The sequence below is a fragment of the Vibrio mexicanus genome (genome assembly GCF_001012815.1).
Classification (GTDB): Bacteria; Pseudomonadota; Gammaproteobacteria; order Enterobacterales; family Vibrionaceae; genus Vibrio; species Vibrio mexicanus.
Window position 1 is genome coordinate 1 of the sequence record NZ_JYJP01000111.1, and the last position, 57671, is coordinate 57671.

46 protein-coding genes and 10 pseudogenes (1 of these 56 running past the window's edge) are annotated in these 57671 nt (G+C 46.4%); 43 read left to right on the top strand and 13 right to left on the bottom strand.

Annotated elements, in window-relative coordinates; all coding sequences use genetic code 11:
- Positions 1–108 precede the first annotated feature (108 nt).
- From UA76_RS23730 to nirB, 5 genes and pseudogenes are all read right to left on the bottom strand, one after another.
- Entirely contained in the window at positions 109–675 is a 567-nt protein-coding gene (locus UA76_RS23730) for a serine/threonine protein kinase (RefSeq protein WP_052772083.1), read from the bottom strand.
- Entirely contained in the window at positions 657–1868 is a 1212-nt protein-coding gene (locus UA76_RS17285; RefSeq protein WP_052772084.1) for a PP2C family protein-serine/threonine phosphatase, read from the bottom strand. Before UA76_RS17285 ends, UA76_RS23730 begins: the two co-directional genes overlap by 19 nt.
- A gap of 169 nt (positions 1869–2037) precedes the next feature.
- Positions 2038–3507 carry a NarK family nitrate/nitrite MFS transporter gene (locus UA76_RS17290; RefSeq protein WP_047048746.1) on the bottom strand — a complete coding sequence of 490 codons (1470 nt, stop codon included), beginning with the start codon at positions 3505–3507 and terminating at the stop codon, positions 2038–2040.
- A gap of 22 nt (positions 3508–3529) precedes the next feature.
- Positions 3530–3880, bottom strand: a complete 351-nt coding sequence (gene nirD, locus UA76_RS17295) for a nitrite reductase small subunit NirD (RefSeq protein WP_047048749.1) — start codon at positions 3878–3880, stop codon at positions 3530–3532.
- Positions 3881–3965: 85 nt separating this feature from the next.
- A pseudogene (nirB, locus tag UA76_RS17300) lies at positions 3966–6561 on the bottom strand (nitrite reductase large subunit NirB).
- Between the two features lie 479 nt (positions 6562–7040).
- On the opposite strand from nirB, the pseudogene UA76_RS25250 reads away from it, so the two are divergent.
- Together UA76_RS25250 and UA76_RS17310 are read left to right on the top strand one after the other, a co-directional pair.
- Positions 7041–9451, top strand: a pseudogene (locus UA76_RS25250) (molybdopterin oxidoreductase family protein); the annotation flags it as partial.
- A 181-nt stretch (positions 9452–9632) separates the two neighbouring features.
- Positions 9633–10334 carry an SDR family NAD(P)-dependent oxidoreductase gene (locus UA76_RS17310; RefSeq protein ID WP_047048752.1) on the top strand — a complete coding sequence of 234 codons (702 nt, stop codon included), beginning with the start codon at positions 9633–9635 and terminating at the stop codon, positions 10332–10334.
- 155 nt (positions 10335–10489) lie between these two features.
- Here UA76_RS17310 and UA76_RS17315 read toward each other — a convergent pair whose 3' ends face one another.
- The 3 genes from UA76_RS17315 to nrfA form a co-directional block, all read right to left on the bottom strand.
- Positions 10490–10900 carry a nuclear transport factor 2 family protein gene (locus UA76_RS17315; protein ID WP_047048755.1) on the bottom strand — a complete coding sequence of 137 codons (411 nt, stop codon included), beginning with the start codon at positions 10898–10900 and terminating at the stop codon, positions 10490–10492.
- 376 nt (positions 10901–11276) lie between these two features.
- On the bottom strand, positions 11277–12071 hold the full coding sequence (locus tag UA76_RS17325; protein ID WP_238322334.1) for an IclR family transcriptional regulator: 795 nt from the start codon (positions 12069–12071) through the stop codon (positions 11277–11279).
- A gap of 191 nt (positions 12072–12262) precedes the next feature.
- A complete protein-coding gene (nrfA, locus tag UA76_RS17330) occupies positions 12263–13642 on the bottom strand; it encodes an ammonia-forming nitrite reductase cytochrome c552 subunit (RefSeq protein WP_420340926.1) in 1380 nt (459 codons plus the stop codon).
- Between the two features lie 544 nt (positions 13643–14186).
- On the opposite strand from nrfA, the gene nrfB reads away from it, so the two are divergent.
- From nrfB to flhB, 33 genes and pseudogenes are all read left to right on the top strand, one after another.
- The gene (gene nrfB / locus UA76_RS17335; protein WP_047048761.1) at positions 14187–14777 is read left to right on the top strand and encodes a cytochrome c nitrite reductase pentaheme subunit; all 591 of its coding nucleotides are present in this window, start codon (positions 14187–14189) and stop codon (positions 14775–14777) included.
- A 1-nt stretch (position 14778) separates the two neighbouring features.
- The gene (gene nrfC / locus UA76_RS17340) at positions 14779–15465 is read left to right on the top strand and encodes a cytochrome c nitrite reductase Fe-S protein (protein ID WP_047048762.1); all 687 of its coding nucleotides are present in this window, start codon (positions 14779–14781) and stop codon (positions 15463–15465) included.
- Positions 15466–15467: 2 nt separating this feature from the next.
- Entirely contained in the window at positions 15468–16424 is a 957-nt protein-coding gene (gene nrfD, locus UA76_RS17345; protein ID WP_047048765.1) for a cytochrome c nitrite reductase subunit NrfD, read from the top strand.
- A gap of 42 nt (positions 16425–16466) precedes the next feature.
- Positions 16467–18413 (top strand): heme lyase CcmF/NrfE family subunit, encoded by a 1947-nt coding sequence (locus tag UA76_RS17350; protein ID WP_047048768.1) that lies wholly within the window; start codon positions 16467–16469, stop codon positions 18411–18413.
- Positions 18391–18915, top strand: a complete 525-nt coding sequence (locus UA76_RS17355; RefSeq protein WP_047048771.1) for a DsbE family thiol:disulfide interchange protein — start codon at positions 18391–18393, stop codon at positions 18913–18915. The genes UA76_RS17350 and UA76_RS17355 overlap by 23 nt, the downstream gene beginning before the upstream one ends.
- Positions 18916–18922: 7 nt before the next feature.
- Positions 18923–19393, top strand: a complete 471-nt coding sequence (nrfF, locus tag UA76_RS17360; protein WP_238322335.1) for a heme lyase NrfEFG subunit NrfF — start codon at positions 18923–18925, stop codon at positions 19391–19393.
- A 147-nt stretch (positions 19394–19540) separates the two neighbouring features.
- Positions 19541–19999 (top strand): DUF2919 domain-containing protein, encoded by a 459-nt coding sequence (locus UA76_RS17365; protein WP_047048774.1) that lies wholly within the window; start codon positions 19541–19543, stop codon positions 19997–19999.
- Positions 20000–20100: 101 nt separating this feature from the next.
- Complete coding sequence (locus UA76_RS17370) at positions 20101–21003, top strand: Dyp-type peroxidase (protein ID WP_047048777.1); 903 nt, start codon at positions 20101–20103, stop codon at positions 21001–21003.
- Between the two features lie 214 nt (positions 21004–21217).
- Positions 21218–22350: pseudogene (locus UA76_RS17375) on the top strand (flagellin).
- A gap of 288 nt (positions 22351–22638) precedes the next feature.
- Complete coding sequence (locus UA76_RS17380) at positions 22639–23775, top strand: flagellin (RefSeq protein WP_047048779.1); 1137 nt, start codon at positions 22639–22641, stop codon at positions 23773–23775.
- Between the two features lie 311 nt (positions 23776–24086).
- On the top strand, positions 24087–25217 hold the full coding sequence (locus UA76_RS17385) for a flagellin (RefSeq protein ID WP_047048781.1): 1131 nt from the start codon (positions 24087–24089) through the stop codon (positions 25215–25217).
- A gap of 76 nt (positions 25218–25293) precedes the next feature.
- Positions 25294–25721, top strand: a pseudogene (flaG, locus tag UA76_RS17390) (flagellar protein FlaG).
- Positions 25722–25748: 27 nt separating this feature from the next.
- Positions 25749–27728 carry a flagellar filament capping protein FliD gene (gene fliD / locus UA76_RS17395; protein WP_047048784.1) on the top strand — a complete coding sequence of 660 codons (1980 nt, stop codon included), beginning with the start codon at positions 25749–25751 and terminating at the stop codon, positions 27726–27728.
- A 3-nt stretch (positions 27729–27731) separates the two neighbouring features.
- Entirely contained in the window at positions 27732–28037 is a 306-nt protein-coding gene (locus tag UA76_RS17400; RefSeq protein ID WP_047048786.1) for a flagellar protein FliT, read from the top strand.
- Positions 28038–28049: 12 nt separating this feature from the next.
- Complete coding sequence (gene fliS / locus UA76_RS17405; protein WP_047048788.1) at positions 28050–28460, top strand: flagellar export chaperone FliS; 411 nt, start codon at positions 28050–28052, stop codon at positions 28458–28460.
- 215 nt (positions 28461–28675) lie between these two features.
- Positions 28676–30145: a sigma-54 dependent transcriptional regulator gene (locus tag UA76_RS17410; RefSeq protein ID WP_047048791.1), complete on the top strand. Its 1470-nt coding sequence runs from the start codon at positions 28676–28678 to the stop codon at positions 30143–30145.
- Between the two features lie 143 nt (positions 30146–30288).
- Entirely contained in the window at positions 30289–31317 is a 1029-nt protein-coding gene (locus UA76_RS17415) for a sensor histidine kinase (RefSeq protein ID WP_157617669.1), read from the top strand.
- Positions 31318–31330: 13 nt separating this feature from the next.
- Positions 31331–32741 (top strand): annotated as a pseudogene (locus UA76_RS17420) (sigma-54-dependent transcriptional regulator).
- Positions 32742–32827: 86 nt separating this feature from the next.
- Positions 32828–33139 (top strand): flagellar hook-basal body complex protein FliE, encoded by a 312-nt coding sequence (fliE, locus tag UA76_RS17425; protein ID WP_047048794.1) that lies wholly within the window; start codon positions 32828–32830, stop codon positions 33137–33139.
- Positions 33140–33153: 14 nt separating this feature from the next.
- On the top strand, positions 33154–34902 hold the full coding sequence (gene fliF / locus UA76_RS17430) for a flagellar basal-body MS-ring/collar protein FliF (protein ID WP_047048796.1): 1749 nt from the start codon (positions 33154–33156) through the stop codon (positions 34900–34902).
- On the top strand, positions 34895–35950 hold the full coding sequence (gene fliG, locus UA76_RS17435; protein WP_047048798.1) for a flagellar motor switch protein FliG: 1056 nt from the start codon (positions 34895–34897) through the stop codon (positions 35948–35950). Before fliF ends, fliG begins: the two co-directional genes overlap by 8 nt.
- 59 nt (positions 35951–36009) lie before the next feature.
- Positions 36010–36810, top strand: coding sequence for a flagellar assembly protein FliH (gene fliH / locus UA76_RS17440; RefSeq protein ID WP_047048800.1), 801 nt, complete (start codon positions 36010–36012; stop codon positions 36808–36810).
- Positions 36810–38128, top strand: a pseudogene (gene fliI / locus UA76_RS17445) (flagellar protein export ATPase FliI). Before fliH ends, fliI begins: the two are co-directional and overlap by 1 nt.
- Positions 38129–38134: 6 nt before the next feature.
- Positions 38135–38587 (top strand): flagellar export protein FliJ, encoded by a 453-nt coding sequence (gene fliJ / locus UA76_RS17450; protein WP_047048801.1) that lies wholly within the window; start codon positions 38135–38137, stop codon positions 38585–38587.
- A gap of 127 nt (positions 38588–38714) precedes the next feature.
- Positions 38715–40805, top strand: coding sequence for a flagellar hook-length control protein FliK (locus tag UA76_RS22620; RefSeq protein WP_052772087.1), 2091 nt, complete (start codon positions 38715–38717; stop codon positions 40803–40805).
- A gap of 31 nt (positions 40806–40836) precedes the next feature.
- Positions 40837–41334, top strand: coding sequence for a flagellar basal body-associated protein FliL (gene fliL / locus UA76_RS17460; protein WP_047048804.1), 498 nt, complete (start codon positions 40837–40839; stop codon positions 41332–41334).
- A 7-nt stretch (positions 41335–41341) separates the two neighbouring features.
- Positions 41342–42388, top strand: coding sequence for a flagellar motor switch protein FliM (gene fliM, locus UA76_RS17465; protein ID WP_047048806.1), 1047 nt, complete (start codon positions 41342–41344; stop codon positions 42386–42388).
- A gap of 14 nt (positions 42389–42402) precedes the next feature.
- Positions 42403–42813 carry a flagellar motor switch protein FliN gene (fliN, locus tag UA76_RS17470; RefSeq protein WP_047048809.1) on the top strand — a complete coding sequence of 137 codons (411 nt, stop codon included), beginning with the start codon at positions 42403–42405 and terminating at the stop codon, positions 42811–42813.
- A gap of 54 nt (positions 42814–42867) precedes the next feature.
- A complete protein-coding gene (gene fliO, locus UA76_RS17475; RefSeq protein WP_047048813.1) occupies positions 42868–43263 on the top strand; it encodes a flagellar biosynthetic protein FliO in 396 nt (131 codons plus the stop codon).
- A complete protein-coding gene (gene fliP / locus UA76_RS17480; protein ID WP_047048815.1) occupies positions 43238–44137 on the top strand; it encodes a flagellar type III secretion system pore protein FliP in 900 nt (299 codons plus the stop codon). The genes fliO and fliP overlap by 26 nt, the downstream gene beginning before the upstream one ends.
- 13 nt (positions 44138–44150) lie before the next feature.
- Positions 44151–44420: a flagellar biosynthesis protein FliQ gene (gene fliQ / locus UA76_RS17485; protein WP_047048818.1), complete on the top strand. Its 270-nt coding sequence runs from the start codon at positions 44151–44153 to the stop codon at positions 44418–44420.
- Between the two features lie 11 nt (positions 44421–44431).
- Entirely contained in the window at positions 44432–45217 is a 786-nt protein-coding gene (gene fliR / locus UA76_RS17490) for a flagellar biosynthetic protein FliR (protein WP_047048820.1), read from the top strand.
- Position 45218: 1 nt separating this feature from the next.
- Positions 45219–46348: pseudogene (gene flhB, locus UA76_RS17495) on the top strand (flagellar biosynthesis protein FlhB).
- A gap of 119 nt (positions 46349–46467) precedes the next feature.
- On the opposite strand, the gene smrB reads toward flhB, so the two are convergent.
- Positions 46468–46998, bottom strand: a complete 531-nt coding sequence (gene smrB, locus UA76_RS17500) for an endonuclease SmrB (RefSeq protein ID WP_047048823.1) — start codon at positions 46996–46998, stop codon at positions 46468–46470.
- 62 nt (positions 46999–47060) lie between these two features.
- Here smrB and prmB point away from each other — a divergent pair, with 62 nt between their 5' ends.
- Complete coding sequence (gene prmB, locus UA76_RS17505) at positions 47061–47993, top strand: 50S ribosomal protein L3 N(5)-glutamine methyltransferase (protein ID WP_047048827.1); 933 nt, start codon at positions 47061–47063, stop codon at positions 47991–47993.
- A 212-nt stretch (positions 47994–48205) separates the two neighbouring features.
- Entirely contained in the window at positions 48206–49297 is a 1092-nt protein-coding gene (aroC, locus tag UA76_RS17510; protein WP_047048831.1) for a chorismate synthase, read from the top strand.
- A gap of 21 nt (positions 49298–49318) precedes the next feature.
- Here aroC and UA76_RS17515 read toward each other — a convergent pair whose 3' ends face one another.
- Positions 49319–50047 carry a substrate binding domain-containing protein gene (locus UA76_RS17515; protein WP_272946031.1) on the bottom strand — a complete coding sequence of 243 codons (729 nt, stop codon included), beginning with the start codon at positions 50045–50047 and terminating at the stop codon, positions 49319–49321.
- Between the two features lie 15 nt (positions 50048–50062).
- A pseudogene (locus UA76_RS25255) lies at positions 50063–50182 on the bottom strand (LysR family transcriptional regulator); the annotation flags it as partial.
- A gap of 170 nt (positions 50183–50352) precedes the next feature.
- Here UA76_RS25255 and UA76_RS17520 point away from each other — a divergent pair.
- Positions 50353–51084, top strand: coding sequence for an SDR family NAD(P)-dependent oxidoreductase (locus tag UA76_RS17520; protein ID WP_047048833.1), 732 nt, complete (start codon positions 50353–50355; stop codon positions 51082–51084).
- Between the two features lie 67 nt (positions 51085–51151).
- On the opposite strand, the pseudogene UA76_RS17525 reads toward UA76_RS17520, so the two are convergent.
- A pseudogene (locus UA76_RS17525) lies at positions 51152–51774 on the bottom strand (trimeric intracellular cation channel family protein).
- A gap of 220 nt (positions 51775–51994) precedes the next feature.
- Here UA76_RS17525 and UA76_RS17530 point away from each other — a divergent pair.
- The 3 genes from UA76_RS17530 to UA76_RS17540 all read left to right on the top strand — a co-directional run bounded on the left by UA76_RS17530 (position 51995) and on the right by UA76_RS17540 (position 53520).
- Positions 51995–52525: an elongation factor P hydroxylase gene (locus UA76_RS17530; RefSeq protein ID WP_047048860.1), complete on the top strand. Its 531-nt coding sequence runs from the start codon at positions 51995–51997 to the stop codon at positions 52523–52525.
- An 18-nt stretch (positions 52526–52543) separates the two neighbouring features.
- Positions 52544–52816: a YfcL family protein gene (locus UA76_RS17535; protein ID WP_047048836.1), complete on the top strand. Its 273-nt coding sequence runs from the start codon at positions 52544–52546 to the stop codon at positions 52814–52816.
- A gap of 179 nt (positions 52817–52995) precedes the next feature.
- Positions 52996–53520, top strand: coding sequence for an NADPH-dependent FMN reductase (locus tag UA76_RS17540; protein ID WP_047048839.1), 525 nt, complete (start codon positions 52996–52998; stop codon positions 53518–53520).
- 100 nt (positions 53521–53620) lie between these two features.
- Here UA76_RS17540 and mnmC read toward each other — a convergent pair.
- Positions 53621–55641 (bottom strand): annotated as a pseudogene (mnmC, locus tag UA76_RS17545) (bifunctional tRNA (5-methylaminomethyl-2-thiouridine)(34)-methyltransferase MnmC2/FAD-dependent 5-carboxymethylaminomethyl-2-thiouridine(34) oxidoreductase MnmC1).
- Between the two features lie 128 nt (positions 55642–55769).
- On the opposite strand from mnmC, the gene fabB reads away from it, so the two are divergent.
- A complete protein-coding gene (gene fabB, locus UA76_RS17550; RefSeq protein WP_047048841.1) occupies positions 55770–56981 on the top strand; it encodes a beta-ketoacyl-ACP synthase I in 1212 nt (403 codons plus the stop codon).
- A 315-nt stretch (positions 56982–57296) separates the two neighbouring features.
- Positions 57297–57671: the 5' portion of a 4-phosphoerythronate dehydrogenase gene (locus UA76_RS17555; protein ID WP_047048844.1), read on the top strand. The gene runs 771 nt beyond the window's last position; only the first 375 of its 1146 coding nucleotides appear in the window; its start codon is at positions 57297–57299; the stop codon falls past the right edge of the window.

Consider the following 57671-nt stretch of genomic DNA (forward strand, 5'->3'; position numbering starts at 1 on the left):
TTTTCATGTAGCTAGCTACACATCAAAACCTCTGCCTTGTAGAAACTTTCCACAAAGTGCTGCCAAAATCAGCTCGAAAGGTCAACAGACCCTAACCAGCCACTAAACTTAGCGCGCAAGAATAACCCAAAGCTCTAGCAAGGCCGCGCCAAGCAGCAGTGCGGTTAAACTTTTCCAAAACTTAAGTGGGTTGCGTTTGATTAATGGTTGCTGTTTGGTCTTCCTCATCCACTCTTCGCTCGGCGAATGCAGGTCGGCGATGACATCTCCGAGCGCTTGGTAACGTGATTTCGGGTTGGGGTGGCAAGCTTTTTCAAACACCATATTTAGCCAAAGCGGCAGCTCTCCACGATAGTTAGTAACAGGGATATAGAGCCACTTTCGCTTGCGCGCTTTGGTTAAGTCCAAACCTGATTGCGTTGAATACGGATAGTGCCCTGTGAGCATCTCGTAACCAATCACGCCAATTGAAAACAGATCGGATTGCGTTGTTGCGTTCTGACCGATAATGTATTCAGGTGCAATGTAGTTCATCGCCCCCAGTGGGGTATCTTCATCATTTGGGCTGATGCTCTCTTTTAAACCTTGCGCAGACGCAGAACCAAAATTGATAATCACTACGCGGTCGTCATCGGTCAGTATGATGTTCTCAGGCTTTAGGTCGCGATGAACCATATCCGCACGCTGAAAGACACGGGCAGCTTGATGATGGATTCGAGGATCTTGCGAGTGTCAGTGAGCGATGGATTAGGGTGGTCGTGCATCCACTGTCTTAATGTGGTACCAGACAGGTACTCATAGAGCTGATAACAAAACGGGCTCCCTTTTGGTGCGGCAATAACCTTCATGACGTGCTGGCTGCTAAGCTGATTGCCCACCCAATACTCGTTGGCAAACTGGGTTAGAGCACTGGTATCGTCTGCCGCATCCGGCGAGAGTGTTTTTAGTACATATTCGTTTTGAGTATGTTCATCAGTGACTCGATAAACATGGCTGCGTGTTCCGCTGTGAAGTATGTGTGTCACCTTGTAATGATCGATGCTTTGACCAACGTTTAACACGGGTGGAATGGCTTTAGATAGTAAGCGCGTTTTGTATTCAAGGGGCGTTAAGTTCGGCAAGGACAATATGTCCACTAACAGGCAGGTCAAGTTATCTTGGCTGCCTTCTAGTTGAGCATATTCGCATAAAATTTGGCTGACTTTTGCTAACGGCTGTTCGGCACTGGCGAGCTCGAACAGCCTTTCATGGGATAGCACATCGTGCACCCCATCGGTGGTAAACAAGAAACGGTCACCGGGTTTTAGGTTGATAGTTTGGTAGTCGATATCGAGTCGATTATCCATGCCTAAACCGCGTGTCAGCACTTGCTGCTGGCTCATCACCTTTCTTGAGTGATCGCGGGTGAGTAAGCGGATTTTTTCATCTCGTATGAGATAGATTCGGCTATCGCCAATGTGGAACAAATGCGCGGTGTTGGACTTAAAAATGGCGGAACTTAGGGTTGAGATATAACCATTGTGCGGCAAGTTAGAAGCTTGGCTCTGTTGAAACAGCCATGAGTTTAGAGCGCTGAGGACTTTACATGCGGAGCGCTTTACGCCCCAGCTGTGTGGGGTGGAGTAATAATCAAGAATGAACTGCGTTGTTGCCGTGTGGCTTGCTTGCTGACCATGCTCACTGCTGCTCACACCATCGGCGACGCAGGCAATGGCCCCTTTAAAGTCGAGATCGTACTGTTTCTCTGGGATTTTTGCCATCAGAGCATCTTGATTGATGGCCTTGTTTCCGGCGTGAGAATACCCGCCAACGGCAATGTGTTGGGTCGAAAGAATGGTATTGGCTTGTTGATTCGCAAGGTTACCCATCGTTGTCTCTCCTATTGATCATCCGATAAGTCCAATTGCTGCCTTGATTAAGCAGAGCTTGAAACTTACTGGAGAACAAAAGCCCCGCGAAGCGAAAATCTAAGCAAGGCTTTTGAACGAATACGACCCATTAGCGGTGATAAGCGGATGAGCCATATTCCCCCGATTTTTAACTAGAGACGTCGATTAACGTCACGCTGCCATCTTCATTGACTTCCGCCATTTGGCCTTTTGGCTCTTCCATAAATAAAAGGGTGGCAAAGCCAAGCACTGCGGTTGCAGCAATGACATAGAAGAAGGTTTGGTAAGAAACGAAAGAGAGAACTGTTAGGTAAACCACTGCACCCACGTTACCGTAAGCACCTGTCATACCGGCGATTTGACCTGTCATGCGACGCTTAATGAGAGGCACAGTGGCGAACACGGCACCTTCACCCGCTTGCACGAAGAACGAACATGCCATTGCAGCGGCTACTGCTAACCATAGTGGCCAGTCACTGCCTACTTGACCCATTAGGAAGTAACCCAATGCAAGGCCTGCGGTTAGGATAAGTAGAGTAGGTTTACGACCGAATTTATCTGAAATCCAACCGCCACCAGGACGCGACATCAAATTCATGAAAGCGTAGGCTGAAGCCACCATACCTGCGAGTACAGGAGAGAGGTCAAACGTTTCCAAGAAGAACAGAGGAAGCATTGAAACAACCGCCAATTCTGAACCAAAAGTGGCAAAGTAAAGGACATTCAGAACAGCAACTTGTTTGAACTTGTAGCGGTGAACTTCTTCAACCGGCGTCGTAAAGATAGATTTATTGACCTTCCATACTTGCGATACTTCGTAGAGATACAGCGCAGCCAAGCCTATGTATACGGCGTTAACGGCAAAGTCAGACAGCATGCCTACACCCGATGGCGAGAGTTTCCATGCAAGTAGAGCAAGCGCGCCATACATTGGGATCTTCATGATAAGCAGCAGGGCAAAATCACCTTTAGAAGTCACTTCCATCGCGGACAAGTTCTTCGGTTTGAAATATGTCGCCCCTTTTGGTGTGTCTGTAACACTGCGATAGAAAACAACAGAGAACAGCAAGCTCATCACACCCGTCAGACCAACGGCGTAGCGCCAACCCTCTTCACCACCAAACAGTAATGCGATAGTTGGTAGTGTGAACGCAGCGGCAGCAGAACCGAAGTTACCCCAGCCCCCATAAATGCCCTCTGCGGTACCGAGTTCATTATGCGGAAACCATTCAGAAACAAGGCGGATACCGATGACGAAGCCAGCACCAATGAAGCCAAGTAGGAAGCGAGCAATGGCGGCTTGTAAGAATGAATCAGCCAACACAAACATGAAACATGGGATGGAACATACGGCTAATAGTGCCGAGTAGACCAATCTAGGGCCATAGCGGTCAGTGAGGCTACCGATTAACACTCGCGCAGGTATGGTTAGCGCGACGTTCAAAATCAGTAGGGTTTTAACTTGTTCTGTGGTTAAACCGAGCGAGGTTTTGACCATTTGTAGCAGCGGTGCGAAGTTAAACCACACCACGAATGTAATGAAGAAGGCGATCCAGCTTAAATGCAGGACCTTCATTTTGCCTTTAAATGACAGCAGCGAAAAAGCGTTACTTTCCATAGTCTTAATTCCTTATTAGAGATTATGCGGCGATGTTTTCTGAGAGCGGAAGCTGAACTTGAATATTGCCGTCCAGCTCCCGCACACAATAGGTAGTGAGCATAATGTCTTGCTCTTCTAAACAGGCCCCTGTCTCTAAGTGAAAATGCTGCTCATACAGCGGTGAGGCAACGTACGGTTCATCATCTATCGAACCAATAATTCCGCGCGATAACACATTGGCTTTACCAATGGGGTCGTAGTTGGAAATCGCGTACAGCTTGCCTTCTCGCTGGCAGTTGAAGATAGCAATTTGATGGCCGTTTAAAAAAGCGCAGACTCCGGTTTGAGGAACTAAGTCACTTTTTTGGCACACAGTTAGCCAGTCACTCATAGGGCTCTCCCTGTCGTTGACGTTAAGTTAAAAAATAGTTTGTTGAAAATTAGCGGATACGATTCCGCAGATGAACGCAGGTGAGTTAGCTCACTTCGGTCACCTCAATGGTCATTTCGTTTTGTCGCAGCGGTGTTTTTGGTGTTGTTGCTGGTTCAGGGAAACGTTGGCCGCGAAGCTGTTTGAAGTTCAAGTTGGCATCTTCAGAATCACTGTTGATGAAGTGTTTAAAGCGCTTGAGCTTTTGAGGTGATTCCAAGGTGGTTTTCCATTCACATTGGTAGTTTTCGATGTTACGCGCCATCTCATCTTCAAGCTCCTGAGCAAGCCCGAGCTTATCTTCGATAACGACTTGTTTGAGGTAATCGATACCGCCTTCTAGGTTCTCAAGCCATACAGAGGTGCGTTGCAAACGGTCTGCAGTACGGATGTAGAACATCAATAAGCGGTCGATGTATTTAACCAAGGTTTGGTCATCAAGATCAGAAGCGAATAAGTCTGCATGTCTTGGGCGCATCCCGCCGTTACCACACACGTAAAGGTTCCAACCTTTGTCTGTTGCGATAACACCAATGTCTTTGGATTGTGCTTCTGCGCACTCGCGCGTACAGCCTGATACTGCAAATTTGAGTTTGTGTGGAGAGCGTAGGCCTTTGTAGCGGTTCTCGATATCAATCGCAAAGCCAACCGCATCACCCACACCATAGCGGCACCAAGTACTACCAACACATGACTTCACTGTTCTGACGGACTTACCGTAGGCATGGCCTGTTTCGAAACCAGCATCCACCAGTTTTTGCCAAATCAGTGGTAGCTCATGCAGCTGAGCGCCAAACAGGTCAACACGTTGTCCGCCCGTAATCTTGGTATATAGGTCGAACTCTTTCGCCACTTCGCCCAGCACAATCAGCTTGTCGGGCGTAATCTCACCACCCGCCACCCTTGGGACGACAGAGTAAGTGCCGTCTTTTTGCATGTTACCAAGGTAGATGTCGTTGGTGTCTTGAAGTTCAGTGTGCTCCTCTTTCAGGATGTAGTCGTTCCAGTAAGAAGCGAGAATAGAGCCGACTGTCGGCTTACAAGTTGAACAGCCGAGCCCTTTACCGTGAGATTCCAGCAACTCATCAAAGGTTTGGATTTTGTTGACTCGAATGATGTCGGCCAGCTCTTGGCGAGAGTAGGCGAAGTGTTCACACAGGTCGTTGTTGACTTCAACACCCAGCGAAGCGAGCTCGCTGTCGAGTACTTGCTTAGCCAACGCGCTACAACCACCACAACCAGTCGAGGCATTGGTTGATTCCTTCAGTGCAGCCATAGTGGTGCATCCTTGGGAAACCGCTTGTTTGATGTCGCCTTTGGTGACATCGAAACAGGAACATATCATTGCGGTGTCTGGCAGTGCTTCGATACCCATGGCACTGGATTGGTCGTCTGCCACATTCGGCAAAATCAGTGTCGATGGGCTTTCTGGCAGTGGCATACCGTTTTGTTTGATTTGCAGCAAGGTACCGTAAGAGTCGGCATCGCCACTAATACTGCACCAACGATTTCCTTCCCATCCTTAGAGATGATTAGGCGCTTATACACTTGTTCAATGTCATCGCAATAAGTGTATGACTGCGCGCCCTCTGTCTTGCCGTGAACTTCACCAATGCTGCTACATCAACGCCAAGCAGTTTGAGCTTAGTGCTCATATCTGCGCCAGTGAACTCTTGCTCGGTGTTACCGTGTGAGAGAATGTGCTCGGCAGCTACTTTAGCCATTTGGTAACCCGGCGCCACTAAACCGAAGATTTGCTGATTCCACAGGGCACATTCACCGACGGCATAAACGTTTTCAACGCTTGTTTGACAGTGATTGTTAACGCTAATACCGCCGCGTTCACCAATCTCAATCTGGGCTTGCCTTGCCAGCTCGTCTTGCGGACGAATACCCGCAGAGAAAACGATCATGTCCGTTTCTAGGTGCGAGCCATCTGCAAAGTTCATTCGGTAGCGAGACGATTCGCCTGCCACGATTTCAGTGGTCGCTTTCTCTGTATGAACTTGAACACCAAGTGCTTCGATCTTACGTTTAAGCAGCGCGCCGCCGCCTTCATCGAGTTGAACTGCCATAAGCCTTGGCGCAAACTCGACAACATGGGTCTCTAGCCCTAGGTTTTTTACCGCATTCGCCGCTTCTAAACCAAGTAGGCCACCACCGATGACCACACCGTTATTACTGACCTTGCTTGATTCCGAAATTGCATCCAAATCTTCTATGGTGCGGTAAACGTGACAGTGCTCTTGGTCGTTGCCAGGAATAGGTGGCACAAACGGGAAAGAACCGGTCGCTAGGATTAAAGTGTCGTACGGCTCTACGCGGCCGCTTGATGTAGTGACGTTGTTAGCATCGGTATCTAGGTGGGTCACTTTCTCGTTGACCACGTATTTGACGCCATTTTCTTCATAGTAATCTTCGTCGGTGAGCGCCAAGTCTTGGGCAGTTTTGCCTTCAAAGTAAGCGGTGAGTTGAACGCGATCATAAGCCAGTCGAGGTTCTTCGCTAAAGGTAATGAGTTCGACGTTTTCGAGTTCGGGATTGTCGCGTTTTTGTTGTAAGACAGTGTCTATAAACTTGTGCCCAACCATTCCGTTGCCAACTACGACAATTCTCTGCTTTTTAGTTTTAGTGGTCGCCATATTGAAATCCTTATCTATTCAGTTTCATCAAGAACGTGCACTGCCTATGCAAACTTTTCTATGCAAACAATTGTGTGACGTTCTCTGAACTGAATCTTTTACAGCAAGTTAAGAAAAGTGTTGGTTAAGCAAAGGTAAGTTAGATGCCAAAGTTGGAGTGCTAGGTGGCTTATTTATTTTATTTTATTTAAAAACAAATGTTTAATGGTGATTTTTAAAGCTGCTAGTAAGGTTGGTTTCGTGTTGAGAGTTTCTGTTTTTTGATAATTTGTCCTTAAGTGGTGAAAATTATGATCAAATTGGTGCTTGAGTATGTTTTCTTATGTGTTTTGCTGTTAAATGTGTCTACCTATAAAGTGGTATATTGTGAAAAATATTATTATTTTTCAATGTTTTAATGTTGAAATATTCTATTTCAAGGTTTTGGATTGTTTTTTTTGCTACTAATGGATTTTCAGTGTTTTTCTTTGAGGTCGCGAATGACAAGCAGTTCAGAAGGTTGGGTGAAAACAACGTGTGCATATTGTGGAGTGGGTTGTGGTATAGAGGCGCGTCCGCTCTCAAATGGAGAGCTAGAGATCCGTGGCGATCGTGAGCACCCTTCGAATTATGGAAAGCTATGCACCAAAGGTATTGCTCTCGGAAAAACAGTCACACATGAAGGGCGATTGCTCGCACCTCAATTCAATAAAAATGGGGCTAAAACAGATCTAAACTGGCCGGAGGCACTCGATACCGTCGCGGAAAAATTTCGTCAAACCATAGAAGAATATGGCCCAGATTCTGTCGCTTTCTATGTTTCGGGGCAGCTACTCACAGAAGATTATTACCTAGCGAACAAACTGATGAAAGGGTTTATTGGAAGCGCGAACATCGACAGTAATTCACGTTTGTGTATGGCTTCTTCTGTGGTTGGTCACAAGCGAGCCTTTGGCACAGATACTGTCCCTGTCTGCTACGAAGATATAGAGTTGGCTGAAGTGGTTGTTATTGTGGGCTCCAACTTAGCTTGGTGTCACCCCGTTTTGTTTCAACGTTTACGAGAGGCTAAGCAAAACAACCCCGAGATGAAAGTGGTGGTGATCGACCCTAGAAAGACTGACACCAGTGTTATTGCAGATCTGCACCTTTCAATACAATCCGGATCAGACGTCGCTTTGTTTAATGGATTACTTGCGTATTTGGCTGACAATAATGGGATAGACCATGAATTTGTAGAACAGCACACGGAAGGATTCACTCATAGTGTATTGTCGGCGCAACTCGAAGACAGCATTGCAAAAACGACGGGACTCACTCCGGCTGAGCTTGACCAGTTTTATCGCTTGTTCGCCAATAATGACAAGGTTGTGACCATCTATTCACAGGGGGTAAATCAGTCTACTCAAGGCGCGGATAAGGTAAACAGTATTCTCAACTGCCACCTAGCAACAGGGAAAATCGGCCGTGAAGGCTGCGGGCCATTTTCGGTGACAGGCCAACCCAATGCGATGGGGGAAGGGAAGTGGGCGCATTGGCAAATACTTTGGCGTCGCACTTAGAGTTTCAAAACCTGGAGCATGGAAAATGGCTGAGCGAGTTTTGGCAGACGAACAATCTTGCCAAACAAGAGGGCTTGAAAGCTGTTGAACTGTTCGATGCGATGCATTCAGGAAAAATTAAGGCTATTTGGATCATGGCGACCAACCCTGCCGTCAGCTTACCGAACAGTCAAAAAGTGAAAGAGGCACTAGAAGCTTGTCCATTTGTTGTGGTGTCTGACTGCATCAGTGAGACCGAAACCACTCAGTACGCCGATGTTCTGCTGCCAGCCCAAGGTTGGAGTGAAAAGTCGGGTAAGGTGACTAACTCAGAGCGTCGCATTTCGCGTCAGCGTCGATTGCTACCTAGCCCAGGATTGGCAAAGCCAGATTGGTGGATCATCAGTCAAGTCGCGCAGCGAATGGATTTTGGCGAAGCGTTTGATTACGTTCATGAAGGGGAAGTGTTTGCTGAATATGCCAAGCTAAGCGCAGAGGCAAATCAAAGATTCAATCTTGACCTTAATCTGTCAGGATTAGCACACCTTAGCGACATGGATTACAACCGACTTACTCCACAGCAATGGCCGGTTTGTGCTCCTCAAAAGCGAATTGTTAATCAACGCTTTTTCGATAATGGGCACTTTTATACGCCCAATGGAAAAGCGAATTTGATTCCTGTTAGCTACTCTCAGCCGCAGTCTTCGGTAACGAATGAACTTCCGTTACTGCTTAACACAGGGCGCACCCGCGATCATTGGCATACCATGACTCGCACTGGTTTAGTGGCGCAACTGTGTGAGCACTCCCCTGAGCCTTATGTGTTAGTGCATCCAAGTACCGCAGCAGAGTATCGATTAACAGATGGTAAGTTAGCCGCAATCTCAAACCGTTATGGCAAAGTCTTTGCGATAGTAAAAATCAGTGAAGATATGGCGAAAAATCAGATTTTCATGCCAATCCATTGGAATAGTGCGACGGCAAAACAGAGTAAAGTGTGTGACTTAATCGCGCCATATACTGATGTGACGTCTGGTCAACCTGAGTTTAAGCATACACCAGTTAGGCTAGAACCTGCCATGATGCGTTTTCAAGGCGTCATTCTAAGTCGGCACCCAATCGAAGCTCTGGAGTTCGACTATTGGGCAAAACGAAAAACCGAACGAGGGTATTGGTATCGAATTGAGTCCTCCCTGTCTTTAGATGAATTAAAGAACACGGTTGAGTCACGACTTGCACAAGTTGTCAAAGGAGAAACAAAGACTCTCTTTCACCTGAACTCAGAGGGATTCGATATGTCTTTGTTGGGACAATCTCGTGTGGAAGTGATGGTTTGTGTTGGTCGAAATCTGGATGATAGTGTGGTGGAAAATAAATGGAAAGTGCTTAATTAGGAGGTGGTGAGTCAAGTAAATTAAAGCGATTAGAGAACAATTTATATTGTTTTATGTTTCGATAACATTATGTTTTTATTTCACTTATATAGGTTTGAGTGTTTAATTTTATCCAAAGATAATGAAGGGGGCTATTAATGAAAAGAGACATTTAAAAATGAGAAAACACGTATTAATCACAGGCGCTTCAGGTGGGATAGGCAAAGAAGTTTGCGATAAATTTATCGAACAAGATTATAACATTACTGCATTAAGCAATGAATTTGGGGATTTTGTTCACCGTAATCACAGTCGAGTAGAATGTATTGAATTTGATTTGACAAAAATTTCTGAGATCCCAAATGTCATTTCATCACTCCCAAAAATTGATACGCTGGTGAACAATGCAGGAGTGATGTTTTCATCACCTTATGATGAATATCCAGAGAAGCTAAAAGCGTTGACCATTAAAGTTAACTTAGAAGCTCCGATCACTCTTGTCACTGAGGTAGCAAGGCAAATGAAACAACAGGGATCGGGGCGAATCGTCAACAATACCTCCATTGCCGCTCATATTGGGCATCCAGATATTTGGTATGGGGTGACAAAATCTGGGTTGCTTAATGCCACAAAGAGCTTTGCAAAATTACTTGGTCCTCATGGAGTTATGGTGAACGCCATTGCAAGTGGTCCGGTGATGACACCTATGATGGAGTCAATAGACAAAGATCGCTTAGATAAGATTAAAGATTCAAGTTTAACTGGGCGTTTTGCATATCCAGAAGAAGTGGCAGACACTATTGTTTGGTTGGGTTCGTGTAGCCCCAAATATATCAATGGTAGCTGTATTGATATTAATGATGGTGCATACTTTAGATAGTTAAAAAGCCAACTTCATTATGGTTAATGAAGTTGGCTATATAATGGAAGGAGGTTTGGGTGGTTATATTTTTACCACTCCATTAGTTAGTCAGTTAATTTAACTAGCAGGGCCTTAATTATGATGAGAAATAAGGCGAGTCTTGATTGACGCTATTAATTGATGATGGCAGGTCTGTCTTTTCGAAAAGCATTCTTCACTTTTATTTTACCGTTTGAAAGCGTAAACATATCGATCATTCTGACTTCAATTTTGCTTCCATCGGGTTTAGTGGCGCAGAACGTCGATTCTGTTACCGCGCGATCCCCCGCGACAAAATGATTTGCATCTAGCCACGCGACATCTGGATACGTTTTCCAGACAATCTGAAAGCCTTCCCTTACCGCCTCATATCCTTCAAATGTATTGCCTAATGCACTATCTCCGCTGGCGGTATGAAATACACAGTCGTCTGTCATGAAGGTCATAAGAGCATCAATATCGTGTCGGTTCCATGCAGCGCTAAACGCTTCGAGTAGCTCGATATCATTTTTGTAAGAGGTAGGAGTATGGGATTGAGTATTCATTTTGAGAGACCTTTATTGAGTTATCGTGACAGTACAGTGCTCAGTTGGTCGCCAGTTTAGTGTGAATTGCTTATCAAGGTCAATTAAATTTATGTAAAGTGGAATAAATTGTCTCGAAAAATGAGATTTTGTTGTGGCTGAACAATGCTGATGAATTGAGCGTACAAGGGGGTAGCAATACCAGAGATTGTAAAGTCGTTATCAACAAGAGAAATGTGCGATTGAGCAGGAGAAAGTTGGCTAATGCGTGCCAGGAGAACGGGAGTATGGAGAAACGAGAGGCTAGGATGATGACGCTTTTGTGGATGAAAAGCGGGCAGTGAGATAATAGGGCTCAGTGCTTTACTAAGCCCTCACTATTTCATTTTGGTTTAATCTACTTAAGAGCCCAAGCTTCAGATTCGATATCGCTTATCTTCTGAGCGGCGCGAGTCAATATTGGGAGTAGTTTATCAATGTGTTCTTCGTGCAAACGTATTTTAGGCGCTTGAACTGCAAGGCAAAGGTTAGATTTTCCTGATGATGAAGGGACCACCACACCAATGCAAAACAATCCCGGAATGAACTCTTCATTATCAATCGCATAGCCCTGGATTTTTACTTTTTCAATTTCAGCTTCTAGCGAATCGTAATCTGTGATGGTGTTTTCTGTGCATTGTTCTAATGATGCGTGAGACAGTAGCCGAGAACGCTGAGACTTTGTCATCCCAGATAGGAAGAGTTTCCCAGTAGCTGAGCAGTGTATAGGCACTCTGGAGCCTGCCTCTAAACAGATCCTCAATGGTGCTTGTGTTTCGACTCGGTCAACATAGATCACCTCATTGCCGGACAATGCCGTTAAGTTACAGCTTTCTCCAAGCTCTTTCGAAAGTTGTACGAGAACTGCATTACGAGCACTGTGTGTGGTGCTATTAAGCGAGACTTGTTCAGCTAAACGACGTAGTCTAACTCCCGAGCTGTAGTGACGGTTGTCACCATCGCGCTGAAGTATATTGGCGCTCTCTAGTTGTTGGAGCATTCTGTGCAAGGTTGGCTTTGGTATCTGGGTTTCATCGACTAAGCTTTGAAGGGAGAGAAACTCATCTTTTTCGGCAATAATTTCTAATAGTTTGAATAAGCGTAGTGTGGGAGTGTCGCCTTCAAGACGTTGAGTTGCAGCTGATTTACTCACTTGATCTACCATTATCGAGATGACCTTTTTTCAATATCACGATGTCTAATGGGAACCATTATACCTGAATCACGATCTCATGCAGTGCACCTCATAGTAAACGTTTCAACTACGTATGGTGACAATGCGCTGGTCCAAAAAAAGGCTCAGCAACGTGCTGAGCCTTTCGCCTTTCTTCGTTAACCAGTTGTTTAGTACTCTGCTTCGCGCTCTCTTGCTGCTTTGTCCCATTCTGGTACGACGGTTTTTAGGAAGTGCTCTTTCTCTCTGTTCATGGTTTCCATATCCATGCCTAGTGCCGCTTGAGCTTTCTCTTTGGTTGAGATATCTGGGATTTCAACTGGCTCGGTAACCCCCTTCGTTGCTAACAAGCGAATAAGCTTAGTACGAGCATCGGCTGCGCGGTCAACCGCAGTACCGAGCACTTCCAATGCCACTTCTGGTGCGTGCATATGAACGCCGTGAGAGGCGATCGCATAGTCCCAGCGCCATTGAGCGTGGCGGATATCTTGAAGAATGTCCTTCATCTCAGCTTCTGTCGCGCCTGCATCCCAAGCCGCACCTGCTTCAAAGTGCGCAGCAACGATTTGCTTCTCAGCAGTGAGCTTCATGTTGAGGACTTGGCTCTTGCGCGTTGAGACAATCTCGATCATCTGTGTTTTCGACTGCGTATGGCAGTTAGCGCAGGTGTCTTCGAAGCGATCAAATGGGTTACCAATTTTGTGGTCAGTGTAAACAGTGCCGTCTTCCTTCGTGACTTTTGGCATATGACAGTCAGCACACACGACATTGTTTTTGCCGTGAATGCCGTCACGCCAAGTTTCGTACTCTGGGTGCTGAGCTTTTAGCATTGGCGCTTTGGAGACTTTGTGCGTCCAGTCTTTGAAGCCAAGCGCATCGTAGTACTGCTCCATTTCATCGACACCAGTACCCATATCCCAAGGGAACTTCACGGCTTTCGTTGGCCCAGTGAAGTAATACTCGACGTGGCATTGGCCACAAACCGAGGCTTGTTGATCTAAGCGCGACTGCTCTTCAAAAGGTTTGCCGATGGCTGTCATTGCACGTTCAACGTAAGGACGCGTCAGTGCCAGAGCGGGTTCTCCATTCTTAAAGCCTTCGCTTCGTGTGTCGTGACAATCTGAACAGCCGATAGGGTTGGCAATTTGATCGCCTAAGCGGGACCATTTTCCTTCGAAGTAGCCGTCTTCGCCACGCTCCTCAATGACACGAGCAACGTCTGGGCTTTTACAGCTCCAACATGCCATTGGCATCGGGCCGGAATTTTCATCCATTGGTGCACCGGTACGCAGGGTTTCTCTTACGTCATCAAGGGCATAATAGTGGCCGCGAGCTTTGTTGTAGTCTTTAGCAAAACCATAGCCAGCCCATAGGATGACCATGTTTGGATCTCCCGCCAGGGCATCTTCAATCTGTTCGCTTTCTGAGGTGGCTTTCCAGGAGTGGAATTGATCAGGGTGATCTTGCTCAAAGGCTTGATTTCTAGGGTCCATCACGCCTTTTTCGTCGGATGCAGCAAGGGTCGTCGTGCTCGTCAATGAGCCGACCATTAATAATATTGCTGCAACGGAACTTGGTATCCAATGCAATTTTTTCACAGTGTCTTCTCCATAATTCTGTTTGTTATTAGCAGCGTTGTGAACTGGCTATACCAAATATAAGAATTGGAGAACTGAAATATATTGTAATAATAAGAAACGTTTTGACTAATGTGGTGAGGCGTCTTTATTGTTTTAGATCAATTTATGCTAGTGACCCAGTTCAAAGAATGATTTTTATACCCCCAAAGAGGTAGTTAAATGGTCTTTTAGATTGTTTTGTTATTTCTTGTTTTGATAATGAAATCTATTATCAACAATGACTTAGGCGCTATGGTCCTTTAAATATTATGGTGATTTAGATCGCTTTTTAACCGCCTTGAATCACCAAATTTTCCACAGTTGAGTAATATATAAACGATAGAGCGTTGTGGCTTTTCCAAAATAAGAATTGATCTCATTTGGAGTGAATTTAATTCATTTCGAAGGACGTTAATTTTGACCAATTTATTGAGTTAATGACTTAATTCGATGGTTGGTATAAGGAAAGGATGAAATGGGCAATATTAAGTTGGCCATAGTCATAATGCTCAAGTTCCTGCTTGCATTTTGCCTCTATGGTTCTTCACTTCATGCCGTTGCCGACACTTCAGCGATGCCGTCTGAAGAGAAATCGACACGTCACGAAGTCACACTTATCCGAGACAAAGATTACAAATGTATTCAATGTCACAAGGACTCACAAAACACCATCCACCAAACTCATACCGTCGAGAAGTTTGCAGAGGTGGGTAAAACCCTCAATTGTACGACCTGCCATGGCAACATTGGGCCAGATCATCGTGAAGGTGCGCCGGTTGTGAAGAAATATGGACCGGCCCAGTCGCAACATGGCACTGAAAAAATTCAGCTTTCTCAGCAACAAGTGTTGGATGCCAATGGCAACTGCATGAATTGTCACGTGCCTGAAAACTTGCGTGAGGCGAGTTGGACCCACGATGTGCACGCAAAGAATTTGACTTGTTCAAATTGCCACGATGTTCACGGGGCTAAGAAGTCTGGTGTTCTAAGTATGGAGCGCAAAGAGACAATAAAACTGTGTGTGGACTGCCACTCTGACTTCAGTCAAATAGAGAAGGAGAGGTGATATGAGCTGTTCAAGAAGAAACTTTTTAACCGGCGCCGGTGCAGTTATTTTCACCACGGGCGTAGCGGGAACCTCTATTCTAAACAGTCGAAAAACTCTTGCGAATGTCGAAGAGGATGGCACCAAGCTTTATGGCATGATTCACGATGAAAACGCCTGTATTGGCTGTACAGCATGTACGGATGCTTGCCGTGAAGTAAACCAAGTACCAGAGGGCGTATCGCGCTTAGAGATCGTTCGAAGTGAACCCAAAGGTGAGTTTCCTGATGTGGAATATCGCTTTACTCGCAATTCTTGTCAGCACTGTGAGAACGCGCCTTGCGTGATGGTCTGTCCAACTGCTGCGGCGTACAAAGACCCCGAAACGGGCATTGTCGATGTTCATAAAGAGAAGTGTGTAGGCTGTGGTTACTGTTTGGCGGCGTGTCCGTACCAAGTGCGTTTCTTCCATCCGGAAGAAGGTTCTGCTGATAAATGTAACTTCTGCCGAGATACCAATTTAGCGCAAGGTAAGTTGCCAGCATGTGTAGAATCTTGCCCAACACAAGCTTTGGTGTTTGGCGACCTCAACGACCCTAACAGTGAGATCAATAAGGTGTTAAATAACGAGGTTGTGTATCGCGATAAGGTGCATCTGGGTACGAAACCTAAGCTCTACAAAATCCCATATGACAAAGGGGAGGTGTAATCATGAACGGATTAGATAGTGCATTTCACTTTGACTCGTTAGTGTGGGATTGGATCATTGCCATATACCTGTTCTTGGCTGGTATGTCTGCGGGCGCGGTGATGATTGCGATCTACTTGAAACGCAAAGTGATAGAAGGGGATGCCGCGCAAAATGGCATCATGAAGGCAACCGCTTGGCTGGCACCATTTGGTATTATCTCGGGTCTCACCATTCTGATTTTCCACTTAACCAAGCCGTTGATGTTCTGGAAAATCATGATCTACTTTAACGTCACTTCTGTCATGTCGATGGGTGTGATTCTTTTCCAAGTCTATATGGCCGTGCTGTTTGTATGGATTGGCATTATTTTCAGAAAGACCATCATGGACTTCTTGCAAGGGCGTTTTGCGTTTGTTGATGGCTTGTTGAAGAAGTTTGGTGAGTTTGAGAACGCAATTGAGCTGTTCTTGGGCTTCTTGGCGGTCATGCTAGCCGCTTATACGGGCTTCTTATTGTCAGCGCTACAGACTTACCCAATGCTGAATAACCCTGTGCTACCGATTCTATTCTTGTTCTCAAGTTTATCGTCGGGTGCTGCAGCGTGCTTGCTGTTTGGTATCTTGGTATTCAAAGAGCCAACATCGAGCCCAAGCGTGAAATGGGTGCATGGCTTTGAGCGTCCAGTGGTGATTTTTGAGCTGTTTGTTTTGGTGACCTTCTTTACAGGCTTGATTTTCAGTGGTGGTCAAAATGAAGTGGCGGCGTGGAATGCTATCGGAGGCGGATTCTGGTCTAACTGGTTCTGGTTCGGTGTCGTCCTCATCGGCATGTTACTTCCTTTAACACTCAATGCGGTGTCGCCAACGGAAGTTCGCCACAATCATGGCTTTATTTTGGTGGTCACTAGCTTAAGTTTGGTGGGAGTTTTAATGCTTAGAACCTTTATTCTTTATGCAGGCCAGATGACCGTTGTGTAGAGAAACTACTGAAGAAGTCATAGCTGCAAGTTAAGAGAAAGTATGATTGGAGAGTTAGCGCTATTCGCGCTTGTGATCGTCGCGGTAATGAGCACTTTGGTGTTCATTGCGCATCCAGTGAGTTGGTTGACAAAGAAACAGCACACTTTCGTCACCTTGACTTGGAGTGCACGTTTGGGCGCTATTCTCTCTGTGTTGAGCTTACTCGGCTTAGGCGGTCTATTTCTGCAAGACCAGTTTCAGTACCTGTATATTTCCACTCACTCCAACTCGGATTTACCGACGTTCTTTAAATTTGCTGCCGTTTGGGGTGGCCATCAGGGATCTATGCTGTTTTGGGTGATGACCTTATGCCTTTGGGCTGCCGCTATTTCTTTTGCTTGGACTATGCCTGCTGGAACAATGAGCGTAAGGTTTAAGGCTGACACGCTTTGGGTTATGCATGGCCTTATTGCTGCCTTTGCTTGGTTCACGCTGCTCACGTCTAACCCGTTTGGATTTAATGAGCAGTGGCTCACTCAGGGGCGAGATCTGAATCCGATGCTGCAAGATGTCGGGCTGATCTTTCACCCGCCACTGCTCTACTTGGGGTACATCGGTTACTCCGTGGTCTTAGCGCTAGCATGTGGCGCGCTGATGCAGCCTGAATTTGAACAGCGTTGGCTCTATTTTGCCCAAAAAGTATCGCTGGTTGCGTGGGGCTTTTTAACCGCAGGTATCGTTTTAGGATCATGGTGGGCATATTACGAGCTAGGTTGGGGCGGCTGGTGGTTTTGGGACCCCGTAGAAAACGCCTCTTTGTTGCCTTGGTTAACTGGAACCGCATCGCTGCACAGTTTGATGGCGTCACGCCGATATCAAATGATGCAGCTTCTCTCGCTGAGTTTGGCGATTATTACCTTTAGCTTGAGCATTTTGGGAACCTTCATTGTTCGTTCAGGCGTGCTTACCTCCGTTCATGCTTTCGCGGTCGACCCCGGCAAAGGTATCGCTCTATTGGCAATATTGGCCATTGTCTTGGTCGCTTCATTGGGCCTTTTGATTGTAAAAGGCGAAGATATTAAGTCCCAGCCGATTCAAGCGGTAACAAGTCGCAGCTATGCGGTTTTCATTGGTGTCGGTCTGCTTATCATTGCTACCTTTACTGTTTTCCTTGGTACCTTTTATCCAATGATTTATGAGCTTTTGGGTTGGGGGAGGATTTCGGTTGGTGCGCCTTACTTTAACGCGCTATTTGTGCCTTTAACCCTGTTAATCATGCTGCTGATGGGCATTGCTCCCTTGGTTAAGTGGTGGCGGGGAAGCTACGTAACTGGCAAGTTCGTGTATGGATTGGTCGGTGCTTCTATCTTGCTTGGCACCGGGTTGTATTCTCTGCTTTTTGGGCTTTGGGACACCCATGTTCTTTTTACTACAGTGCATCTGACGTGGGTGTTAGCCGCTTGGATAGCGCTCAGCCATCTATATATGCTTGTCCAATCTCAGTGGCAAGTGAGTAAAGTGGGCATGGTATTGGCACACGTCGGGATTGCAGTCATGGCTGTTGGGGCTGCTTCCAACGCCGAATACTCGTTTGAAGTTAATCGTAAGTTAGAGCCAGGCAGCGAATTTGCCTTTGGTGATTGGCAGGTGAAATACCATGATACCCAATGGCATATTGGCCCGAACTATACCGCGGAACGAGCTGAGATCGATTTCGCGAAAGGGGGACAAAGCTTTGTAGTTCGCCCTGAACGTCGTCACTACTTAGTGCGGGTGATGAACATGAGTGAACCGTCGATCAAACGGTTCTGGCATGGTGACTATTACGTTACGCTAGCAGAGAAAGTTGATCGCCATGCTTACGTAGTCAAAATTCAATACAAAGCGACCATTCACTGGATTTGGCTAGGGGCGATGTTGGGCGTGGTAGGCGTCGCGATGAGCTTAGCTTGTGCTAAAACGAAGCGTAAGGAGGTGCCAGCGCATGCGTCAATCGAAAACACTTAAGCTGGCAATTCTAATTCTGACGGTGCTGGTTTTCAGTTCGATAATGTTAGTGTCGTTAAATGAATCGAATAACACCGATTCAAGCGCTGTCGCGCAGTTTCCCAGTTTCCAACTGGATGCTTTGGGTGAGCCAGATAAATCGCTTTCTGAACAAGTCCTTACGCGAGAAGGTTATCAACTGGTTAATGTGTGGGCGTCTTGGTGCGGTATTTGTGCCAGTGAGCACCCTAAACTGATGGCGTTAGCCAGTCAAGGTGTGCCAATTGTCGGGGTAAATTATCGAGATTCCGAAAAAGGTGCGCTCAAATACTTAGCTCAACACAGCAACCCGTACCAAGAGGTTATCTATGATCCTCAAGGTCGATTAGCGATTGATTTAGGGGTGATTGGAACCCCAGAAACTTATCTGGTGGATGGCCAAGGCAACATAGTGAAGAAGTTCTCTGGCAAGCTGACAGACAAGGCTTGGCGCAAGCATTTTGCATCCTACTTTGTGCAGTGAGGTTTGAGTGATTCGATTTCCCCCAGCGTTTATCCGCGGTTTTATCGCGCTAATCATCGGTGTTCTATCTGTATTTTCCTCTCCCAGTACTTTTGCAAATGAGGCTTTGTTTGCCCCTGCGGACAAACAAGTTATCGAGCAAGTTGAGCTGTTTGAGTTTAGTTCGCCTGAGAAGCAGAAACGCGCCATTGCTTTAGCAAAAGCTTTGCGTTGCCCCCAGTGTCAAAATCAAAACTTAGTGGAGTCTAACTCGCCCATTGCCAAAGACCTCAGGCTCATCGTGTTCCAAATGATTGAGAGTGGCGATAGTGAACAACAAGTGGTGGACTACATGACGGCTCGTTATGGGGATTTTGTTCGCTATAAACCTGCTTTGTCCTTGCAGAACTCACTGCTTTGGGGGCTGCCCGTTCTATTGTTAATCGGGTTTGTGGGGCTCTCCTTTTACAAGGTATCTCGTCGCTCATCATCAAATTAGACCGTACTGATAAGTCACTCACAAATTTAGTCGCCTAGGACTCTTTAAAAGGCTAGCTCCAATCTTATTGGGATTACGACTTGTGAACACCGCCTAGCGCCCCCATTTCTCATCTCACAAAGACAACAATCGAGCGATGAGTTTTAGGTGCGTTACAGTTTCGAACAGTATGACAAGCATGGATTTTTAAAGGCGCCATTGCTACTTTGGCTTGGGTGGGCATTCTTAGCGAAAGCTTGGGTGGTGTTTGTCGTCGCAGGCGCCAGTCGAGAAAGTGGCAGTAAAATACTCGAAATTGTCTACCCAGATCACTCCATGCTCTATCTTGGGCTTGCGATGGGTGTTCCAAGCATTGCTTTAATGTGGCTCATTAGCCTAAGAAACCCAGACAGAGCTTGGCTAAACCGAATTGTGGCGTGGGGTAAGCCCGTCACGATTTTGACCGCAGCAGGTCAGCTTGCTCAAACGCTCTATCATATCTATTTACAAAATGGCGTATTCAGTTGGACCAATGGTTTAACGTCTGTCGCTTTGTTATGGTTTACTCTATATCTAGTGAACAGTAAAAGTGTGGCGGATTGCTTCTATAATCCTCCGGAAACTTAAGCGTTTAACACTTCCTAAGAACGTACTCTGACTGATCGCAATCAAAACAACGTATTAAAAAATCACTACACTGAGCAAAAAATATAAGTGAGGAACTCATCATGAATCAGCCGCAAAGCGCTATTTTGCCGGAAGCCGGACCTTTCGCACAGTACACACTGCTTAAGGTCAACGACAATGCTCAAGACGTATTGAAAGAACTAAAGGCTTTGCCAACACTTGTGGATGAGCTCAATGCTCAGCAGCCTGAAGCAAACCTAACGGTAAGTGTTGCGTTCACTAAATCGTTTTGGTCGAAGCTTGATGTGGCCGTGCCTTCTGAACTTATCGACTTCCCAGAGCTCGGTGAAGGTCAGGCATTTGCACCTAGCACGGATGTGGATGTGTTGATCCACCTGCATTCAGAGCGCCACGATTTGCATTTCTATGTGCTTCGCAAACTATTAAGTCAAGTGAACGAAAACGTGACGGTCATCGATGAAACCAGTGGCTTCCGCTACCTAGATTCTCGTGACATGACCGAGTTTGTCGACGGTACAGAAAACCCGAAAGAAGCTGTGCGCGAGGAAGTGGCGATTGTTCCTACAGGTGAGTTCGCAGGCGGTAGCTACGTGATGGTTCAGCGCTTTATTCACGATTTACCGGCGTGGAATCGTTTAGGTGTATCGGCGCAAGAGAAAGTCATTGGCCGTACTAAGCCAGACTCTATTGAGCTTGATGATGTACCTGCAGCGTCGCACGTTGGCCGTGTTGATATTAAAGAAGAAGGCAAAGGCTTGAAGATTGTTCGCCACAGCTTGCCGTATGGCTCAGCGAGTGGTGACCATGGCCTGCTGTTCATCGCTTACTGTAATACGGTTCATAACTTCAAAGCGATGTTAGAGAGCATGTATGGAGTGACAGATGGCAAGACAGACCAAATGTTGCGCTTCACTAAAGCCGTGACAGGTGCGTACTTCTTCGCTCCTTCGCTAACAATGTTGGAATCTCTGAGCGTTAAGTAACTCTGTAATTTCGCTATATACAAATAAGTGATTGATAAGCCGAGCCTATGCTCGGCTTTTTTGCGTGCGTTTTTTGACATTATTTGTGGAGAAAGCGCTAAAGAAACCATCAAACCAACCGATACATTAGCTGGGAAACCATTTTTAGAAGCCAGCTCTTACGAGTTAGCGCTTCGCCTTTGATGCTAAAAATGTAAAGAGGAATGCGACAACCATGTCCATCACCGTTAATACCAATGTTGCTGCAATGACTGCACAACGCCACTTAGGGACTGCGACTGATATGCTCAATCAGTCCCTAGAGCGTTTGTCTTCAGGAAGCCGTATTAACAGTGCTAAAGATGATGCAGCAGGGTTGCAGATCTCGAATCGTCTCGAATCGCAAATGCGTGGTTTAGACGTTGCTGTGCGAAACGCCAATGATGGTATTTCAATCATGCAAACCGCAGAAGGGGCGATGCAAGAGTCGACCAATTTACTTCAACGTATGCGCGATCTCTCTTTGCAATCGGCAAATGGCTCGAATAGCAAAGCAGAGCGAGTGGCATTACAAGAAGAAATGACGGCTTTAAATGCTGAATTGAACAGAATTGCCGAAACTACCTCTTTTGGTGGTCGAAAATTGCTCAATGGGTCGTTTGGAGAGTCTTCATTTCAAATTGGTGCAAGCTCGGGCGAAGCGGTTCAGGTTTCTTTGCTTAATATGCGTTCTGACACTTTGGATATGGGGGATTCTCTTATCTCTCTGCGGCTCAGGCCGATTCAACTTGGCAAGTCACCCAAGGTAATCAAACCTTCAATATGACCTACACCAATTCGCAAGGTCAGCAAGAGCAAATTAATATAGAAGCCAAAATTGGTGACGATATTGAACAGCTGGCCACATACATCAACGGCCAAACCGATAAGGTTTCAGCATCAGTCAATGAAGATGGGCAACTGCAAATCTACATGGCGGGTAAAGAGACCGCAGGGACCATTGCTTTTTCTGGGTCACTTGCTAGCCAATTGCAGATGAACACCGATGGTTATGATGTGGTTGATAACATTGATATAACCAGTGTTGGCGGCGCTCAAAGTGCCGTGTCTGTTCTTGATACGGCTTTGCAACATGTTGACAGCCATCGAGCCGAATTGGGCGCGATGCAAAACCGCTTTAGTCATGCAATCAACAATCTTGATAACGTGCATGAGAACCTGGCGGCGTCTAATAGTCGAATTAAAGACACCGACTATGCCAAAGAGACGACCCAAATGGTTAAGCAGCAGATCCTGCAGCAGGTAAGTACATCCATCCTTGCTCAAGCCAAGCAGCAACCCAATCTAGCTTTAACGTTACTCGGCTAGTCATCTAATACGGTATTGTTTTACGTCAGGCAAACCGAACTCTATCGACCAGAGAAAACTAAACTTTAGGGCGAATTTTGCAAAAAAGTTGAAATTCAGCGTCTTCATCACGTTTAAGTTCCTAAAGACATTTTTCTCAAAAAAAACTTAAAAAAATTCTCAAGGTTTGGAAAAACGAGCCGTTAATAAAAGTAACTTTGAGAGAACTCGTTTAAGAGACAAATTTACAAGTTGGTTTTCCGAGACGTCGGAAACCGGAAACATCGGAAAATCAATTGGAGAAATACCATGGCAGTGAACGTAAACACCAATGTATCGGCAATGACAGCACAACGTTACCTAAACAGTGCAACTAATGCTCAACAAACATCAATGGAACGCCTATCTTCAGGCTTTAAGATCAACAGCGCAAAAGACGATGCGGCAGGTCTTCAAATTTCTAACCGTTTGAATGTTCAAAGCCGTGGTCTTGATGTTGCAGTACGTAACGCGAACGATGGTATCTCTATCGCACAAACCGCTGAAGGTGCGATGGACGAAACTACCAACATCCTACAACGTATGCGTGACCTATCTCTACAATCTGCTAACGGCTCAAACAGCAAATCTGAGCGTGTAGCGATTCAAGAGGAAGTAACTGCACTGAACAACGAACTTAACCGTATCGCTGAAACGACTTCTTTTGGTGGTAATAAGCTTCTAAACGGCACATTTGGGACTAAGTCTTTCCAAATCGGTGCTGACAACGGTGAAGCAGTAATGCTGTCAATGAACAACATGCGTAGCGACAACGCTGACATGGGTGGTACAGCATTTAAAGCGGCGAACGCAAAAGATAAAGACTGGAGCGTTCAAGCAGGTGCAAACGACCTAACAATCAACGTGACCGACAACGCAGGTGTTGCACAAACTATCAACATCAATGCGAAAGAAGGCGATGATATCGAGCAGCTAGCCACTTACATTAACGGTCAAACTGACCTAGTAACGGCTTCTGTTGACGAAGACGGTGCGCTACAAGTTTATGCGGGCAATAACAAAGCAGACGGTTCAACTCTGGCATTCTCAGGAAGCCTTTCTGGTGAGCTAGCGTTTGGTGCAGCGAATGCAGTAACGGTTAACGATATCGACGTAACAACAGTAGGTGGTTCACAAGAATCGGTTGCTATCATCGACAGCGCACTACAGTTTGTAGATAGCCACCGCGCAGAGTTGGGTGCATTCCAAAACCGCTTCAACCACGCTATCAACAACTTAGATAACATCAACGAGAACGTAAACGCGTCTAAGAGCCGAATCAAAGATACTGATTTCGCAAAAGAGACAACAGCACTAACGAAATCTCAAATCCTGTCTCAAGCTTCAAGCTCAATCTTGGCTCAAGCGAAACAGGCTCCAAACTCAGCTCTAAGTCTTCTAGGCTAATCAAACTGAGTCATGAAAAAATCCAGCTTCGGCTGGATTTTTTGCGTTTAGGCCTAAATCGAATTTCTGCTTTAAATGCTGTTGAACTTTGAACCAGATCTTTTGCTGATATTGAAGAGATGGAATGAACAGCTAAAAAAGTTGTTACGCGTCACGTTTTATACCGCTAACGAAAAAAAATCGAAAATATTTTAATTTTTTCCTAAAGCTTATTTTTCTGTCGCCGTTACAGGACTGAGAGAAATGAGATGTGCCAAAGTGAGGTGAGAGACACTAAGGCGCATCAACCTTAATGCCAAAGGAGATCAATTATGGCAATAAACGTAAACACGAACGTGTCGGCGATGACCGCTCAGCGTTACCTAAATGGTGCGGTGGACGGAACTCAGAAGTCGATGGAACGCTTATCTTCGGGTTACAAGATCAACAGTGCTCGAGATGATGCGGCTGGTCTACAAATCGCGAACCGCCTAACGTCACAAAGCCGTGGCTTAGACATGGCTGTACGTAACGCAAATGATGGTATCTCTATTGCACAAACCGCTGAAGGTGCGATGAATGAGTCAACTAACATTCTGCAACGTATGCGCGACCTTTCCCTACAATCTGCTAACGGCTCTAACTCTCGCTCAGAGCGTGTTGCAATCCAAGAAGAAGTCACAGCACTGAACCACGAGTTAAACCGTATCGCGGAGACAACCTCGTTTGGTGGTAATAAACTTCTTAACGGTACATACGGTACTCAATCTTTCCAAATCGGTGCAGGCTCAGGTGAGGCAGTTCAGCTTACTATGGGTAACATGCGTTCTGATACGGCAGATATGGGTGGTAAAGCGTATGTGGCAACCGCTGGGCAAACGCCAGACTGGACGGTTACAACGGCAACTGATCTAACCCTTGACTATACTGATCGTAATGGTGAGGCACAATCACTGACGATTAACGCAAAAGAGGGTGATGATTTAGAGCAGCTTGCAACTTACATCAACGGTCAAAGCCCAGATGTGAAAGCATCAGTGGGTGAAGAAGGTAAACTTCAACTATTCGCTGCAACCCAACAGGTTAACGGCGATGTGACTATTGGTGGTGGTCTAGCTTCAGAAATTGGTTTCGGTGCTGCGCAAGATGTAACGGTAGCCGACATCGACGTGACAAGTGTTGCCGGTTCTCAGCAAGCGGTTTCTGTCATTGATGGCGCATTGAAAGCGGTAGATAGCCAACGTGCTTCTCTAGGTGCTTTCCAGAACCGTTTCGGACACGCGATCAGTAACTTAGATAACATCAACGAGAACGTAAACGCGTCTCGTAGCCGTATCCAAGATACCGATTACGCGAAAGAAACGACACAGATGACGAAGTCTCAAATCCTACAGCAGGCGAGTACTTCGGTTCTGGCGCAAGCAAAGCAGTCGCCTTCAGCTGCTCTTAGCTTATTAGGTTAACGGCTTAGCAATTCATTGCTGAGCGGGGGTTATACAGATGATGTATACCAACCTATAAGGTGGAAGGGAGATTGTTATGGAAATACCATCCTACACATCGAACATCCAGCCTAATGGCTCGCAAAGTGGCATAAAAATTGCTTCGGAAAACGATAGTGCCAAGCGTGTTTCCTCTGAGCAACAAGCACGCATAGCAACAGAGGCGAGGGACCAACGTCAACGATCGATGGAGCTTCGATTGAGCAATCGCGAGAACGCGAAAAGCTGAATCAAGCCGAAAGAGAGAGGATGATGGAGCAAATGAACGATTTCATTTCATCCATCAATACGGGGTTATCATTTCGGGTCGATGAAGCATCGGGCCGTGATGTCGTCACTATCTATGAAGCCAGTACTGGAGATATCATTCGACAGATACCGGAAGAGGAAATGTTAGAGGTGTTGCGACGCCTTAGAGAACAAACAAGCCGCCATCATTCGGGCTTGTTCGATGCTAAGGTGTAGTCGTTTAATTGTTTTTGAGGTGAGTTAATGAGCTTAGGCCCGATGGGGATGAACTCTGGCATGGATATCAATTCCATGGTCAGCAAAATTGTCAATGCGGAGCGTATGCCTAAACAGCAACGTATTGATAATGAGCAGGCCAAAATTGATACCAGTATCAGTGCCTACGGTCGGCTTAGAGAGTCTCTCGATACAATGAAAACGCTCATGAACGAGTTTCGTCGTGAGCAAGCATTTGCAGCACGCACAGTGGAAACGAGTGACGACAAAGTTGTTTCTGCTACGGCATCTACTGAAGCAATAGCTGGTAGATATGCAATCGATGTGTTGCAGCTTGCCCAAAGTCATAAAGTGGCATCGGACGTCCTAGACAAAGATGCGAAATATGGCCCGGGTAAGCTGCAGATTTCGGCAGGTCGAGATTCGTTCTCGATAGATATACAACAAAATTCCAAGCTGGTGGATATTGTTCGCGGCATCAACGATTCTAAAGAGAACGTTGGAGTGCGGGCGTCCATCATCAATGACACCAACGGGCCACGACTCATTGTGGCGTCCAACCGTTCTGGTGCAGAACACACCATAAAAATGTCGGCTGAAGCTCAAGTCGGCGACCCTCTTAATAAACTCGAATACAAAACCTTAGAAGACCGAGTTAAAGATCTCGAAGCTGCGCGCGCAGCGGCGCAAGAGTTGATCTCACCATTGACCCCGATGGAAATTAAGCTTGCGCAGAAAGTGGCGGATCAAATCAGTGATGCAGCCAAGCAAGTTGACCTTGAGGTCGCTGAAGAGGCCAAACGAGCAGCCCTAGAAGCCGATCCGAATGCGGAAAAAGCAGGGAATGAGCTCTCCGAGAGCGCCATTGCCGCGGCGGCGGAGTCAAAGAAATACGTCAAACCACAAGATAGAATTCCCGGCTGGACAGAAACGGCATCAGGTACCTTATTGGATTCCTACTGGGAGCCAGAAGACGAGCTTGATGCAAAAGCTTTAGGAAAGAAAGATGATGTACCGGGCTGGAGTAATAGTGCGTCTGGTACGTTAACCGATTCCTATGTGACGCCGAAAGAGGCAAAACAAGAGCTCGAACGAAAACTGGCAGCAGAAGAGGCCGCGATTCAACGTGCATTGGCGACGGGGGAGATCACGCCCGAGCAAGCAAAACAGATGGAGCGTGCAAAGCTCACACCCGAAGAGCGTGCATACCTTGAGAAGGTAGACCAAGCTAACTTGGATCTTGAAGCGGCTCAAAACGCCTTTGATACCTATCAAGGTATGACAGAAGTGCAAGCGGGGCAGGACTCTCAGGTAATGCTTGATGGCGTTGCTATGCTATCGAGTCATAATAACGTGATTGAGAATGCCATTGACGGTGTTGACCTGACAGTCAAAGGAAAAACAGACCCAGGCACACGACCAGCAGAGATTGGTATTGAATATGACAGGCCAGGCGTTCGCGAAGATATCGAGACATTTGTCGCAGCGTATAACCAGTTTTACCAGTTGTCTAAAGAACTATCTGGTGTAGACCCTAGAACAGGGCAAGCAGGCCCACTTGCGGGTGACAGCATTGTTCGAAGCGCTGACCAACGATTGAAATCTGTTTTTTCCTCAAGTATTGAAAACGCCCCTGAAGATGTGAAGTCACTGACGGAGTTTGGTATTACCACCACTCGCCAAGGTACGCTTGAAATCAACTACACTATGTTAGATCGCCAGTTGAACAACAACTTCAACAAATTGGCTGATTTCTTTGGCGGCAATAATGGTTTTGCTAAGAAAGTCGAAGATGCGATTCAAAGCATGACAGGTGTGACAGGCTCAATCAGAACGCGCGAACAGAGCTTAACGGAGCGTAATTACCGAATACAGGATGATCAGGTGGCATTGGATCGCCGCATGGATACGTTAGAGAAGAGAACTCATGCCAAATTTTCGGCGATGCAGGACGCGACGGGCAAAATGCAATCGCAACTTGCTGGTATGATGAGTGCTTTGGGTTAGTAAATGGACCAATATCTCTCAGAAATTAGTGAAGTCGATCACGAAATTCGCCGTGTTATATCATCGAATGACGTTAATCCTGAAGAAATCGCAAGATTGGTCGATACAAGGGAACAGATATTGCAGAAAGTAATATCGTTGATTAACGATAACCCAGAACTTAAACAATCCGAGCGGTGGAAACTTGCCGTTCAGGAAACCAAGTCCTTGGTTGAGTTGATGCAGAGCAGAACCATCGCGATTGGCAGTGAGCTGAAAAAATATCGTCATGGGAACAAATCTGTACAACAATATAAGAAGTTTTTATAAAAGAGGAATACTATGCGTGGTTCATTACAGGCTTACAAGAAAGTATCAGTTGATAGCCAACTGAGTGCGGCCTCCCCGCATAAGATCGTTCAAATGCTGATGGCAGGTGCAATCGAGCGTCTTATCCAAGGTAAGGCAGCGATGGAACAGGGAAATATTCCTGTGAAAGGTGAGCGCTTGGGTAAAGCCTTAGATATCATCATTAGCTTGAGAAGTTGTCTGTCTATGGACGACGGCGGTGACGTGGCAAAGAATTTAGATCAGCTTTATGAATTTATGATCACGCAAATTTCCACGGCGAATCATCAAAATGATCCACAGCCAATTGATGATGTTATCGACATTATTCGCGAAATTAAATCTGCTTGGGACCAAATTCCAACCGAATATCATAATCTCACTGCTGCGGATGTAGGAATGTAATTCGGTAACAAAGTTTCCACTAATGTCACACCAAGTAATTGCTTGGTTGCCTTATTTTTTTTATCAAATAAAATAGAAGCCACTTTATAGCCTAGTGGCTTTTTTTGTTGCTGAATTATATAGATTGTCTATCGTTAATGTTAGATATGACAATATTATCTATTGATATTGAACCAGCCACATCGTATTAAAAATGAAGGCAATCATTCTCACCTATGCAAGGTTTAGCGAAACTACTTGTGATTGAAGACGACGATTCAACGCGTATCAATCTGAGTAACATATTAGAATTTGTTGGAGAGCAGTGCGAAGCAATTACCTCTAGTCAGGTTGATGATATTGAATTATCGGGGCTATGGGCTGGTTGCATCGTAGGCTCAGTCAAAGGGAATAAGCTGACAACCACGCTAAGTGACAAGTTGGTGAGTGCCAACCACATTCCATTATTGATTGCCGGCAAACAGCCATATTCCCTAGAGGATTACCCGCATTACGTGGGTGAATTGGAATATCCTCTCAACTACCCTCAATTAAGCGAAGCTTTGCGTCATTGCAAAGAGTTCTTGGGTCGTAAAGGCATTTCTGTCGGCGCTTCAAATCGTAAAAATACCCTATTCCGCAGCCTAGTTGGCCAAAGTCATGGTGTCCAAGAAGTTCGCCATTTGATCGAGCAAGTCGCTTCAACGGAAGCGAACGTGCTCATTCTTGGTGAGTCCGGTACGGGTAAAGAAGTGGTTGCGCGTAATATCCATTATCACTCAGCTCGCCGTAATGGCCCATTTGTACCAATCAACTGCGGAGCCATTCCGCCGGATCTTCTCGAAAGTGAACTATTCGGTCACGAGAAAGGTGCGTTCACTGGTGCATTAACCTCGCGTAAAGGCCGTTTTGAACTCGCAGAAGGTGGCACACTGTTTCTTGATGAAATTGGTGATATGCCAATGCCAATGCAGGTAAAACTGCTGCGTGTACTTCAAGAGCGTTGCTTTGAGCGTGTTGGTGGTAACAATACGATTAAAGCGGATGTGCGCGTCATCGCGGCAACACACCGTAATTTAGAGTCCATGATCGATGACCACTCTTTCCGTGAAGATCTTTATTACCGCTTAAATGTATTTCCAATCGAGATGCCAGCGCTTAAAGAGCGCAAAGATGATATCCCGTTATTACTGCAAGAGCTAATGACTCGTATGGAAGCGGAAGGTGGGCAGCCAATTTGCTTCACACCGCGAGCAATTAACTCTTTGATGGAGCACGATTGGCCGGGTAATGTTCGTGAGCTAGCGAACTTAGTTGAAAGGATGATCATCCTGTATCCAAATAGCCTAGTGGATGTGAATCACCTGCCAACGAAATATCGTTACAGCGATATTCCTGAGTTCCATGCGGAGCATTACGGTTTCGAGAGTGTGGAAGAGCAAGAGCGCGAAGCATTAGCGGATATCTTCTCTGAGAACTTCACGTTTGAAGAAGAAGAGGTGTCGTTTGCTGAGCATGCGAACCCGCCACAAGGCTTACCGCCTGAAGGGGTAAACTTGAAAGAGCTTCTCGCTGATCTTGAAGTCAACATGATTAGCCAAGCTCTTGAAGCGCAAGGTGGTGTTGTTGCGAGAGCAGCAGATATGTTGGGTATGAGACGCACAACCTTGGTTGAAAAGATGCGTAAATATAACCTTCAACGTTAGATATAAGCATCAAAAATTTGACCGTCAATAAGATGACTTAATGTTAACTTGTTGATAATTAAATATAAAAGCCTGGCTTGCATTTTGCATCTCAGGCTTTTGTAGTTTTTAGGCAAATTTATGACATCGAGACCGCAGTCACTATGGAAAATCACTCACATCTCGACTCACTTGAAGATCAGGTAGAGCGCTATAAGCAGGTGTTAGACGTCATGCCAGCAGGCGTGATCTTGTTGGATACGCAGGGCGTGGTTAGAGAAGCCAACCCTGAAGCCGCGAAAATTCTTGAGGTGCCTCTTGCTGGGGAAAAGTGGTTTTCCATTATTCAAAGTGCTTTTGACCCTAAAGAAGATGATGGTCACGAGATATCGCTTCGCAACGGTCGTAAAGTGCGTCTAGCCATCTCCGCATCTGCAACGGGCCAGTTAATACTTATTACCGACCTAACTGAAACACGCTTATTGCAGTCAAGAGTCAGTGACTTACAAAGGTTATCCTCGCTTGGCCGAATGGTTGCATCATTAGCACACCAAGTGAGAACGCCGTTATCGAGTGCCATGCTATATGCCTCGAACCTAGGAGCGCCAAACCTTCCGCCAGCAACGAAAGATCGATTTCAATCCAAGTTGATGGACCGTTTGCATGATCTTGAGAAGCAAGTGAACGACATGTTGCTGTTTGCCAAAGGCGGCGACAACAAAGTAGTAAAGGCGTTTACCCTCGCCCAATTGGTCGACGAGTTCTCACCAATGGTGGAGACAGCGTTGAAAAATGGCGATATTGATTACTGCCAAGAAGTGGAAGAGCACGATACGGTGTTAATGGGGAATTCAAACGCCATCGCTTCAGCTCTAAGTAACTTGGTGCTCAATGCGATCCAAATTGCAGGTAAGGGCAGCCAGATAGATGTGTTTTTCCGCCCCGTTAATGGTGAGCTGAAAATCTCAGTTCAAGACAGTGGCCCTGGTGTCCCTAAAGAACTACAAGCTAAAATTATGGAACCATTTTTTACCACTCGCTCACAAGGTACAGGCCTTGGTTTAGCCGTGGTTCAAATGGTGTGTCGCGCACATGATGGGCGACTAGAACTGATTTCAGAGGAAGGCGATGGCGCCTGCTTTACCATGTGTATTCCGCTTGAACGCGCTGGTGTTAGCCTCAAGAAGCAATGATTGGAGAAGAATAATGGCTCAAAGCAAAGTATTGATCGTAGAAGATGATGAAGGCCTACGTGAAGCACTGGTTGATACTCTTGCCCTAGCGGGTTACGAGTGGCTAGAAGCTGACTGTGCAGAAGATGCCTTAGTGAAACTCAAATCTAACTCAGTGGATATCGTTGTTTCTGATGTTCAGATGGCGGGCATGGGCGGCTTAGCTTTGCTTCGCAATATTAAGCAGCATTGGCCGAATCTACCTGTTTTGCTAATGACGGCGTACGCCAACATTGAAGATGCGGTGTCAGCGATGAAGGAAGGTGCTATCGACTACATGGCCAAACCTTTCGCACCGGAAGTGTTGCTGAACATGGTTAGCCGTTATGCGCCAATCAAGTCCGATGACAATGGCGATGCCGTTGTCGCTGATGAGAAAAGTATTAAGCTCCTTGCTCTTGCAGATAAAGTCGCAAAAACCGATGCCAGTGTTATGGTTCTTGGCCCAAGCGGTTCGGGTAAAGAGGTGATGTCTCGCTATATCCACAACGCTTCAAATCGTAAAGATGGCCCATTTGTCGCCATTAACTGTGCGGCGATTCCTGATAACATGCTAGAAGCTACTCTGTTTGGTTACGAAAAAGGTGCGTTTACAGGCGCAGTTCAGGCGTGTCCGGGTAAGTTTGAGCAAGCACAAGGCGGTACAATCTTACTCGATGAAATCAGTGAAATGGATCTTGCTTGCAAGCTAAACTGCTTCGCGTACTTCAAGAACGTGAAGTAGAACGCTTGGGTAGCCGTAAGAGCATCAAACTTGATGTGCGTGTTCTGGCAACCAGTAACCGCGACCTCAAGCAATATGTACAGGAAGGTAACTTCCGAGAAGATTTATACTATCGATTGAATGTATTTCCAATTACTTGGCCTTCACTGAGTGAACGTAAAGGGGACATTGAGCCTTTAGCTAAGCATTTAATTGAACGAAACTGCAAAAAACTTGGTCTTCCTGTGCCAAGCTTAGCAAATGAAGCCGTGAATAAACTTTTGCACTACACGTGGCCGGGGAATGTTCGCGAACTCGATAACGTCGTTCAACGTGCGCTAATTTTAAGCGAGAACGGTGATATTACGGCCGAGCATATTTTGCTAGAAGGTATCGACTGGCAAGATGCGGGTGGCCTGCAACAAGTTGTAGAAGGTGGCGAATCGGCAGTGGTGCCCGACGTGAAGCGGTTGCAGAAGCTGAAGCGTTCAAACCAATGAGCGCGGGTGCAAGTGGGCTTGGTGGTGAGCTGAGGGACCAAGAGTACGCCATCATTTTGGAAACTTTGGTGGAATGCAACGGTCGCCGCAAAGAAATGGCCGAAAAATTGGGGATTAGTCCAAGAACGTTACGTTACAAACTGGCTAAAATGCGTGATGCAGGAATTGAAATTCCTAGTTAGAATGGTGAACTTTTGATGTGGCATATTAATTGCTGCGTCAACTTTATTACGAAAGAACTAGTCAAAGAGTTGACATAGAGGTAGCGATGAAAATTGACGGATTCCAAAATGAAATGCAAGCAATGATGCTTGAAGCTACTAATGCTCGACCTACGGCGACTGGCCAGACTGTTGGTGCAGACTTTGGAGATATGCTCAGCAAGGCAATCAATAATGTCAACGGACTGTCTAAAACCTCTAGTGATTTGCAAATGCGTTTTGACCGTGGAGATGAAGATGTCTCCTTGTCTGATGTAATGATTGCTCGAAATAAATCGAGCGTAGCGTTTGAAGCGACCATTCAGGTTCGCAATAAAATGGTAGAAGCTTATAAAGAGCTTATGAATATGCCAGTGTAAGTTAGGTTGCGACTGTGTCAGAAGAAAACAAATCTACAGATCTTACCGTATCCGACTCAGGTTCAGACACTGCTGTCATGGCCTCATCGGATATGGATTTAGATGTCCAAAACCCAGATGTGGATGAGAAAAGCTCATCGAAATTTGATATGGCGATGGGTGACCTTGACCTACTACGTCAGGTTGTTCTTGTTGTATCTATTTCAATCTGTGTTGCGTTGATCGTGATGCTATTTTTCTGGGTCAAAGAACCAGAAATGCGTCCGCTTGGCGCTTACGAGACAGAAGAGCTGATCCCTGTTCTAGATTATCTTGACCAACAAAAGATGAACTACAAGCTCGATGGCAATACGATTTTGGTGCCAGCGAGTGAATACAACAGTCTAAAACTGAATATGGTTCGTGCTGGCTTGAATCAATCGAGCAATGCCGGTGACGATATTTTGATGCAAGATATGGGCTTTGGTGTATCTCAACGTCTGGAACGTGAGAGACTCAAACTAAGCCGTGAGCGTCAGCTTTCTCTGGCGATTGAGCAGATGCGTCAAGTGCGTAAAGCACGAGTACTGTTGGCGCTACCGCAGCAAAGCGTGTTTGTACGTCATAACCAAGAAGCATCGGCATCGGTCTTTCTAACTCTTCGCACGGGCACTAACCTCAAACAAGGTGAAGTGGATTCCGTAGTTGATATGGTAGCGAGTGCCGTGCCTGGTATGAAGCCATCGCGCATTACCGTTACCGACCAACACGGCCGCTTGTTAAGCTCTGGCTCGCAAGACCCTGCCTCTGCCGCTCGTCGTAAAGAACACGAGTTAGAACGCAAACAAGAACAAGCGCTGCGTGAGAAAATTGACTCTGTGCTAATCCCTATTCTGGGCCTAGGTAACTACACCGCTCAAGTGGATATCGAACTGGACTTCAGTGCGGTGGAGCAGACTCGTAAGCAGTTTGATCCTAATACGCCAGCGACTCGAAGCGAATACACACTTGAAGATTATAACAACGGTAACGTTGTTGCGGGTGTTCCGGGAGCGTTAAGTAACCAACCGCCTGCCGATGCGTCTATCCCTCAAGATGTGGCGCAAATGAAAGACGGTTCTTTACTAGGGCAAGGATCTGTACACAAAGAAGCGACGCGTAACTTTGAGCTGGACACTACAATCAGTCATGAGCGCCGACAAACCGGCGTTGTAAACCGTCAAACCGTTGCGGTTGCGATTAAAGATCGAGCAATTGTGAATCCAGATACGGGTGAAACGACTTATGTGCCACTGTCTCAAGATCAGCTAGATGCGGTTCGCCAAGTTCTTGTTGGTGCAGTAGGCTTTAATGAGCGTCGTGGTGACTTGCTCAACGTATTAAGTATGCAGTTTGCAGAGCCAGAAATTGAAACCATTGCTGATGTGCCAATTTGGGAGCATCCGAACTTCAACGATTGGATTCGTTGGTTCGCCAGTGCCTTGGTTATCATCGTGGTCGTGCTTGTACTGGTTCGCCCTGCGATGAAAAAACTACTCAACCCTGCTGCTGAAGAAGACGATGATCAACTATACGGTCCAGATGGTATGCCAATCGGTGCCGATGGTGAAACAAGCCTAATTGGCGGGGATATCGAGGGTGGAGAGTTGTTTGAGTTTGGATCGAGTATTGACCTTCCAAACCTACATAAAGACGAAGATGTCTTGAAAGCTGTTCGTGCCCTCGTTGCTAATGAACCAGAGCTTGCTGCTCAAGTTGTGAAGAATTGGATGGAAGATGCCTAATGATATTGTCCCTCAAGGCGAGGGTGACCAAGATTCTGAAAACTCAATTGATATAGCGACGATACCCGGTGAGGAAAAGGCGGCTATTCTTCTGTTGAGTTTGAATGAAGAAGATGCAGCGGGCATCATCCGCCACCTTGAACCTAAACAGGTTCAGCGTGTGGGCAGTGCGATGGCCCGAGCGGCAGATTTAAATCAAGAAAAAGTGGGTGCGGTGCATCGTGCTTTCTTGGAAGACATTCAGAAATACACCAACATTGGTATGGGCAGCGAAGACTTCATGCGTAATGCCCTTGTTGCTGCACTGGGTGAAGATAAAGCGAATAACTTGGTCGACCAAATTCTATTGGGTACTGGCTCGAAAGGTCTTGATTCACTTAAGTGGATGGACCCTCGTCAGGTGGCGAGCATCATTATCAACGAGCACCCTCAGATTCAAACCATTGTATTGTCCTACTTAGAAGCCGACCAGTCGGCGGAGATCTTGTCTCAGTTCGCCGAACGTGACCGTCTCGATCTGATGATGCGTATTGCTAACCTTGAAGAAGTTCAACCGTCGGCATTGGCAGAGCTGAATGAAATCATGGAGAAACAGTTCGCTGGTCAAGCGGGTGCTCAAGCTGCCAAGATTGGTGGCCTGAAAGCGGCTGCTGAAATCATGAACTACATGGACAATAACGTTGAAGGCATCTTGATGGATCAAATCCGCGATCAAGATGAAGACATGGCGACACAGATCGAAGACCTCATGTTTGTATTCGAGAACCTTATCGAAGTCGACGACCAAGGTATTCAGAAACTGCTGCGTGACGTTCCACAAGACGTACTTCAGAAAGCACTCAAAGGTGCCGACGATGCTCTGCGCGATAAGATCTTCAAGAACATGTCTAAGCGTGCAGCTGAGATGATGGCTGATGACCTAGAAGCGATGCCGCCGGTTAAAGTTTCTGACGTAGAAGCGGCTCAGAAAGAAGTACTGGCGATTGCCCGTCGCATGGCCGATGCCGGAGAAATTATGCTTTCTGGTGGTGCGGACGAGTTCTTGTAATCCACTTAAAAAGCTTTGTAGTTTAAAGATAATCAAAGTTTACCGCGTGAAGGATTTTTATGTCAGGTGAAAGAAAACGAGGCTTTTTGCGCCTGAATGATGACGAGCAAGTCGAGCAACCTAAAAAGTGGGGCTTGCCTGACTACACGTCTGAAACCAATAAAAATGCCAAAGAAACGGCGCTGAACTACGATCCGGGTTGGGTGCCGAACTTTGATGAACCGCAAGAAGAACAACCTCTTGAACTCACCGAAGAAGAGATCGAGCTGATCAAGCAAGGTGCTTATCAAGAAGGCATGTTGCAAGGTCAAGAAGCCGGTTTTAAACAGGGTTATGAGAAAGGTAAAGAGCAAGGCATTCAGGATGGTCATCAAGAGGGCCTAGCCGCAGGTAACGCTGAAGGTGTAGCAGCAGGTCAGGAGTTCATTCAGCAACAAGTACAAACCTTTGTAACACTGGCTAATCAGTTTGCTCAACCATTAGAGCTAATGAACGCTCAGGTTGAAAAACAACTGGTCGACATGGTTTTGACTCTTGTAAAAGAAGTCGTCCATGTTGAAGTACAAACCAATCCTCAAGTCATTTTAGATACCATTAAACAATCGGTAGAAGCACTGCCAATTTCTGGTCACGCGATAACGTTGAAGTTGCATCCAGATGATGTCGCTATCATTCGCTCAGCTTATGGTGAAGAGCAATTAGAGTTTCGTAATTGGACGTTAATGGAAGAGCCTGCGTTAAATCGTGGTGATGTCCAAATCGAGGCGGGTGAATCAAGCGTGAACTATCGCATGGAAGATCGTATTCGAAATGTCATCCAAAGCTTTTGTGGTACCAATCGCCATCAGGGAAGCGACTAATGCTTAGCTTGGACGAACGTCTCAGCCAATACAAAACACAAGGTATCTCTTGTCGCCCAGTTGCGTCCGGTAAGTTAGTTCGTGTGGTCGGTCTAACGCTGGAAGCGACAGGTTGTCGTGCACCAATCGGTAGCCTTTGCACCGTAGAAACCATGGCTGGAGAGATGGAAGCCGAAGTGGTCGGTTTTTCTGGTGATAGTCTTTTCTTGATGCCTAGTGAGCAAATCACGGGTGTTTTGCCTGGCGCAAAAGTCACACCAATGACGAGTGAAGCTGGATTGTCCGTGGGTATGGAACTGCTAGGGCGCGTCATTGATGGTGTGGGTAACCCACTGGATGGTTTAGGGCCAATTTATACCGATAAGAAAGCCACATTCAACGCAGAGCCTATCAACCCATTGGCTCGCAAACCTATTACCGAACCTTTGGATGTTGGCCTAAAAGCGATCAACGGCCTGCTTACTGTGGGTAAAGGCCAGCGTATCGGTCTGTTTGCAGGTTCCGGTGTTGGTAAATCGGTTACGCTGGGGATGATGACTCGAGGCACGACAGCGCAAGTGGTTGTGGTTGGTCTAATCGGTGAGCGTGGACGAGAAGTAAAAGAGTTCATCGAGGAAATTCTCGGTGTGGATGGAAGACAGCGTTCGGTGGTGGTTGCCGCTCCTGCGGACTCCTCGCCTCTGATGCGTTTAAAAGGCTGTCAAACCGCCCTCACCATTGCCGAATATTTCAGAGACCAAGGTCTCGATGTTCTTCTTCTAATGGACTCGCTGACGCGTTTTGCTCAGGCTCAGCGTGAAATTGCTTTGTCTGTTGGTGAACCACCAGCAACTAAAGGTTACCCGCCATCTGTATTCGCCAAGCTGCCTGCGCTCGTTGAGCGAGCAGGTAATGGGGGCCAGACCAAGGCTCTATTACGGCATTCTTTACCGTTCTGACCGAAGGTGATGATCTACAAGATCCCATCGCTGACGCTTCTCGTGCGATTTTGGATGGTCACGTTGTGCTATCTCGTGAAATGGCCGATGCAGGTCACTATCCAGCAATTGATGTAGAGAAATCTGTCAGCCGTGTTATGCCTCAAATCACTTCTGAAGAACACGTTCTGATGTCGAAAGCGGTGAGACAAGTGCTCTCTATTTGTCGTAAGAACCAAGATTTGGTTTCGATTGGCGCATACAAACCAGGCTCAGATCCTGCGATTGATGGTGCGTTTACGTTGAAACCTAAACTGGATGAGTACCTACAGCAAGGCATGAAAGAGAGCGTACCATACGAAATGTGCATCAACATGTTGAAGCATGTGTTGGCGGGGTAGTAGCGTATGGATAATGCTCTCGAATTTCTGTTAGACCAAGCAAAAGATCATGAAGACAAAGCGGTTTTAGCTCTGAATCAAGCGAGAACTGAACTCGAGGGCTACTACGAGCAGCTATCGCAGATAGAAAAGTATCGTTTGGATTATTGTCAGCAACTCGTTGATCGCGGCATGAATGGCTTAACGGCGAGTCAATATGGACATCTGAATCGATTCTTAACTCAGCTCGATGAAACCTTATCCAAACAGAAAGAAGCGGAAGAGCACTTCAAAAATCAAGTCGAGAACTGCGAGCAACACTGGTTAGAGACTCGAAAGCAGCGTCGTTCTTATGAATGGCTAATGGAAAAGAAGAAAAAAGATAAGCAAATGGAACAGGAGCATCGTGAGCAAAAGCAAATGGATGAGTTCTCCACATTACAGTTTGCTCGAAATAGATTGAACGGAAATCACTTCTAGCCGCTTTCTTTGGTTGTAAGCTTATATCCTCACTTTCTTTGGCTCAATTCTTGCTAATTTCTCCTCATATAAGAACTGTTTTCCGGTTTTTTGGATAAGCACTGTCTGTTTTGTTGAGAGCGAACTTATGAACGTAAATCTAACGCCAGTTACTGACGCGAGCAAAACCACCAAAGTGGCGAGTGAAGGCGGCGATAAAGCTGTCGAATCTTCGGAGTCAGGAGGTTTCTTCTCCAAACTCAAATCTTTGATTTCAGGTGAAGAGCCTAAGGGCGATGCTACTGTTAAAGGTGGTGAGAAAACTGCCAAGTCAGAGGCAAAAACGGACGCTAAGTCTGAAACTTCTGATGCTTCAAAAGCTCAAGTGTCTGAGAAAACAGCAGAAAGTGAATCAACGAAGAAAGTGTTAGCAGCTACCGATGGAGAAGATGCTAACACCAAGGGCGCGAAGTCGGCGAAAACAGCAAAGGCCTCCGATAGTGATGTTGAGCAAGTTGCTAAATCCAAAAATAATTCAAAGGCGACCGGCGAAGACGACACAAAAGTCCAGTCTCAGAAGCAGGCCAAACAAGCTATGGATGAAGGCGATGAATTACTGACTCGCTTAAATGATTCTAATAATTCGCTCAAAGACAAAAACGGCAAAGCTTTGCCACAAGATGCTGAAGACTCGGCTCAATCCCAGGTTAAACAATCAAGCTTGACCGAAAGCTCCAATGTTGTTGCTAAGCAGAATCAGGGTAAAGCTGAAGGACAAGCACAGTTAGCGGCCGAAGGTGCGGTTGCAACCAAGCAATTGAAGAATGGCCAACCTTTACCTGAACAGCAGCAAGCGGCAGAAGCAAGTAAGGCCACAGTAGCCGCCCAATCTGGGCAAGTCCAAGAAAACGGACAACAGTCTAAGGTTGCCAGTAATGCCTCCAATGATGAAGTCCCTGAATCTTTAAAGCCGTTTATTAAGCAGCAAGGAGATGGCCAAGGTAAAGGTGAGCAGTATGGGGCAGCGATGTCTGAATCAGACTCTACGGCTCCTAGAGGCGTTGTAGCCGGTGTAGCTGCAGCTCGTATTGCTGAACATGAAGCGAACAAAGAATCATTGAATTCAGATAAATTAACAAAAGGGCAAGATGGAGAAACTTCAGCCAAAGTCGCTGGATCTATGGGCGCTGCGGCGGTTTCACAAAGTGGTCAACTCCAACAGCCTAATAGTCAGGGAAGCATAGCTAGCGGCCAACTAACAACACAGAGCATAGATTCGGCAGCGAGCTCTGCTGATATCCCCTCTGAAGTTGCTCCTACAGCAATAGCATGGGGAAGCCCTGCGCCAACTGACCCGAAAATGGCTATCGATTCAGCGTTAACGCCTGAGAAAATGATGCAAAGCCAAGCGCAGCAGCAAGTAACACCAAATACGGCAGCCTTGATGGCCGGCAGTGCAGCAGCGATAAATGCAGCGCAATCATCGCAAGTGGCTCAGCCGAATGGTACGCCACCAGCACTTGATACTAACGCAATGAATAATCCTCAGATGCAAGCGATGCTAGCTCAAGGTGCTGTTCCACCAACAGTATCGGCGAACGCAAGTAATCAGGCGGCATTAAAAGCAGCATTAGGCGTCGGAGCTGCAGCAGGTTTGGCTGAGTCTGGTAAGTCTAAAGACAGCAAAGATGCCAGCTTAGCCGCTCAACTTGGCGCAGCGGCAGGCGCACAGCAATCGATGCAAGGCGCACAGGGAGCGCAAGGTAGCGTGACACGTGCAGAGGCTGCACAAGTTGCACAAACACCAATGCAATTGACTCGCGAAATGGCAGGCGATCAAGTGGCAGAACGCGTCCAGATGATGATGTCTAAAAATCTGAAGAATATCGATATTCGCTTAGACCCGCCCGAGCTTGGCCGAATGCAAATTCGCATGAACATGAATGGTGATGCGCCAACGGTTCAGTTTACGGTTAACAATCAACAGGCAAGGGATGTGATTGAACAATCAATGCCAAGGTTGCGTGAAATGATGGCTCAGCAAGGTATACAATTAGGTGACGCCTCTGTTTCGCAGCAAAGTAGTGGTCAACAAGGTCGCTATGCTGCTGGAAATGGCGCCTCAGATGGTCAAGGGGTAGGCGGTCAGCAAGGGATTGATGAAGAAAATCTTGAACCAGACGTCAATCTTGATTTGAATGTCGCATCAAAGCGTGATGGAATTAGCTATTACGCTTAAACTATAGAAAAACAAAACGATAGAGTTAGATATGGCGGTTGAAGAAGTCGACACAGAAGCGCCCAAAGGGAAAAGCAAGCTTCTAATAATCATTATCGCGGTCGTTGTATTATTGGTCGGGGGTGGCGGTGCTGCCTTCTTCCTAATGGGATCAGACGATGAAAGTGCACCAGCAGAAGCCCAACAAGAAGTTATGGTCGAGCCAACCGACCCTGTGGCTTACGTCAACATTGCACAGCCTTTCCTGTTTAATGTGACGGGTGATAAGAAAGATCGCCTCGTACAGATTAAAGTCCAACTCATGGTTAGAGGCAGCGAGAACGAAAACCTTGCTCGTTACCACTCACCACTGATAGAAAGCTCGCTGCTTGGTACATTTGCTTCGGCAACCGTGGACCAATTGCGTTCGGCAAATGGACGTGTTGAGTTGCGCGACAAAGCAACGGAAGACATCAAAGCGAGTTTAACTCGCGCGGTAGGACAGCCAGTGATTGAGCGTGTGCTATTTACTGATTTTGTAATCCAATAGGTGATACGTGACCGATCTATTAAGCCAAGACGAGATTGATGCGCTCCTTCACGGGGTAGATGGGGTCGATGACGAAGAGGAAGAAGTTGAACAGGCCGTCGAAGGCGCCGTCAATTTTGATTTCTCTTCCCAAGACCGTATTGTTCGTGGTCGAATGCCGACCCTTGAACTTATCAATGAACGTTTTGCTCGCCACTTAAGAATCAGTTTGTTTAACATGCTGCGTAAGACGGCGGAAGTGTCCATTAACGGCGTACAGATGATGAAGTTTGGTGAATACCAAAACACCTTGTACGTTCCGACCAGTTTGAACATGGTTCGTTTTAGACCGCTAAAAGGTACTGCTTTGGTCACCATGGAGGCGCGTCTTGTCTTCATTCTTGTAGAGAACTTTTTTGGTGGTGATGGCCGATTCCACGCTCGTATCGAAGGTCGTGAGTTTACCCCGACAGAGCGCCGAATTGTTCAGCTTCTTCTGAAAATTGTTTTTGAAGACTACAAAGAAGCTTGGTCACCTGTCATGGGTGTCGAGTTTGAATACCTTGACTCGGAAGTTAACCCGAGTATGGCGAACATTGTGAGTCCAACAGAGGTGATCGTTGTCAGCTCATTCCATATCGAAGTAGACGGCGGTGGCGGTGACTTCCACGTGGTAATGCCATACTCCATGGTAGAGCCAATTCGTGAATTGCTCGATGCGGGTGTTCAATCTGACAAGATGGAAACCGATGTTCGTTGGAGTTCGGCGCTTCGTGAAGAGATCATGGATGTGCCCGTTAACTTCCGCGTTAACCTTTTAGAACAAGATATCTCGCTGCGCGACCTTATGGAGCTGCAAGCGGGAGACATCATTCCAATTGTGATGCCTGAAAACGCCACCATGTTTGTTGAAGAACTGCCAACCTTCCGAGTGAAGATGGGACGCTCTGGCGAAAATATGGCGGTTCAGGTATCAGAGAAAATCAAACGCCCAGACGTGGTGAAAACCGATCTGGCCTTCTTGGGTAAAGACATCATGTCTGAGTTCGAAGAAGACACTGGTGATGAAGAATAGAGTAGGAAAGAACAATGGAACCAAGTGACGACCAAAAACTTGCCGACGAATGGGCGGCAGCATTGGGTGAAGACCCAGCGGCACCAGATGTGGATGTCGATGATGTCCTAGCGGCTCCGCTTGACGAGCTTGAAGACACTTCGTCGCCAATTTCAGAAGATGAGCGCCGTAAGCTCGACACCATTTTGGATATTCCGGTGACCATCTCGATGGAAGTCGGCCGTTCTCAAATCAGCATTCGTAACTTGCTTCAACTTAACCAAGGTTCAGTTGTTGAACTAGAGCGAGTAGCGGGTGAGTCGCTCGATGTACTGGTTAACGGCACTTTGATTGCCCACGGTGAAGTGGTTGTCGTGAATGACAAGTTTGGTATTCGTTTAACCGACGTAATTAGCCAAACTGAGCGTATTAAGAAGTTGAGATAATGGTGAGTGCGTACTTACCAAGAAATGGTTTGCTCAATGATCAAAAGGTGACGTATGAAGCCTAAGTGGTTAGGGCTTGCCTTTATGCCCTCTAGCGCTTTAGCAACAACGACAAATCAAATAGATTTAGCGACCACTTTCGGGTCGCTTTTGTTCGTTATTGCCTTTATTTTCTTCATTGCATGGCTACTCAAGCGCATGCGTGTGCCAACTCTTATGAATCAGAAAGGGTTGTCGGTGGTTCGCCAGCTTCCGGTGGGGACCAAAGAGCGACTTATGATCGTTCAGGCGGGGGATGAGCAGTTTTTAGTCGGTGTGACGGCGCACTCTATCAACATGCTGTCTAAATTGGAGAAGCCACTTACTCAGGAGGAGTTGGAAACCAGTCCATTTTCAGGTCAGCTTTCCCAGCTTTTGAAAAAGAATGACAAGACTAAAGCATCTCATTAATCAGCACTTTATTAGTCAGCAGCTTAGAAGCCTGCTTGTGCTTTTGATTTTGGTGGCATTTGCTCCATTGGGTTTAGCGCAAGAAGAGCTTGCCACAACCATTCCAGCTTCAACTGTCGGCTCTGAGAGCGTGACAGTTACCGAGATGCAAAGTGAACGTGGTGCATCCAGCATGACCGCCTCGGGAAGCAGCGCGGGTGGTGGCATCCCAGCCTTCACCATGACGACCAATCCAGACGGTAGTGAAGACTATTCAATAAACCTACAGATTCTGGCTTTGATGACCATGCTAGGCTTCTTGCCTGCCATGGTCATTTTGATGACCTCTTTCACGCGAATCGTGGTGGTGATGTCGATCTTAAGGCAGGCGATGGGTTTACAACAAACGCCTTCGAATCAGGTCATTATTGGTATTTCGATCTTTTTGACCTTCTTCATCATGTCACCGGTTATCGACAAGGTTAACGAGACAGCTATTCAGCCCTATATCAATGAGCAGATCACCGCGCGAGATGCTTTTGATATTGCGCAAGAGCCGATGCGCGCTTTCATGCTGAAGCAAACGCGCGTGAAAGATTTGGAAACGTTCGTTAATCTTTCTGGCTCAACCGCTACCTCGCCTGAAGAAGTATCGATGGCGGTGTTGATTCCAGCCTTCATTACCTCAGAGCTGAAAACGGCATTCCAAATAGGGTTCATGCTGTTCTTGCCGTTCTTAATTATTGACTTGGTTGTGGCCTCTATCCTGATGGCAATGGGTATGATGATGCTATCTCCAATGATCGTTTCATTGCCGTTTAAGCTCATGCTGTTTGTTCTGGTCGATGGATGGAACTTGATTCTCTCTACCTTGGCCGGCAGCTTTGCCTTGTGACGGGAGATAACGTATGACTCCTGAACTAGCCGTAGAACTGTTTAGAGACGCCATTTGGGTTGTACTGATAATGGTGTGTGCCATTATCATCCCAAGCTTGATCATTGGTTTGGTTGTTGCGATTTTCCAAGCGGCAACTTCTATCAACGAACAGACGCTGAGTTTCTTACCAAGACTTATCGTGACGCTTGTAGCCTTGATGGTTTTCGGCCACATGGGGACACAAATGCTCATGGAGTTCTTCTTTTCTTTGATTGAGCGCTTACCTGAAGTGCTTTATTAGAGGGGCGAAGCATGGAGTACCCGACAGACGTTGTTCTCAACTGGATAGCTAACTACTTTTGGCCCTATACACGCATTGGCGCGATGCTGATGGTGATGTCGGTAACGGGTGCGCGTTTTGTTTCAACTCGGGTGAGACTCTACCTTGGTTTGGCGATTACTTTTGCGGTGATGCCAGTTATTCCTGAAGTTCCTCAAGAGATTGAGCTATTTTCTCCTTCTGGTTTTATCATCCTGCTTGAACAGGTCATCATTGGCGTTGCGATGGGGACGATTACTCAGTTCATCATTCAAACCTTTGTTATGCTTGGTCAAATCTTAGGTATGCAGTCGAGTTTGGGTTTTGCATCCATGGTTGACCCCGCAAACGGACAGAATACGCCGCTATTAGGTCAGCTATTCATGTTTTTAGCGACCATGTTTTTCTTGGCAACCGATGGTCACTTAAAGATGATTCAGATGGTGGTGATGAGTTTTGAAACACTGCCGATTGGAACGGGTTCCATTGCGGTGGCTCAGTTTGAAGAGATCGCCAAATGGCTCGGCATCATGTTTAACGTATCTTTGAGTATGTCTTTGTCTGGCATTATCGCACTGCTTACCATCAACCTGTCTTTTGGTGTGATGACCCGTGCTGCGCCTCAGCTTAATATTTTCTCGTTAGGTTTTGCCTTTGCTTTGTTGGTTGGTTTGTTGATCTGTTGGTATATCATCAGCGGCCTGTATAGTCAGTATGAGCTATATTGGATGCAAGGTGAGCAGCAGATTTGTGGCTTAGTGAATATAGAGGGTTGCTAATATGGCTGAATCAGACGGTCAAGAACGTACAGAAGACGCCACGCCCAGACGCTTGCAACAGGCTCGTGAGAAGGGGCAGGTTGCAAGGTCAAAAGAGTTAGCGTCGGTTTCGGTTTTAGTTGCGGGTGCGGTTGGCTTGATGTGGTTTGGGCAGTATTTAGCTTCGTCTTTGTATACCTCAATGTCTCGGATATTCTCGCTTAGCCGTGAAGAGATTTTTGACATCACTAAGCTGTTTGATATCGCTTTTTCGTCGTTAGTTAATCTGCTTTGGCCACTTATCCTTGTGTTGGTTATGCTATTTATTGCCGCGTTGATTGGAGCCGCGGGGGTTGGTGGCGTCAGTTTTTCAGCGGAAGCCGCTCGGCCTAAGCTTTCCAAGATGAATCCACTGAGTGGCCTTAAGCGCATGGTGGGCATGCAAAGCTGGGTTGAATTGATTAAGTCGATACTCAAAGTGGCTTTGGTATCAGGCATGGCTTTTTACCTTATTTCAGCCGCGCGCGTGGATCTGATTCAGCTTAGTCATGATGTCTACCCACAGAATATCTTCCACGCTTTAGAAATCCTGCTTAACTTTATTCTACTAATAAGCTGTACCTTGCTAATCGTGGTGGCTATTGATATCCCTTTTCAAATTTGGCAGCACGCTAACCAACTGAAGATGACTAAGCAGGAAGTCAAAGACGAATTTAAAGACACCGAAGGTAAGCCTGAAGTGAAAGGGCGCATCCGTATGCTTCAACGTGAAGCTGCTCAGCGCCGAATGATGGCCGAAGTACCGCAAGCGACGTGATTATTACCAACCCGGAGCATTTCTCCGTGGCGCTACGCTATAAGCAAGATACCGATAAAGCGCCTGTGGTAGTGGCGAAAGGTGTGGATCATATGGCGCTGAAAATTCGAGAAGTGGCGAGAGAGCATGATATCTACGTGATTCCGGCACCACCGTTAGCCCGTGCTTTGTATCATACTTCGGAGCTTGAGCAAGAGATCCCTGATGGTCTGTTTACTGCAGTGGCTCAGGTGCTGGCTTATGTCTTCCAGCTCAAGCAATACCGCAAGCGCGGTGGGGAGCGGCCCAAGCTTCGTCCGGAGAACATGCCGATTCCACCAGAGCTGCGCCACTAGGTTAAACCGCGCAGTTCAAGACAGAAAAAGCGACCATGGGGTCGCTTTTGTGATTTATGACGCTGCAGTTATGCGTTATTTCTCAGAATTTATCTCGCAGGTAATTACTTCTCTGGCTATTACTTCTCAGGTATGGAAAGCAGCACTAACAGTGCTCCGTCGCCACCAAATTCCAGTGGCGCTTGGTGGAAAGCCATCACGTCTGGATGTTGTGCTAGCCACAATGGCGTTTTCTGCTTAAGAATATGCTTACCAATACCGTGTTGGACGCACGCACAATGCACATCATTCTTAATGCAATAAGCGATCATCGCGCCCAGCTCTCGTTTGGCTTCGTTCTGCGTCATACCGTGCATATCCAGGAACACGTCAGGGACATAGACGCCGCGACGCAGCCTCTTCACTTCATATGTTGAAACATCATCACGTGCATAACGCGTTGGGCCGTCTTCGCTGAGTAAGGGCACAAACTCATCTGAGAAATAGAATTCCGTATCGCTGGCCTCACGCGCGCTACGCTTGATTTCTTTTTGCTTAGTATTTCTTTTTGGTTGCTGGACTATGGTATCCTGTTGCAACTTTTTTACGCCCTTTACTGCATCCTTGAATAAGGCGAAATCGTCATCGATGTCGGTGTCTTTTTTGCTCATCGGGATCTAAATAATCATTTAAAATTGAATTAGCAGTATTGTAGCGCTTTTCGGAGGCAATTTTGGATAAGATTTTTGTAGAAGAAGCGGTATCAGAACTTCATACCCTTCAAGATATGATTCGTTGGACTGTGAGCCGCTTTAACGCAGCAAACCTATTTTACGGTCACGGTACTGACAATGCGTGGGATGAAGCGGTTCAGCTAATCTTGCCAACACTCTACTTACCAATCGACGTGCCTTCACATGTTTTGAACTCTCGCCTAACCAGTAGCGAGCGTCTGCGTATTGTTGAGCGCGTAGTTAAGCGTATCAACGAGCGCACTCCAACGGCTTACCTAACCAACAGTGCTTGGTTCTGTGGCCTTGAATTCTTCGTTGATGAACGCGTACTCGTGCCTCGTTCACCAATCGGTGAGTTGATTGAAGCTGAGTTCCAGCCTTGGTTAACCGAAGAACCTACTCGCATTATGGATCTTTGTACCGGCAGTGGTTGTATCGCGATTGCTTGTGCTCACGCATTCCCAGATGCAGAAGTGGATGCGATTGATATCTCTACGGATGCGCTTCAAGTTGCCGAGCGTAATGTTCAAGACCACGGTATGGAGCAGCAAGTATTCCCAATTCGCTCTGATTTGTTCCGCGATTTACCAAAAGATAAGTACAGCTTGATTGTGTCTAATCCACCGTATGTGGACGAAGAAGACATGAATAGCTTACCGGATGAGTTTACTCATGAGCCTGAGCTAGGTTTGGCTGCCGGTACTGATGGCCTTAAACTGGTTCGCCGTATTTTAGCCAATGCGCCAGACTACCTAACGGATAGCGGCATTCTTATCTGTGAAGTGGGTAACTCTATGGTTCACATGATGGAGCAATATCCGCATATTCCGTTTACCTGGATTGAGTTCCAAAACGGTGGCCACGGTGTGTTCATGTTAACGCGTGAACAAATGCTAGCGCATGCTGAAGAGTTTGCGTTGTACAAAGACTAATCGCTTTTACATCCATTAAGTATATAGAAACACCAAGCTTGTAGCCGTTTGCTGCGCTTGGTGTTTTTTTATGCGTGCAAAATCGTGTTTAGGGGTTTACATCAAAGCGCAATAAAGCGACTATGAATTTATTAGTAATTGAAGTGTAAAACTATGTATACACACGATGAGCGTGTGATTCGATACATAGGCGCAGTAAGTTTGAGGAAGTAATGGCAGGAAACAGTATTGGACAACATTTCCGAGTAACCACATTCGGAGAAAGCCATGGTATCGCACTAGGATGTATTGTGGATGGGTGCCCTCCAGGGCTAGAGATCACTGAATCGGATATTCAAATCGATTTGGACCGCCGTCGTCCGGGAACCTCTCGCTATACCACTGCGCGCCGCGAACCCGATGAAGTAAAAATTTTGTCGGGTGTCTTCGAAGGCAAAACAACGGGTACTTCAATCGGTCTTCTGATAGAAAACACAGACCAGCGCTCAAAAGATTATTCTGAAATCAAAGATAAATTCCGTCCGGGCCACGCAGACTATACCTATCACCAAAAATACGGTGTACGTGATTACCGTGGCGGTGGCCGTTCTTCAGCGCGTGAAACTGCAATGCGTGTGGCAGCGGGCTCGATTGCTAAGAAATACCTTAAGCAAGAGTTTGGTGTAGAGATTCGTGCTTACTTGTCTCAAATGGGTGATGTGTCGATTGATAAAGTCGATTGGGACGAAATTGAAAACAACGCTTTCTTCTGCCCAGACGTTGATAAAGTGGAAGCGTTCGACCAACTGATTCGTGATTTGAAGAAGCAAGGTGACTCAATCGGTGCCAAGATCCAAGTTGTGGCAACCCAAGTGCCTGTCGGCCTAGGTGAACCAGTGTTTGACCGTCTAGATGCTGACATTGCCCACGCGCTGATGAGCATCAATGCAGTAAAAGGCGTTGAGATTGGTGATGGCTTTGATGTCGTCAGCCAAAAAGGCAGTGAGCACCGTGACCCACTGACTCCAGATGGTTTCGCAAGTAACCATGCGGGTGGTATTTTAGGCGGTATCTCTACTGGTCAAGATATTGTTGCGAATATCGCGCTTAAACCAACGTCGAGTATTACTGTACCGGGTGAGACGATCACTAAATCTGGTGAGAAAACGGAGCTCATTACTAAAGGTCGCCACGACCCATGCGTTGGCATTCGCGCAGTACCAATTGCAGAAGCGATGTTAGCCATTGTTGTGCTGGATCATCTGCTTCGTCACCGTGGTCAGAACCACGGAGTGACAACAGAGACGCTCAAATCTAAGCTTTGAAAGCAGAACATCAAACGCAGCCTATTGGCTGCGTTTTTTTTGGTCAAAGTATTTAGGCAGAGATTGCGCTAATGACTCCCAAATCGCTTTACTTGCCTTAGAGCGCGTTGCGCGGCCAAGGCACAGCAGTTGGATAGGAACGGATTGACCAGAGGTATAATCTGACAAGATCTCGACCAGTTCCCCTGAAGAAAGCTCTTGGCTGATAAAGTGGGGGTCGATCATCGCGATACCCAAACCGGACTTCAGCATAGTGACCAAGGCTCTGGCATCATTACAGCAAATCGAGCTGTCGACTCGAATTGACTCTAACTTCCCATCTTCATCGGCGAACTGCCAGCAATCGAAATGGCTGGTTCTGCTTTTGAATATTAAGCATTGATGAGCTGTTAGCTCCCTTGGGTGCGATGGACTAGAAGCACGACTAAGATAGTCAGGGCTTGCGACAAAGCACATTCGTTTCTCACCGATTTTTCTCGCCAGCATTGGCGAATCAGGCAGGTGTCCAATTCGAATCGCAATATCGATGCCTTCTTCAATTAAATCGACATTACTGTCATCGAAATTAAGCTCTAGTTGAATGTCGGGAAAGGCCTCTCGAAGGTAACCAAGCTCTGGCAACAGGTAATTTTGCCCAAACAGGGTAGAGCAACTGACTTTTACGCGTCCCTTAGGGGTTGATTGATTGTCACTAATGTAATCTTCTACGCTTTCCAATAATGGTAATAGGTTGCCCGAGATTTCAAACAAGTTCTCGCCACTTTCGGTAAGCGAAAGCTTACGAGTCGTGCGCTGAATTAGCCTTTGATCAACCAATTGTTCCAGTTGACTGATTTTTTTACTCACAGAGGAGCGGGGTAAACCCAGTTGATTGGCTGCTGCGTTGAAACTGCCAGCGAGATAACTTGGCGGAAAAGTGCTAAGTGAGGCAGCAGTTTATGAATGTCGAGAGTATTGGTTCTCATATAGAAACAAACATGTTCGGTTTTGATGTCTAATCATGGCTAATAGCTTGGTTTAATCTATCACTTCAATCAAGTCAAAGGAGTGAGAATATGAGTCAGAACAAAATCTTAGTGACAGGGGCAACGGCCGGTATTGGTTTGGCAACAGCAAGAGCTTTGGTCGAACAAGGAAACAGAGTTGTGGTAACGGGACGTAGTCAAGATAAGTTGGCATCGGTTCGACATGAGCTAGGAAGCGACGTCGTTACTCTTTTATGCGACAACGAAAACCGAGACCAAGTCGATGCTTTAGGCAGCGAATTACACAAGCAAGGTATAACTCTAAGTGGCGTGGTTCTTAATGCGGGTGTTTTCTTTCCCAATGCTTTGAGTGAAACTTCTCATGAAGATTTTGATAAAACGATAGACACTAACTTCCGAGCGCCTTTGTTTACGATTCGTTCATTGCTTCCTGTGTTGGAGAATCCGGCGAGTATTGTATTGATTTCAAGCCTTGCGGTGAGAAAAGCCTTCCCGCAGAGTTCGCTGTACACGGCAAGTAAGGCAGCTTTAGAAGGCCTAATGGGAGTGTTGAATCAAGATTTGGCAGACAGAGGCATTCGTTTAAATAGTATTCGCCCGGGCGTCACCGCGACGGAAATCCAAGCCAAAGCAGGAATGGATTCTGAAAGTTACGCGCAACTAGAGCAAAGTATGGCAGCCTTGCCTTTAGGTCGCATGCTAACACCAGAAGATATGTTGCCATCTATCTTAATGTTGCTGTCAGAGAAAACAGAAGGTGTGCGTGGAGCAGCGATAGATGTTGACGCTGGGTTTAACTAAATCGAGATTTTTTAAAAAGCAGGTGATGAGTATCACCTGCTTTTATTGATTTAATAGTACCGAAAAATTAATGCAAAGCTTCTTCTGCGTCCAATTGAAACGAAGGTAGTCGCCATTGGAAGCGAACTGCCGCCATACGCAGCGTGTAACCAGCCACTATGGTTACGATTGTTGCTGTCAGATCGCCGATACCGAAATGCAGCATCGTCAAGTACAAGACAGAAGCGACAAGGGCGACCGACGCATACAGTTCTTGATGCAACACTAACGGCGTTTGACGACAGATTAGATCGCGCAGTAACCCGCCAAAGACCCCAGTAACGAGCGCTGCGACCATGCAGATAATCGCATGATGGCCCATTCCCATCGCCACTTTTGTGCCTATGATGCTAAATACAACCAGCCCTAATGCGTCTAGACGAATAAATAGCCCTTTAAGCTTGAGTACCCATTTAGCCAGCCCTGTCGTCACAATTCCCGCGAGGCAAGTAATCACCAGAAAATGGGGTTTTCGACCCAACCTAGTGGGTAGTGCCCAAGTAAAATATCGCGAACGGTTCCACCACCAATTGCTGTGGCACTGGCCACTAGCATAACGCCAAACCAATCCATGTTGCGGCGTCCTGCGCTGAGCGCACCGGTCATCGCTTCTGCCGTAATACCAATGATATATAAAACACTCAGTAACATAGGGTTCACTTCTATTAAATAGGTGGGTATATGTTGAAGAAGGCGAGAGTGTAGTGTTCAAATGCCACTTTGACGAATGAGTTTTTGTACACACGAAAACGTTTGTTGGATTATTAAAACTAATGAATATGCAGTGATACGTGGCTGTTGAGATTCGCTTTACCAAACGGGGCAATTAATGCGAGAATTCCCGCCTAGTAGAGCTTCTAACACGATTGACATGACGCACCAGTACCAAGATCTGATAAACATCTTTGATGCCACATTTTATGACACCTTTAATACTCGTTTGGAGCTAGGAGGGGATGAACCCATTTACCTGCCTGCTGACGAGGAACATGCGCATCATCGAATTATCTTTGCTCGCGGTTTTTATGCGTCAGCCCTTCACGAGATAGCCCATTGGTGTGTGGCCGGCCCTCAAAGAAGGCTGCAAGAAGATTTTGGTTATTGGTATGAGCCAGATGGCCGCAGTGAGCAAGTTCAAGCGGAATTTGAGAAAGTCGAAATTCGTCCACAAGCCTATGAATGGATCTTGGCCAAGAGCGCGGGTTTTCCCTTTAATGTGAGCTGCGATAACCTCCATGGTGAGTTTGAGCCGGACCGCATCGCCTTCATGGGAAAAGTTCATAAAGAAGTCATGCGCATTTTGGAAGGCGGTTTACCACCAAGAGTGGCTATGTTGTCTGAAGCGCTTCGCAAATTTTATAACACGGCAGAGTTAGCCCCTGAGCAGTTTGTCGTAAGTTGATTAAGGAAAGAAATTCCAATGATTATTGAGTTTGAAGAACAATTATTGAATGCCATCGATGAAGGGATTGAATCCGCCTCTGATGATGAGTTGTTTGCTGGTGGTTATTTACGTGGCCACATATCTTTGTCGGCTGCAGCCTGTGAGGAAGAAGGCATTGAGGATCTCGCTGAATTTGAATCTCGTATCAACAAGAGCCTTGAAAACGCTCGCAGTGAGCTAACCCCTGCAGACCAAGTTATTGTTGGTGATTTGTGGTTAGAGCTTAAGAACCGCGTGGCTTCTGCCTAACGAATCATCGCTGTAGCGCAGTGTGTTTAACTTGGCAGTGCTTTTTGATTGGCACTGTTTATAGATTGATTGAGGCTAAGTTCTAAAAATCTGAACAACTATAACAATTCTGAATGGTTGCTTAAGAAGTGTGCTGATGTAATCTATAAACATCAAAGGGAAAGACGGAATATAACATTATGAAAATCATCGCATTTGGTGCCAGCACAAGCTCTACATCTATCAACAAAGCATTGGCGACTTACGCTGCAAACTTAGTCGAAAACGCTGAAGTCACTGTTCTCGATATCAGTAACTACAACGTGCCTATCTTCAGTGAAGATACGGAAAAAGAAATTGGCCAAGCTGAAGGTGCGCAAGCATTCCTAAATGATTTGGCACAAGCAGACGCGTTGGTTATCTCATTTGCAGAGCATAATGGCCACTATCCAGCTGCATACAAGAACTTGTTTGACTGGGCGACTCGTATTGAGCGCAAAGTGTATGGTGAAAAACCAGCAGTCTACCTTGCCACTTCACCAGGTCCGGGCGGTGCTCAGAACGTCTTAGGCGCTGCAGTTGGCTCGGCCCCGTACTTCGGTGGTAATGTAATCGATTCGGTTTCTGTTCCAAGTTTCTACGACAACTTCGACCTAGAAAGTGGCGCAGTGACCAACGAAGAGATCGCTGCGAAAATCAAAGCAGCGGTTGCGAAACTGTCTTAATAAAGATTGTAAAAGTGAATTCTCAAAGGCCTCGAATTATCGAGGCCTTTTTCGTTTGGTTGTGCAGCAGATTTTATGTTAGTTACTACCTATCGGTAACTTACAGCTCAGTGAGCGCTTTGCCCTTGCGAAGCTTTCTGACCCACATTTTACTCGGGTGTAAGCTGTCTAACACATCAACGGGAAGAGGAAGCGGATCGCCACAGATCTGAGAGGCAAGCAGCTCGGCCATTAATGGTGCAGAACTTAAGCCTCGAGAGCCTAACCCCAAGAAACAGAATAGATTAGGGTACTGAGTGATGGTTTCAATCTCACTCTCCGGCTGATTTTTTAGGTCAGCGTATTGCGCTTTGATGGCTTCGAAGTCGCCGACATTGCCGACGAATGGGAGATGATCTCGGCTAACGCAGCGCACACCCTGCCTTGACTGGTTGTCACTGGTATCAACATCATGAACCCAAGGCTGTTCTGGTAAACATTTTTTGAGTTTTTCGCCATTGTCCTGTTGCGCTAGTGGGTCAAAGACTTGGTCGATGTTACTGCGATCATAACTGGCACCAATGCAATGGGTTTGTGTATTGGCATTTTGCGGCGTCATGTAGCCGTCATAACAAAGCACCGTTTTTAACTTGGTTAGTGCTTCAGTAGTTGGAACATGGCTGACCTGCCCTTTTACTTTTCCAAGTGGTAGGTGCTGGGTTTGGTTAAACTGATCAAATTGATGCCCGTTAGCCACGACGACGGCTTGATGATTGAATGTCTGCTGAGAGGTTTCGAGTTGCCATAATTGGGTGTTTTCATCGAATCGAATATTGTCAATTGGTGTTGAGTAAACAACCTCAAGTTTGCCTTGTTCAACCAACTTATCAATGATGCCCTGGGTCAGTTGGGCAGGACAAAGCCATCCACCCAACGGGTAGGACACGGAGGCAGAGCTACAAGGTAAGCCAACAATGCCATCTGTTTCTTGCTCGTTGTGATGGCTAATCAACTCAGCGGGAAAGTTACCCTTGAGCATGCGTGTTAATTTCTTCTCGGCGTCTTCATTCCACATCAGTTGTGTCACGCCGCACCAGTCATGGTCAAAGCTAATCTCATCTGCACATTGCTCAACAAACTGTCTCGCGAAAAGCATCCCCGGCGCAAAGACTTTTGACACACCAGAATGATCGCCATTAAGCAGAGGGTAGACTGCGCCTTGACGGTTACCCGATGCGCCTTGCGCCGCTTTTTCATCAGCGCAATATAGTGTGACTTTTACCCCGCGCCTCGCTAACGTTTTGGCCAGTGTGGCGCTGGCAATACCGCCGCCGATAATCGCAATATCTTCTGCCTGTGAAGAGGTTGCTTGTCTGGCGAAGTAGGGCTGAATGTTACTAAATGAGGTTTTGTTGCTGCGCGTGCCAGCAATCATTTCTCGCTTGGTGCCGAAGCCTTTGACTTTCTTCATGTCGAAGCCTGCTTCTATCAACCCACGGCGAACGAATCCTGCAGCCGTGAAGGTGGCACAGGTTCCGTCAGGCTTTGATAGCTTCGCCATGTTGTTGAACAGCTCTTGATTCCACATTTCTGGGTTTTTACTTGGGGCAAAGCCGTCGAGGAACCAAGCGTCAATAAGCCCGCCTTCTAGGGTAGGCACATTTGGCATGCAATCTTTGATGTCTCCAAACCACAAATCGAGCGTAATTGCGCCATCTTCTAGGACGATGCGATGACACTCTGGCACAGCAATCGGGTAGTGCTTTTGCAGTTTTTCGGCGTACTGAGCAACTCTGGCCAAGCAGTATGAGCTTGTTTTAGGTCATCTAAACTGAGCGGAAACTTTTCGAAACTAATAAAATGCAGTTCTTTTAGAGTCGATTCAGGGTTTTCTTTTCTAAACTTCTCGAACCATTGCCAAACCGCTAGGAAGTTAAGGCCAGTGCCAAAGCCTGTTTCCCCAATAGTGAAGCGACGTTTGTCATAGTCCTGCCATCTTTGTGGGAGATGATTTTGCAACAAGAACACATAACGAGTCTCTTCTAACCCGTTGACGTTAGAGAAGTAAACATCATCAAAATGGTCAGAGACAGGTGTGCCTGCTTCGTTCCAGTCAAGCTTTGCATTAGTAATCGAAGTCATAAATTAAGAATTCTGTGAGAATGTACCGTTTATAACGGGAGATTGTACGAATTTCTGGGAAAGCTGACCACTTCTGTTAGTCTTCTTAGTTATTATCTAGCGAAATTTTGAATTATTAGGATTGTCACATGAAACGAGTCGTAATCACCGGTATGGGTATTGTTTCAAGTATCGGTAACAACGTCGAAGAAGTACTTGCATCACTTAAGGCGGGTAAATCAGGTATCACAGCTTCAGAGCAGTTCAAGGAAAATGGCCTGCGTTCTCAAGTTTGGGGTAACCTAAAAATGAACCCAGCTGAGCACATTGATCGTAAAAAAATGCGCTTCATGGGTGATGCAGCGGCGTACGCTTACCTTTCAATGGAGCAAGCGATTGCAGACTCAGGTCTTACAGAAGATCAAGTTTCTAACGAGCGCACGGGTATCGTTGCTGGTTCTGGTGGTGCTTCTTCACTAAACCAAGTAAATGCAGTGGACATCCTACGTGAGAAAGGTGTTAAGCGCGTTGGTCCATACATGGTTCCACGTACTATGGCATCTACGGTTTCTGCATGTTTGGCAACTCCGTTTAAAATCCGCGGCGTAAACTACTCAATGAGCTCTGCATGTGCGACTTCTGCGCACTGTATTGGTCACGCAATGGAACTTATCCAACTGGGTAAGCAAGATGTTGTATTCGCAGGTGGTGGTGAAGAGCTAGATTGGTCTCTGACTATGATGTTCGACGCTATGGGCGCACTATCAACTAAGTACAACGACACTCCAGACCAAGCATCACGTACTTACGATGCAGACCGTGACGGTTTTGTTATCTCTGGTGGTGGTGGCATGCTGGTTATCGAAGAACTAGAGCACGCTTTAGCACGTGGCGCGAAAATCTACGGTGAGATAGTAGGCTACGGTGCGACGTCAGATGGCTACGACATGGTAGCACCATCGGGCGAAGGCGCAGTTCGTTGTATGAAGATGGCTATGCAAGACGTAGACGGCGTGGATTACGTGAACACTCACGGTACATCAACACCAGTTGGTGACGTTAAAGAGCTTGGCGCAATTCAAGAAGTCTTTGGTGGTAACAGCCCTGCAATTTCTGCAACGAAAGCGATGACAGGTCACGCTCTAGGTGCGGCAGGTGTACACGAAGCGATTTATTCAACGCTAATGCTAGATAACGGCTTTATTGCTCCAAGCATTAACGTAGCAAATCTAGACGAAGCTGCTGAAGGCCTAGATATCGTGACAGAAACTCGCGAACAAGAGCTAACAACAGTTATGTCAAACAGCTTTGGCTTTGGTGGTACTAACGCAACACTTGTGATCAAAAAGTATCAAAGTTAAGAACTGACCAAAGCTAAGAACTGATTCAGGCTACGGCCTAACAGTTTCCAGAGCTGATCCGCTTATGCATTCTGTTTTGCGATGCTTTGAGTGTTGCAACAATAGATAAGCAGATCGAACAGACGCAGACTTTGTCCCATGGAGAGCGGGACAAAATCCTTTTGTTCTGGATCTTTGCCCGGCTTTTATAGCCGGGCATTTTTATTTCAGCAGTATCGCGTTTTTACTCGACAGCGATCGGCGAATTTTGCACAATCTCTTCACACTTTTTAATGCCCCTGTTCTACGAACTTAAATAGCCCAAAGTAGCCAGTTATGAAAATACTCATTGATGAAAACATGCCATATGCTGAACAGCTTTTCAGTCAGCTTGGCGAAGTGGAATTGAAATCCGGAAGAACGTTAACCGCTGACGACTTAATTGACGTTGATGCCATGATGATTCGCTCTGTAACCAAGGTGAACAGCGAACTTTTGAGTAAGGCGAATAAACTGAAATTTGTTGGCACCGCAACGGCGGGGATGGACCACGTTGACCAAGCGCTGCTCAAAGAGAAAGGCATTTTTTTCACTGCAGCACCTGGCTGTAACAAGGTGGGTGTAGCTGAGTATGCGTTTAGCGTTTTAATGGTATTGGCACAACAACAAGGTTTTTCTGTTTTTGATAAAACGGTTGGCATTATTGGCGCC

Excerpts from the sequence above, each read along its gene's own strand:
- nirD (WP_047048749.1), bottom strand. The coding sequence starts at position 3,880 with ATGAGTGACTGGCTAACTGTGTGCCAAAAAAGTGACTTAGTTCCTCAA.
- smrB (WP_047048823.1), bottom strand. The coding sequence starts at position 46,998 with ATGAGCAAAAAAGACACCGACATCGATGACGATTTCGCCTTATTCAAG.
- fliD (WP_047048784.1), top strand. The coding sequence starts at position 25,749 with ATGAGCTTAGGCCCGATGGGGATGAACTCTGGCATGGATATCAATTCC.
- UA76_RS17380 (WP_047048779.1), top strand. The coding sequence starts at position 22,639 with ATGGCAGTGAACGTAAACACCAATGTATCGGCAATGACAGCACAACGT.
- UA76_RS17530 (WP_047048860.1), top strand. The coding sequence starts at position 51,995 with ATGACGCACCAGTACCAAGATCTGATAAACATCTTTGATGCCACATTT.
- fliS (WP_047048788.1), top strand. The coding sequence starts at position 28,050 with ATGCGTGGTTCATTACAGGCTTACAAGAAAGTATCAGTTGATAGCCAA.
- UA76_RS17400 (WP_047048786.1), top strand. The coding sequence starts at position 27,732 with ATGGACCAATATCTCTCAGAAATTAGTGAAGTCGATCACGAAATTCGC.
- UA76_RS17370 (WP_047048777.1), top strand. The coding sequence starts at position 20,101 with ATGAATCAGCCGCAAAGCGCTATTTTGCCGGAAGCCGGACCTTTCGCA.
- fliG (WP_047048798.1), top strand. The coding sequence starts at position 34,895 with ATGCCTAATGATATTGTCCCTCAAGGCGAGGGTGACCAAGATTCTGAA.
- fliL (WP_047048804.1), top strand. The coding sequence starts at position 40,837 with ATGGCGGTTGAAGAAGTCGACACAGAAGCGCCCAAAGGGAAAAGCAAG.
- UA76_RS17535 (WP_047048836.1), top strand. The coding sequence starts at position 52,544 with ATGATTATTGAGTTTGAAGAACAATTATTGAATGCCATCGATGAAGGG.
- fliE (WP_047048794.1), top strand. The coding sequence starts at position 32,828 with ATGAAAATTGACGGATTCCAAAATGAAATGCAAGCAATGATGCTTGAA.
- UA76_RS23730 (WP_052772083.1), bottom strand. The coding sequence starts at position 675 with ATGGTTCATCGCGACCTAAAGCCTGAGAACATCATACTGACCGATGAC.
- fliJ (WP_047048801.1), top strand. The coding sequence starts at position 38,135 with ATGGATAATGCTCTCGAATTTCTGTTAGACCAAGCAAAAGATCATGAA.
- nrfD (WP_047048765.1), top strand. The coding sequence starts at position 15,468 with ATGAACGGATTAGATAGTGCATTTCACTTTGACTCGTTAGTGTGGGAT.
- fabB (WP_047048841.1), top strand. The coding sequence starts at position 55,770 with ATGAAACGAGTCGTAATCACCGGTATGGGTATTGTTTCAAGTATCGGT.
- UA76_RS17385 (WP_047048781.1), top strand. The coding sequence starts at position 24,087 with ATGGCAATAAACGTAAACACGAACGTGTCGGCGATGACCGCTCAGCGT.
- UA76_RS17310 (WP_047048752.1), top strand. The coding sequence starts at position 9,633 with ATGAGAAAACACGTATTAATCACAGGCGCTTCAGGTGGGATAGGCAAA.
- fliH (WP_047048800.1), top strand. The coding sequence starts at position 36,010 with ATGTCAGGTGAAAGAAAACGAGGCTTTTTGCGCCTGAATGATGACGAG.
- UA76_RS17410 (WP_047048791.1), top strand. The coding sequence starts at position 28,676 with ATGCAAGGTTTAGCGAAACTACTTGTGATTGAAGACGACGATTCAACG.
- fliN (WP_047048809.1), top strand. The coding sequence starts at position 42,403 with ATGGAACCAAGTGACGACCAAAAACTTGCCGACGAATGGGCGGCAGCA.
- fliQ (WP_047048818.1), top strand. The coding sequence starts at position 44,151 with ATGACTCCTGAACTAGCCGTAGAACTGTTTAGAGACGCCATTTGGGTT.
- UA76_RS17290 (WP_047048746.1), bottom strand. The coding sequence starts at position 3,507 with ATGGAAAGTAACGCTTTTTCGCTGCTGTCATTTAAAGGCAAAATGAAG.
- UA76_RS17540 (WP_047048839.1), top strand. The coding sequence starts at position 52,996 with ATGAAAATCATCGCATTTGGTGCCAGCACAAGCTCTACATCTATCAAC.
- nrfB (WP_047048761.1), top strand. The coding sequence starts at position 14,187 with ATGGGCAATATTAAGTTGGCCATAGTCATAATGCTCAAGTTCCTGCTT.
- UA76_RS17315 (WP_047048755.1), bottom strand. The coding sequence starts at position 10,900 with ATGAATACTCAATCCCATACTCCTACCTCTTACAAAAATGATATCGAG.
- UA76_RS17285 (WP_052772084.1), bottom strand. The coding sequence starts at position 1,868 with ATGGGTAACCTTGCGAATCAACAAGCCAATACCATTCTTTCGACCCAA.
- nrfA (WP_420340926.1), bottom strand. The coding sequence starts at position 13,642 with ATGGTCGGCTCATTGACGAGCACGACGACCCTTGCTGCATCCGACGAA.
- UA76_RS17350 (WP_047048768.1), top strand. The coding sequence starts at position 16,467 with ATGATTGGAGAGTTAGCGCTATTCGCGCTTGTGATCGTCGCGGTAATG.
- aroC (WP_047048831.1), top strand. The coding sequence starts at position 48,206 with ATGGCAGGAAACAGTATTGGACAACATTTCCGAGTAACCACATTCGGA.
- nrfC (WP_047048762.1), top strand. The coding sequence starts at position 14,779 with ATGAGCTGTTCAAGAAGAAACTTTTTAACCGGCGCCGGTGCAGTTATT.
- UA76_RS17520 (WP_047048833.1), top strand. The coding sequence starts at position 50,353 with ATGAGTCAGAACAAAATCTTAGTGACAGGGGCAACGGCCGGTATTGGT.
- fliR (WP_047048820.1), top strand. The coding sequence starts at position 44,432 with ATGGAGTACCCGACAGACGTTGTTCTCAACTGGATAGCTAACTACTTT.
- fliP (WP_047048815.1), top strand. The coding sequence starts at position 43,238 with ATGACAAGACTAAAGCATCTCATTAATCAGCACTTTATTAGTCAGCAG.
- UA76_RS17415 (WP_157617669.1), top strand. The coding sequence starts at position 30,289 with ATGGAAAATCACTCACATCTCGACTCACTTGAAGATCAGGTAGAGCGC.
- fliO (WP_047048813.1), top strand. The coding sequence starts at position 42,868 with ATGAAGCCTAAGTGGTTAGGGCTTGCCTTTATGCCCTCTAGCGCTTTA.
- UA76_RS17355 (WP_047048771.1), top strand. The coding sequence starts at position 18,391 with ATGCGTCAATCGAAAACACTTAAGCTGGCAATTCTAATTCTGACGGTG.
- UA76_RS22620 (WP_052772087.1), top strand. The coding sequence starts at position 38,715 with ATGAACGTAAATCTAACGCCAGTTACTGACGCGAGCAAAACCACCAAA.